At 65.4% G+C, this 55,443-nt stretch carries 57 protein-coding genes and 1 pseudogene (1 of these 58 running past the window's edge); 39 read left to right on the forward strand and 19 right to left on the reverse strand.

The window, feature by feature from the left end; translation table 11 throughout:
- Nucleotides 1-145: 145 nt before the first annotated feature.
- Nucleotides 146-988, forward strand: a complete 843-nt coding sequence (gene modA / locus JOE69_RS14935; protein WP_309800013.1) for a molybdate ABC transporter substrate-binding protein — start codon at nt 146-148, stop codon at nt 986-988.
- Nucleotides 989-1,000: 12 nt separating this feature from the next.
- Nucleotides 1,001-1,816 carry an ABC transporter permease gene (locus tag JOE69_RS14940; RefSeq protein WP_296364091.1) on the forward strand — a complete coding sequence of 272 codons (816 nt, stop codon included), beginning with the start codon at nt 1,001-1,003 and terminating at the stop codon, nt 1,814-1,816.
- Here JOE69_RS14940 and JOE69_RS14945 read toward each other — a convergent pair.
- On the reverse strand, nt 1,744-3,216 hold the full coding sequence (locus JOE69_RS14945) for a glycosyltransferase family 87 protein (protein WP_309800016.1): 1,473 nt from the start codon (nt 3,214-3,216) through the stop codon (nt 1,744-1,746). The genes JOE69_RS14940 and JOE69_RS14945 overlap by 73 nt on opposite strands.
- A gap of 121 nt (nt 3,217-3,337) precedes the next feature.
- On the opposite strand from JOE69_RS14945, the gene JOE69_RS14950 reads away from it, so the two are divergent.
- From JOE69_RS14950 to JOE69_RS14960, 3 genes are all read left to right on the forward strand, one after another.
- Nucleotides 3,338-4,492: a molybdopterin-dependent oxidoreductase gene (locus JOE69_RS14950; RefSeq protein WP_309800018.1), complete on the forward strand. Its 1,155-nt coding sequence runs from the start codon at nt 3,338-3,340 to the stop codon at nt 4,490-4,492.
- Nucleotides 4,489-5,031 carry a hypothetical protein gene (locus JOE69_RS14955; RefSeq protein ID WP_309800021.1) on the forward strand — a complete coding sequence of 181 codons (543 nt, stop codon included), beginning with the start codon at nt 4,489-4,491 and terminating at the stop codon, nt 5,029-5,031. The genes JOE69_RS14950 and JOE69_RS14955 overlap by 4 nt, the downstream gene beginning before the upstream one ends.
- A gap of 404 nt (nt 5,032-5,435) precedes the next feature.
- Nucleotides 5,436-5,873, forward strand: coding sequence for an Hsp20/alpha crystallin family protein (locus tag JOE69_RS14960; protein ID WP_309800022.1), 438 nt, complete (start codon nt 5,436-5,438; stop codon nt 5,871-5,873).
- 595 nt (nt 5,874-6,468) lie between these two features.
- On the opposite strand, the pseudogene JOE69_RS14965 reads toward JOE69_RS14960, so the two are convergent.
- The 5 genes and pseudogenes from JOE69_RS14965 to JOE69_RS14985 form a co-directional block, all read right to left on the reverse strand.
- A pseudogene (locus JOE69_RS14965) lies at nt 6,469-6,984 on the reverse strand (SRPBCC family protein); the annotation flags it as partial.
- A gap of 165 nt (nt 6,985-7,149) precedes the next feature.
- On the reverse strand, nt 7,150-7,353 hold the full coding sequence (locus JOE69_RS14970; RefSeq protein ID WP_309800024.1) for a hypothetical protein: 204 nt from the start codon (nt 7,351-7,353) through the stop codon (nt 7,150-7,152).
- Between the two features lie 246 nt (nt 7,354-7,599).
- Nucleotides 7,600-8,286 (reverse strand): class I SAM-dependent methyltransferase, encoded by a 687-nt coding sequence (locus tag JOE69_RS14975; protein ID WP_309800025.1) that lies wholly within the window; start codon nt 8,284-8,286, stop codon nt 7,600-7,602.
- Complete coding sequence (locus tag JOE69_RS14980) at nt 8,283-8,990, reverse strand: TIGR04282 family arsenosugar biosynthesis glycosyltransferase (protein ID WP_309800027.1); 708 nt, start codon at nt 8,988-8,990, stop codon at nt 8,283-8,285. Before JOE69_RS14980 ends, JOE69_RS14975 begins: the two co-directional genes overlap by 4 nt.
- Nucleotides 8,987-9,679 (reverse strand): glycosyltransferase family 2 protein, encoded by a 693-nt coding sequence (locus tag JOE69_RS14985; protein WP_309800029.1) that lies wholly within the window; start codon nt 9,677-9,679, stop codon nt 8,987-8,989. The genes JOE69_RS14980 and JOE69_RS14985 overlap by 4 nt, the downstream gene beginning before the upstream one ends.
- 111 nt (nt 9,680-9,790) lie before the next feature.
- Between JOE69_RS14985 and JOE69_RS14990 the strand changes: the two genes are divergently transcribed.
- From JOE69_RS14990 to JOE69_RS15000, 3 genes are read left to right on the forward strand one after another with little or no spacing between them, the layout of a single operon-like run.
- A complete protein-coding gene (locus JOE69_RS14990) occupies nt 9,791-10,522 on the forward strand; it encodes a response regulator transcription factor (protein WP_296364098.1) in 732 nt (243 codons plus the stop codon).
- 16 nt (nt 10,523-10,538) lie between these two features.
- A complete protein-coding gene (locus tag JOE69_RS14995; RefSeq protein ID WP_309800032.1) occupies nt 10,539-11,663 on the forward strand; it encodes a sensor histidine kinase in 1,125 nt (374 codons plus the stop codon).
- A complete protein-coding gene (locus tag JOE69_RS15000) occupies nt 11,660-13,201 on the forward strand; it encodes a molybdopterin-dependent oxidoreductase (RefSeq protein ID WP_309800034.1) in 1,542 nt (513 codons plus the stop codon). Before JOE69_RS14995 ends, JOE69_RS15000 begins: the two co-directional genes overlap by 4 nt.
- A gap of 25 nt (nt 13,202-13,226) precedes the next feature.
- Here JOE69_RS15000 and JOE69_RS15005 read toward each other — a convergent pair whose 3' ends face one another.
- The gene (locus tag JOE69_RS15005; RefSeq protein ID WP_309800036.1) at nt 13,227-14,288 is read right to left on the reverse strand and encodes an NAD-dependent epimerase/dehydratase family protein; all 1,062 of its coding nucleotides are present in this window, start codon (nt 14,286-14,288) and stop codon (nt 13,227-13,229) included.
- Nucleotides 14,288-15,175, reverse strand: a complete 888-nt coding sequence (locus JOE69_RS15010) for an MTAP family purine nucleoside phosphorylase (protein WP_309800038.1) — start codon at nt 15,173-15,175, stop codon at nt 14,288-14,290. The genes JOE69_RS15005 and JOE69_RS15010 overlap by 1 nt, the downstream gene beginning before the upstream one ends.
- A gap of 111 nt (nt 15,176-15,286) precedes the next feature.
- On the opposite strand from JOE69_RS15010, the gene JOE69_RS15015 reads away from it, so the two are divergent.
- The 7 genes from JOE69_RS15015 to JOE69_RS15045 are packed head-to-tail and all read left to right on the forward strand — an operon-like array spanning nt 15,287 to nt 20,004.
- Nucleotides 15,287-16,471 carry a molybdopterin molybdotransferase MoeA gene (locus JOE69_RS15015; RefSeq protein ID WP_309800039.1) on the forward strand — a complete coding sequence of 395 codons (1,185 nt, stop codon included), beginning with the start codon at nt 15,287-15,289 and terminating at the stop codon, nt 16,469-16,471.
- Nucleotides 16,459-16,941 carry a cyclic pyranopterin monophosphate synthase MoaC gene (moaC, locus tag JOE69_RS15020; protein ID WP_309800041.1) on the forward strand — a complete coding sequence of 161 codons (483 nt, stop codon included), beginning with the start codon at nt 16,459-16,461 and terminating at the stop codon, nt 16,939-16,941. Before JOE69_RS15015 ends, moaC begins: the two co-directional genes overlap by 13 nt.
- Complete coding sequence (locus JOE69_RS15025; protein WP_309800042.1) at nt 16,938-17,423, forward strand: MogA/MoaB family molybdenum cofactor biosynthesis protein; 486 nt, start codon at nt 16,938-16,940, stop codon at nt 17,421-17,423. The genes moaC and JOE69_RS15025 overlap by 4 nt, the downstream gene beginning before the upstream one ends.
- On the forward strand, nt 17,413-17,934 hold the full coding sequence (locus JOE69_RS15030; RefSeq protein ID WP_309800044.1) for a molybdenum cofactor biosynthesis protein MoaE: 522 nt from the start codon (nt 17,413-17,415) through the stop codon (nt 17,932-17,934). The genes JOE69_RS15025 and JOE69_RS15030 overlap by 11 nt, the downstream gene beginning before the upstream one ends.
- A 23-nt stretch (nt 17,935-17,957) precedes the next feature.
- On the forward strand, nt 17,958-18,710 hold the full coding sequence (gene dapB / locus JOE69_RS15035) for a 4-hydroxy-tetrahydrodipicolinate reductase (protein WP_309800047.1): 753 nt from the start codon (nt 17,958-17,960) through the stop codon (nt 18,708-18,710).
- A gap of 47 nt (nt 18,711-18,757) precedes the next feature.
- Nucleotides 18,758-19,159, forward strand: coding sequence for a hypothetical protein (locus tag JOE69_RS15040; RefSeq protein WP_296364214.1), 402 nt, complete (start codon nt 18,758-18,760; stop codon nt 19,157-19,159).
- Nucleotides 19,156-20,004, forward strand: a complete 849-nt coding sequence (locus JOE69_RS15045) for an alpha/beta fold hydrolase (protein WP_309800049.1) — start codon at nt 19,156-19,158, stop codon at nt 20,002-20,004. The genes JOE69_RS15040 and JOE69_RS15045 overlap by 4 nt, the downstream gene beginning before the upstream one ends.
- Here the strand turns inward: JOE69_RS15045 and JOE69_RS15050 are convergent.
- Nucleotides 19,946-20,830 carry an SGNH/GDSL hydrolase family protein gene (locus JOE69_RS15050; protein WP_309800051.1) on the reverse strand — a complete coding sequence of 295 codons (885 nt, stop codon included), beginning with the start codon at nt 20,828-20,830 and terminating at the stop codon, nt 19,946-19,948. The genes JOE69_RS15045 and JOE69_RS15050 overlap by 59 nt on opposite strands.
- Before the next feature lie 204 nt (nt 20,831-21,034).
- Between JOE69_RS15050 and JOE69_RS15055 the strand changes: the two genes are divergently transcribed.
- From JOE69_RS15055 to JOE69_RS15065, 3 genes are read left to right on the forward strand one after another with little or no spacing between them, the layout of a single operon-like run.
- The gene (locus JOE69_RS15055; protein WP_309800053.1) at nt 21,035-22,234 is read left to right on the forward strand and encodes a lytic transglycosylase domain-containing protein; all 1,200 of its coding nucleotides are present in this window, start codon (nt 21,035-21,037) and stop codon (nt 22,232-22,234) included.
- Nucleotides 22,235-22,294: 60 nt separating this feature from the next.
- Complete coding sequence (gene dapA, locus JOE69_RS15060; RefSeq protein WP_309800055.1) at nt 22,295-23,224, forward strand: 4-hydroxy-tetrahydrodipicolinate synthase; 930 nt, start codon at nt 22,295-22,297, stop codon at nt 23,222-23,224.
- Entirely contained in the window at nt 23,221-24,912 is a 1,692-nt protein-coding gene (locus JOE69_RS15065) for a ribonuclease J (protein WP_309800057.1), read from the forward strand. Before dapA ends, JOE69_RS15065 begins: the two co-directional genes overlap by 4 nt.
- A 79-nt stretch (nt 24,913-24,991) precedes the next feature.
- On the opposite strand, the gene JOE69_RS15070 is transcribed toward JOE69_RS15065, so the two are convergent.
- From JOE69_RS15070 to JOE69_RS15090, 5 genes are read right to left on the reverse strand one after another with little or no spacing between them, the layout of a single operon-like run.
- A complete protein-coding gene (locus JOE69_RS15070; protein ID WP_309800059.1) occupies nt 24,992-25,654 on the reverse strand; it encodes a hypothetical protein in 663 nt (220 codons plus the stop codon).
- Entirely contained in the window at nt 25,651-26,340 is a 690-nt protein-coding gene (locus tag JOE69_RS15075; protein WP_309800061.1) for a hypothetical protein, read from the reverse strand. Before JOE69_RS15075 ends, JOE69_RS15070 begins: the two co-directional genes overlap by 4 nt.
- Nucleotides 26,341-26,399: 59 nt before the next feature.
- Nucleotides 26,400-26,720, reverse strand: coding sequence for an AzlD domain-containing protein (locus tag JOE69_RS15080; RefSeq protein WP_309800062.1), 321 nt, complete (start codon nt 26,718-26,720; stop codon nt 26,400-26,402).
- Nucleotides 26,717-27,010 carry a hypothetical protein gene (locus JOE69_RS15085; RefSeq protein WP_309800064.1) on the reverse strand — a complete coding sequence of 98 codons (294 nt, stop codon included), beginning with the start codon at nt 27,008-27,010 and terminating at the stop codon, nt 26,717-26,719. The genes JOE69_RS15080 and JOE69_RS15085 overlap by 4 nt, the downstream gene beginning before the upstream one ends.
- 3 nt (nt 27,011-27,013) lie before the next feature.
- Nucleotides 27,014-27,259: an AzlC family ABC transporter permease gene (locus tag JOE69_RS15090; RefSeq protein WP_309801327.1), complete on the reverse strand. Its 246-nt coding sequence runs from the start codon at nt 27,257-27,259 to the stop codon at nt 27,014-27,016.
- Nucleotides 27,260-27,324: 65 nt separating this feature from the next.
- Here JOE69_RS15090 and JOE69_RS15095 point away from each other — a divergent pair, with 65 nt between their 5' ends.
- Nucleotides 27,325-27,804 (forward strand): helix-turn-helix domain-containing protein, encoded by a 480-nt coding sequence (locus tag JOE69_RS15095; protein ID WP_309800065.1) that lies wholly within the window; start codon nt 27,325-27,327, stop codon nt 27,802-27,804.
- A gap of 225 nt (nt 27,805-28,029) precedes the next feature.
- Complete coding sequence (locus tag JOE69_RS15100; RefSeq protein ID WP_309800067.1) at nt 28,030-30,843, forward strand: FtsK/SpoIIIE family DNA translocase; 2,814 nt, start codon at nt 28,030-28,032, stop codon at nt 30,841-30,843.
- Nucleotides 30,844-30,904: 61 nt separating this feature from the next.
- Here the strand turns inward: JOE69_RS15100 and JOE69_RS15105 are convergent, their stop codons facing one another.
- A complete protein-coding gene (locus JOE69_RS15105; protein ID WP_296364119.1) occupies nt 30,905-31,756 on the reverse strand; it encodes an SDR family oxidoreductase in 852 nt (283 codons plus the stop codon).
- On the reverse strand, nt 31,753-33,441 hold the full coding sequence (locus tag JOE69_RS15110) for an FAD-binding oxidoreductase (protein WP_309800069.1): 1,689 nt from the start codon (nt 33,439-33,441) through the stop codon (nt 31,753-31,755). The genes JOE69_RS15105 and JOE69_RS15110 overlap by 4 nt, the downstream gene beginning before the upstream one ends.
- Before the next feature lie 16 nt (nt 33,442-33,457).
- Here JOE69_RS15110 and JOE69_RS15115 point away from each other — a divergent pair, with 16 nt between their 5' ends.
- From JOE69_RS15115 to JOE69_RS15135, 5 genes are all read left to right on the forward strand, one after another.
- Nucleotides 33,458-34,066, forward strand: coding sequence for a TetR/AcrR family transcriptional regulator (locus JOE69_RS15115; protein WP_309800071.1), 609 nt, complete (start codon nt 33,458-33,460; stop codon nt 34,064-34,066).
- Nucleotides 34,063-35,664 (forward strand): glycerol-3-phosphate dehydrogenase/oxidase, encoded by a 1,602-nt coding sequence (locus JOE69_RS15120; RefSeq protein WP_309800073.1) that lies wholly within the window; start codon nt 34,063-34,065, stop codon nt 35,662-35,664. Before JOE69_RS15115 ends, JOE69_RS15120 begins: the two co-directional genes overlap by 4 nt.
- A gap of 10 nt (nt 35,665-35,674) precedes the next feature.
- Nucleotides 35,675-36,310: a CDP-diacylglycerol--glycerol-3-phosphate 3-phosphatidyltransferase gene (pgsA, locus tag JOE69_RS15125; RefSeq protein ID WP_296364123.1), complete on the forward strand. Its 636-nt coding sequence runs from the start codon at nt 35,675-35,677 to the stop codon at nt 36,308-36,310.
- Entirely contained in the window at nt 36,307-36,852 is a 546-nt protein-coding gene (locus tag JOE69_RS15130; protein ID WP_309800076.1) for a CinA family protein, read from the forward strand. Before pgsA ends, JOE69_RS15130 begins: the two co-directional genes overlap by 4 nt.
- Before the next feature lie 91 nt (nt 36,853-36,943).
- On the forward strand, nt 36,944-37,378 hold the full coding sequence (locus JOE69_RS15135; protein ID WP_296364125.1) for a helix-turn-helix domain-containing protein: 435 nt from the start codon (nt 36,944-36,946) through the stop codon (nt 37,376-37,378).
- A 94-nt stretch (nt 37,379-37,472) separates the two neighbouring features.
- On the opposite strand, the gene JOE69_RS15140 is transcribed toward JOE69_RS15135, so the two are convergent.
- Nucleotides 37,473-38,012 carry a MarR family winged helix-turn-helix transcriptional regulator gene (locus JOE69_RS15140; protein WP_309800078.1) on the reverse strand — a complete coding sequence of 180 codons (540 nt, stop codon included), beginning with the start codon at nt 38,010-38,012 and terminating at the stop codon, nt 37,473-37,475.
- Between the two features lie 79 nt (nt 38,013-38,091).
- Between JOE69_RS15140 and JOE69_RS15145 the strand changes: the two genes are divergently transcribed.
- The 8 genes from JOE69_RS15145 to JOE69_RS15180 all read left to right on the forward strand — a co-directional run bounded on the left by JOE69_RS15145 (nt 38,092) and on the right by JOE69_RS15180 (nt 46,865).
- Complete coding sequence (locus tag JOE69_RS15145) at nt 38,092-38,313, forward strand: DUF3046 domain-containing protein (protein ID WP_296364127.1); 222 nt, start codon at nt 38,092-38,094, stop codon at nt 38,311-38,313.
- 261 nt (nt 38,314-38,574) lie between these two features.
- Nucleotides 38,575-39,633, forward strand: coding sequence for a recombinase RecA (recA, locus tag JOE69_RS15150; RefSeq protein WP_309800080.1), 1,059 nt, complete (start codon nt 38,575-38,577; stop codon nt 39,631-39,633).
- A gap of 153 nt (nt 39,634-39,786) precedes the next feature.
- Nucleotides 39,787-40,434, forward strand: coding sequence for a regulatory protein RecX (locus JOE69_RS15155; RefSeq protein ID WP_309800083.1), 648 nt, complete (start codon nt 39,787-39,789; stop codon nt 40,432-40,434).
- Nucleotides 40,435-40,552: 118 nt separating this feature from the next.
- On the forward strand, nt 40,553-41,755 hold the full coding sequence (locus JOE69_RS15160) for a coiled-coil domain-containing protein (RefSeq protein ID WP_309800085.1): 1,203 nt from the start codon (nt 40,553-40,555) through the stop codon (nt 41,753-41,755).
- Between the two features lie 94 nt (nt 41,756-41,849).
- Entirely contained in the window at nt 41,850-43,358 is a 1,509-nt protein-coding gene (miaB, locus tag JOE69_RS15165; protein ID WP_309801329.1) for a tRNA (N6-isopentenyl adenosine(37)-C2)-methylthiotransferase MiaB, read from the forward strand.
- A gap of 10 nt (nt 43,359-43,368) precedes the next feature.
- A complete protein-coding gene (miaA, locus tag JOE69_RS15170; protein WP_309800088.1) occupies nt 43,369-44,289 on the forward strand; it encodes a tRNA (adenosine(37)-N6)-dimethylallyltransferase MiaA in 921 nt (306 codons plus the stop codon).
- A gap of 20 nt (nt 44,290-44,309) precedes the next feature.
- On the forward strand, nt 44,310-45,245 hold the full coding sequence (dapF, locus tag JOE69_RS15175) for a diaminopimelate epimerase (protein WP_309800090.1): 936 nt from the start codon (nt 44,310-44,312) through the stop codon (nt 45,243-45,245).
- A gap of 108 nt (nt 45,246-45,353) precedes the next feature.
- Complete coding sequence (locus JOE69_RS15180; protein ID WP_309800092.1) at nt 45,354-46,865, forward strand: amino acid permease; 1,512 nt, start codon at nt 45,354-45,356, stop codon at nt 46,863-46,865.
- A 12-nt stretch (nt 46,866-46,877) separates the two neighbouring features.
- Here JOE69_RS15180 and JOE69_RS15185 read toward each other — a convergent pair whose 3' ends face one another.
- Nucleotides 46,878-47,486, reverse strand: coding sequence for a class I SAM-dependent methyltransferase (locus JOE69_RS15185; protein WP_309801330.1), 609 nt, complete (start codon nt 47,484-47,486; stop codon nt 46,878-46,880).
- Nucleotides 47,487-48,004: 518 nt separating this feature from the next.
- Between JOE69_RS15185 and hflX the strand changes: the two genes are divergently transcribed.
- Nucleotides 48,005-49,564: a GTPase HflX gene (hflX, locus tag JOE69_RS15190; RefSeq protein ID WP_484793087.1), complete on the forward strand. Its 1,560-nt coding sequence runs from the start codon at nt 48,005-48,007 to the stop codon at nt 49,562-49,564.
- Nucleotides 49,565-49,625: 61 nt separating this feature from the next.
- Complete coding sequence (locus tag JOE69_RS15195; RefSeq protein WP_309801334.1) at nt 49,626-51,653, forward strand: ATP-dependent DNA helicase; 2,028 nt, start codon at nt 49,626-49,628, stop codon at nt 51,651-51,653.
- Nucleotides 51,654-51,735: 82 nt separating this feature from the next.
- On the opposite strand, the gene lexA is transcribed toward JOE69_RS15195, so the two are convergent.
- The gene (gene lexA / locus JOE69_RS15200; RefSeq protein ID WP_309800094.1) at nt 51,736-52,476 is read right to left on the reverse strand and encodes a transcriptional repressor LexA; all 741 of its coding nucleotides are present in this window, start codon (nt 52,474-52,476) and stop codon (nt 51,736-51,738) included.
- 503 nt (nt 52,477-52,979) lie between these two features.
- Between lexA and JOE69_RS15205 the strand changes: the two genes are divergently transcribed.
- The 4 genes from JOE69_RS15205 to hisH form a co-directional block, all read left to right on the forward strand.
- Complete coding sequence (locus tag JOE69_RS15205) at nt 52,980-53,234, forward strand: LysM peptidoglycan-binding domain-containing protein (RefSeq protein ID WP_309800096.1); 255 nt, start codon at nt 52,980-52,982, stop codon at nt 53,232-53,234.
- Nucleotides 53,235-53,474: 240 nt separating this feature from the next.
- Nucleotides 53,475-54,647, forward strand: coding sequence for a histidinol-phosphate transaminase (locus JOE69_RS15210; protein WP_309800098.1), 1,173 nt, complete (start codon nt 53,475-53,477; stop codon nt 54,645-54,647).
- Nucleotides 54,644-55,246, forward strand: a complete 603-nt coding sequence (gene hisB / locus JOE69_RS15215) for an imidazoleglycerol-phosphate dehydratase HisB (RefSeq protein ID WP_296364137.1) — start codon at nt 54,644-54,646, stop codon at nt 55,244-55,246. Before JOE69_RS15210 ends, hisB begins: the two co-directional genes overlap by 4 nt.
- Nucleotides 55,243-55,443 carry the 5' end (the start) of an imidazole glycerol phosphate synthase subunit HisH gene (gene hisH, locus JOE69_RS15220; protein ID WP_309800102.1) on the forward strand. The gene runs 462 nt beyond the window's last position, so only the first 201 of its 663 coding nucleotides appear in the window; its start codon is at nt 55,243-55,245; the stop codon falls past the right edge of the window. Before hisB ends, hisH begins: the two co-directional genes overlap by 4 nt.

The raw sequence follows: 55,443 nt of genomic DNA on the forward strand, positions 1-55,443 counted from the left end.
ACGCGTCCGGAGCCGGATTCCATACATCAACGCTACGCCACCGGAGCGGTCCCGGCGTACTCGGGCGTCCTGGGCAGAACTTACGAGTCGAAAACATCTCGGTCGAAGCTGTCCAGATCCGGCCCGAACCGCATAAGGTCGGGGTATGAAACTTCTCCGTGCCCGCCCCGCGGCCGCTTTCGTCCTGGCCGCGGCCGTGCTGCCCGCCCTCGCCGCGTGCGGCGGATCCGCTGCTGCGCCGAGTGACGCGAACAGCAGCCCGGGCACCGCCTCCGGAGCCACCGGGCAGATCACCGTGTTCGCTGCCGCTTCGCTGACCGACGTGATGAAAACGCTCACCGAGAAGTACCGGCAGGAAAATCCCGGCATCCAATTCACGCTCAGCTATGCGGCGAGCTCGGCTCTGGTGCAGCAACTGACCGCCGGTGCAGCTGCGGACGTCCTGGTGACCGCGGATGAAGCCTCCATCGCCTCGATCCCGCAGGACACGATCCTGGCGCCGGGCACCACGATCATTGCGAGCAATGAAATCGTGCTGGCGATCGCCCCGGGTAATCCGGGCAAGATCAGCACCCTGGAAGATGCCACCAAGGACAGCAAGATCGCAGTCTGCGCTCCGGCAGTGCCGTGCGGCCGGGCCGCACAGCGGGTGCTGGACGCCGCGAAACTGACGCTGAGCGGGGCCAGCCAGGAAAACGATGTCAGCGCGGTGCGGACCAAGGTTTCCACCGGACAGGTCGACGCCGGGTTCGTCTACAGCACGGATGCCAAAGCGACCGCCGGGCAGGGCGTCACCAGTGTGAAACTCGATGACCCGTCGCCGAACAAATACCCGCTGGCGATCACCAAGGCGGCCGCGGACAAACCGGAGGTGCTCGGGTTCAAAACCTGGCTGGCCGGCCAGGAAGCTGCCGGAATCCTGGCGGCTGCGGGATTCGGCCCCGGCGCTGCCGGCAACTCCGCCAGCGCCTCGCCTTCCGGGAAGTAATCCCGGTCCTCGATGCGTCAGTTCGTCCCGTCCACCGTGCCGCGATGGCTCTGGGTTCCTGCCGGAATTGCGCTTTTCCTGCTCGCCGGTCCGCTGATCGCGCTCGTCGTGAAGGCGCCTTGGACGCAGTTGCCGGAGCTGTTGAGCAGCCCTGATGCGTTGCAATCGCTGTGGCTCTCCCTGCTGACCTCCTTCGCGTCGACCCTGGTCTGCGCGGTATTGGGGGTTCCGTTGGCGGTGCTGTTGAGCAAGCTGACCGGCTGGTGGATCGGTCCGATGCGCGGCCTGCTGCTGATCCCGTTGGTGCTTTCACCCGTAGTCTCCGGCATCGCGCTGCTGTACTTCTGGGGTCGCAATGGCTTGTTCGGCAGTCTGCTCGGCCAAATCGGGATCGACGTCGGTTTCACGCCTTGGGCGGTGGTGCTGGTCCAGGTCTTCGTTTCCCTGCCATTTTTCGTGATCTCGACGTTGACCAGCCTCAACGCGGTGGATCCGGAATTGGAAATGGTGGCCGCGACCAGCGGCGCCGGTGCCGGGCAGATCCTGCGCTACATCACGACGCCTTTGGCAATGCCCGGAATCCTGGTGGGCGCCTTGCTCGCCTTCGCCCGATCGCTGGGCGAATACGGAGCCACGATCACCTTCGCGGGCTCAATCGCGGGTCGGACCAGGACCTTGCCGTTGCAGATCGAATTGAGCCTCAATTCGAACCAACCGCAAGCGGCGCTGGGGATTTCGCTCATGCTGATCGGGATTTACGTGGTGGTCCTACTGCTGGCCAGGCTGGGCACCAACAGGCTCCCCGGTTCCAGGGCTCCGGGGCGCTGACGGCGCCAGATCCACGCCGCCAACAACACCAGGACTGCGCCGGCCAAAGCGGACCTGGCCGTGACCATCGACTCCGGCAGCGGGGTGCTCAGGTAGAGCATGGTGAGCGCCACCACCACGCTGAAATATTCATAACGGCCGCTGAGTACGATCAAGGGCAGCAGCAGCAAGGCGTACCAGACGTAGGTGGGGCTGACCACCAGCAACACCACTGAGACGAAGAGCACCTGGCTGTCCCAGGGCCGGTCCGGATCGGTCCTCCGCCAGAGCAGGATCCCGGTGCCCAGAATGATCAGCGCGCCCACCAGCACCGCCGCCTGAGGCGGCAGGAAAAGCGTCAACAACACGAATCGGGACGTCTGCTGGGTCGAATCGTAGCCTTCTTCACTGAGGTAGCCGGGCAGGAAACCCAACACCCCGATCCCGGAAAGCAGCAGATACGGCAGGTACAAGACCAGGAACGTGCCGATCGAGACCACGATGAAGCGCCAGGGTTTGCGGTAGAGCATTCCCGGAGCGGCGATCACCGGGACCAGTTTCGTGGCGACCGCGGCGCCGAAGGCGATTGCGGATCCGGTCACCCGCCCCCTGGCCAGCAAGATCACCGCGAGCAGCAGCAATCCGGCGCCGAGCAGGTCCACATGCGCGTTGTTGATGCCCTCGATCACCACCAACGGGCTCCAGGCCCACCAGGCCACGCGATCCAGCGGCAACGCGAACTTGCGGCTGAGCCGGAGCAACCCGAGCGTGACGCCCAGGGCGAGCAGCAGACCGGCTGCTTGGAACCCGATGAAGCCCACTTCCGCGGGCAAGGGCAGCCGGACCAGGAAGAAATAGATCTCCGACGTCGGCGGGTAGATCGTGGGCACGTTGGGCCGGTTCACCGCAAAACAGACGCCATTCGACTTGTCCGGGATCGCTGGGAAGTTCGCCTTGTCACAACTGCCGTCCGGCAGCGGGGCTTGGAACAACCACTCCGGCCGCAGGCTTTGCAGGGCCGGATCGGCGGGGACATGGTCGTAGGGCGAGATGCCGGCCTTCTGCACGATGCCGTCCCAGGCATAGCGGGCAGAATCGTTGCTGGTGGAGGGCGGCGCGCTCAACGCCGCAGCGCCCAGCAGCAAGGACCCCACGAGGACGAGGCCGGCCAAGGGGCGCAGCCGCCGGATGTCGCTTCCCGCCGGCTGCGCGCGGCGCAGGCAGAACACCGCCAGTCCGAAAACCAGCCAACAGGCCAAGGTCATGAAGAAATTGACCCGGCCGCTCTGCGCCGATTCCCGGGCCACGCCGGGGATCAACCAGGCAAGCCGGGGCAGATCCATCAAGGACCAGACCATGGCACTGAGCAGTAGGACGAGCAAACCGGTTGCGACCAGCCAACGGGTTTTTGGTGTGTGCATGTTTCCAGAGTGCCGCATCGAGCCGGGAAGCCGGCTCAGGGCGGGCCAACCGTTCGGTATTCGTAAGGACTGGGCAGGGCCTTTGCGCGCTGATCGGTGGTCTGATGGGAGCATGGACCGGTTGACCCGATTTCTTCAAGCACGCATGGAGGGGGTTGCCACGCGGTTGCATTCACCGGTCCGCTCCACCCGGCTCACCGTGGTGCTCGGCCGGTTGCTCGGGCCGGCGTTCTTGATCTGTTTCGGCACCGGCCTCTTCTCGCATTATCTGCAAGACCCGGGGGACATCACCTTCTTCCTGACCCGGCCGGTCTGGATCTACCAGGTGACCCAGGGCATCCACATCACCGTGGGGATTGCTTCGATCCCGTTGCTTTTCGCCAAGCTATGGTCGGTTTTCCCCGAACTGCTCAAGTGGCCGCCGATCAAAAACGTCTGGCACGGTCTGGAACGCGCCTCGATCGCGCTTTTCGTGTCCGCCTCACTGGTGGAACTGACCATTGGCTTGATCAACACCTACAAGTGGTACCCCTGGCCGTTTCCGTTCCGGCAGACCCATTATTGGTTGGCTTGGGTCATTGTCGGTTCCTTGGCGTTGCACATCGCGGTGAAGTTGCCGATCATCGCCGAACACTGGCGCAAACGGCGGGAACCCGACGGCGCCAGCCGGCCCGCCGGCCGTTGGCCGCGTCGGGGATTCCTGGCCGCCGTCGGGCTGAGCTCGTTCACCCTGGTGTTGACCACCGCCGGGCAGTCTTTCGGCTGGTTGGCTCCGTTCAACCTGTTCGCGCCGCGCCGGATGGGCACCGGGCCGCAAGCGGTGCCGGTGAACCGGACCGCGGCCGAGGCGAAGGTGCTGGCCTTGGCCAACGATCCGGGCTGGGCGCTGCAGGTGACCTTCCGGGGCCGCTCAGCTGCCTACAGCTTGGCGGAACTCGGCGCCATGCCGCTGAGCGAGCACCAATTGCCGATCGCCTGCGTGGAAGGCTGGAGCCAGTATGCGAACTGGCGCGGCGTGCCGATCCGGGATCTGATCGCCACGGTCGGCGCCCCGGCGGATTCGCTGCTGCGGATCACCTCCTTGGAGCCCAACGGAGGCTATCGGATCATGACCATGCCGGCCGCCTATACCCAGGATGCGCAAACCATGGTGGCCTTGCAGCTCAACGGCGAAGTCCTGGATCTGGACCACGGCTACCCGGCCCGGATCATCGCTCCGGGCCGGCCCGGAGTGCTGCAGACCAAATGGCTCAAGAGCGTGGAGGTCCTCGGATGAGGCGCGCAACTTTGCGGTCCGGACTCAGGGAATTCTTCCGGCTGCCGCGGTTTTCCCGGAAGCAACTGCCCAGGCTGGCGCTGGGCGCCCTGGGCCTGTTCGGGATCGGCGTGGGGATTTTCGGTCTGCCCACGCAGCTCGAGGTGTCCCAGCTGATCGGATTGGCCGGCTGGCTGGCTGCGTCCTTGGTCCTGCACGACGGCATCCTGGTTCCGTTGAGCCATCTCTTCGGTTTCGGCCTGCGCCGGCTCAGCTATGGCCTGCAGCCGGAATCCGCGGCGGTGGTCCGCACCGCGCTGCTGATCGGCGCGGTGTTGACCCTGGTCGGCTTGCCGCTGCTCAAGGCCCAGCAAGTGGCCAAAAACGTCTCCGTGCTGCAGGACGACTATCTGCTCAGCCTGGTCTTGTTCTGGGCCGGCCTGGTCCTGGCCGCAGCGGTCACCGTGCTGCTGCTGGAACGCCGGTCCCGGCGGGCGCGCCGGGACCGGGCAATTCAATCGGAGATGGGTCAATCGGCGACAGACTCGGGTAATCCTTAACGAGAGTATTCATACGGGACTGACCACTATTGCATGCCGCATGGGTCTAGTGCAGCAGACCCCCCCAAACACGCCGGAGCGCTTCACCTCAGGGTAAGGCTTTGGCATAATCAACATCCTTCCAGCAGAGACCACAATCCTCATAGTCAATGCGACCCAAACCCTCAGCAGACCCGCTTCATTGCGTCCGTGCGTACGACTGGAGTCTTCTTTACGGACGAGCTCGCCGGGCGTGTCGGCGCTGAGTCTTTGTCTGGGCCCGCTCGCAACCGGCCATAGTCTTTGCATCGTCAGGGATTTCGGACAAGCACTTGGCACTCTCGGGCGAGAGTGCTAACTTAAATAGTGCACAGTTGATACTGCCTATCGAGGTGGTGGGCAGGTGTGTATAGGAGGTGATTACTGTGCTGCGTTTTGACCCATTTGGCAACGTTGAAGCGATGACCAGGTCTCTTCTAAGCGACGATGGGACGCGACGCTCCCCTCGGTTCATGCCAATGGACCTTTATAAGGTCGAGGACCATTATGTGGTGGATGCCGATCTACCTGGAATCGATCCGGGCTCCATCGACATTTCCGTCGACAACGGTACGCTGAGTATCTCGGCTCAACGCACCGCTCGATCGGATGAAGGCGTGCAGTGGTTGGCCAGCGAACGCTTTTCTGGTCAGTTCCGTCGCGAACTGACTCTCGGCGAAGGCATTGACCGGGACAATATCACGGCGGTCTACGATAACGGAGTTTTGTCGGTGATCATTCCGTTGGCTGAGAAAGCGAAGCCTCGGCGGATCGAGATCAGTCACACGGCTAAGACGGCGTCCTCGCAAGCCATCGAATCGTAGCTTAATCATTGGGGTGGGGCGGCGCTGCCGCCCCACCCCAATCTCTTTAAGGACCATTGAAAAAACGCCTTCGTATACGAGACATCAAATACTCAAAGCAACTCAGACACTCAAACACATAGCGCAACACGTGCGGTCAGTGCGCTCCACTCGGCAAGCACTAGGGGGGAAGGCTGGGGCACCTGAGGCCATTGCCGCAGCGCCGACTGGACTCATTCACGCCGGAATAATGCACCAGGCACTTGGGCGCTTCCTGAAGGAAAGAATCCCGAGGGGGACGGGCCTCCCGTTTCCCACTACTATGCGCCCTTTTCACGGTAAAGGCAGCCACTTCCATCCGCTATCTTCAGTTGAAGCGGCTGCCCCGATCCTGATGAAAAGAGGCGGACGAGTTTGCTTCGCACCATGGTGGATGATTGCTCAGTAACGTCTATGGTCACTCGCTCGGCGTGTTATGGGGTTGGTCGTCGGCTTGATGTTTGCGGCGTTGATGACCTCGCACTGCCCACGTGGTCACCCCGATAATGACCGCCAAGGCCAAGATGGCGATGAGGATTAGCCCGAAGTAGGGATATGGTGCCTCCACAATCCTTCCCTACGACCTTTCTTGGCTTTGCTTGTCCCAGGTGGGCGTATTAGGTTCGCCTGTTCCGGTCCCAGCTGGCATGTAGGGTTCGGCAGGGTCCCCAAGCGGTTCATCGGTCGCCGGATAGTCCGCACTACCTGCAACGGTTTCGGTACGGTCATTGTCGATGTGACCGCGCCACTGTCCGGTTTCCTGACCACGATCTTCAATGAATTCTTTGAAATTGTCCAGGTCCTTCCTCACCGCAGCATGGTCCATGGTGAAGATCGACGCTGCCGTTTCGAGGATCCCGGAAGGCTCCCAAACGATTTCAACAGCGACCCGCGTCGCGTTGGTGCCGAGACTCTCGAAGCTTATTTGTCCACGGTTTTTAACGCCGTCCATACTGGACCAGCGCACGAGGTGATCGGGCCGTTGCTCTTCGATCTTCGCGTCGAACTCGCGCCGGACGCCCGCGATCGTTGCAATGAACCGCACCACTTCGTCATTGAGCTGCTCAACCTCATCGACACTCGACATGAATTTTGGAAAGTCTTCCTACTGGGTCCACTGGTTATAGGCTGTCGAAATGTCCACATTGACGTCGATCGATTCTTTGATGCTAGTCATTGGAACCTCCTGAAATAGATGCGTTAAGCCATTGAGGTTCGGCGCGAAGCGCTTCGCCCCGAACCCTACTGGTTTTGACCTTTAGCCGTCGTTTCGGTGGCTGTTCCCACCGCCGCGGACTTTCGCCTCGTGCGGCTCAGCTTCAGCGCCCTTTCGACCCGCCTCGTGGGGGTCGGCACCGTTTTCAGTGCCGAAGCTGCCAGTGCTCGCTTCGCCACCTTTACGCGCTTGCTCTGCGGTATCTTGACGATTCCCGAATTGTCCCGAGTTCTTGTTATCAGCCATGATGATCTCCTTTTCGGTTGGCCGTTCTTCAAGCCGACCAAGAGACCCCCAGACCTGAAAGCCCCTGCCGCGATCCCCAAGGACGGTGTACCATGTCAACGCTTACGGACCTGCGATGAAACGGCCCCGTCGCCTCGGCTGCGCCAGCGGCCGATCGGCTTTGGGGCACGGTGCCGCTACACCACTCTGGCGGTCTCGGTCTCCTCTGATTCCTCTGGGGACTGATCAGGCCCAACCTCCGCGAAGTTAGTTGCCAAGCAGGCTGACCCGGCGACCGCCGTGTTCGACGCTGCCCAGCAGGGTCCAACCGGCGTCGGCGGCATAGCGGTGCAATGGCTCGGAACCCAGCCGGGCCCAATCGAAGGTCTCGCTGCTCCGGCCGGCCGAATCGACCAGGATCGCTTGGTAGCGTGCTTCCAACCGCTTCAGCGGATCGGTTTCCACGATCAGCCGGGCACCGGGGGCCGCGATGCTGAGCAGCTGGCCCAGCAGTGCCTGCGGGTCGCCGCCGATGCCGATATTGCCGTCCAAGAGGAGCAAGGTCTGGAAGTCCCCGGGCAGCGGGTCGAAAATCGATTGTTCGAACACCGTGGCGCCCTGGCTTCTGGCCCGGGCGGCGGCCAGCGGGTTCGAATCCACCCCGTAAGCGGCCAAGCCGAGGTCTTCGGCGGCGACCAGCATCCGGCCGGGTCCGCATCCGATGTCCAGCACCGGACCGCGGGCGCCGCGCAACAGGGAACGTTCGAAGTCGTTCGCCCGGACCAACCAGTCCTGGACCCGGTAATGCACCGCGGGGACCGCCCCGGAGACATCGAGCACGCTGAGTTTCCCCTGGCCCACCGCGAGCGCGCGGGCATACGGTTCCGCCGAACCCCGGCCGAAAGTGTGCCGGGAGCCCGGTGACAGTCTGCTGGACACCAATTCGGCGCTCATCGGAGCGCTCCGAGATCTTCCCGCTGGACGGCGGCTTCGGCTGGACCTGCGACGACTGCGGGGCCGGCAGCGAACGAGGCCACGTGTGCCGCGAAGCGGCTGCCCGGGCAGAGCCGCGCCACATGCTGCGCGTCCTCGAAATAGTCGACGTCGCGCAACTGCGGCAGCAACCCCACGGCCAGGCCGGCGTCGGTCAGCCGGTCGTGCTGGGCCTGCCCGGTGAATCCGGTGGACATCGGCACACCCCGGATCAACTCCGGGTCCGGCTCGGCGAGGGCCAGGGCCCAGAAGCCGCCGTCGTCGGCCAAGCCCAACCAGGCATCGTGCCTGGGCTGCTCCGCGGACCAGTCGTCGAACATCGATTGCAGGTCCGCAGCGGTGAACTGCGGGGTGTCCATGCCCAGGATCAGCAGGGGGCCAGCGCTGGCGGTGCAGATCGCGGCCAGCCGCTCGTCCAGACCGCCGGCGGCCTGCGGGACCAGCTCGAAGCCTGCCGCATCGGATTCCCGGGCAGTGCCCTGGAAGACCAGCAAGCGGCGGCCGGCCGGCAGGGAACGGACCGTGTCCAGGGTTTGGCTCAGGCTGCTTTGCGCCAAGGCCGCGGCCTGGACCGGACGCAGCGGCGGGGTCAACCGGGTTTTCGCTTTCCCGGGCAGGCACTCCTTGGCGATCACCGCCACGGCGAGTTCGGCCGCGCGGCTCATGGCCGGGCCCGATCCGGGGTTGCGGCCCGGTCCGCGGCATGCGCTCGCAGTTGCCGGGACATGTCGGCGACCGCAGTCAGCGTGCCGCGCAACGTGCCGGTGACTTTCGACTTGCCGTCCCGGAGCCGGTAGGGGACCGGCCGTTCGATCACCCGCCAGCCAGCACGGTGCCCGGCGAGCACCATTTCCAGTGGATAGCCGCTGCGCCGGTCCTGCAGGCCCAAGCCGAGCAGAGCTTCGCGCCGGGCCAGGCGGAGCGGGCCCAGATCGGTCAGCGGATAGCCGGTCGCCCGGCGGATCCGGCGGGCCAGGAACCGGTTCGCGAGCCGGGCGTGCAATGGCCAGGCCCCGGGCTCGGCTTGTCTGGCACCGAGCACCAAATCGGCTTCGCCGGCATCGACCAGGGTGCGGAACCCGTGCAGCAGACCCGGGTCGAGCGAGGCATCGGCGTCGCAGAAGGCCACCAGCGGGGCGGTCGCGGCGAGCAAACCGGCGTGCGCCGCGCTGCCGAAGCCGCGGCGGCTTTCGGACACCACCAGGGCGCCAGCCGCGGCGGCGATCTCCGCGGAACCGTCGGTGCTCCCGTTGTCCACCACGATCGCCCTGGAGCCAGGGGGCAACGCGGCCAGGACGGTGGGCAGGGCCGCCGCCTCGTTGAGGCAAGGGAGCACGATATCGATCTGGTTCACTCTTCGACGGTAGATTCCGAACCTGCGTGTCCGCTGCCCTAAATCATTACGTAACCGGGACGCTTGGCGGCAACACCGGTTCTGCGCGGCCGGGAATCTTATGCTTGGAAGGTGAACACTACGCAGGGGCCGGCCACGCCGGAGGCCGGCAATCGCAAGATCCTTCTCGTCGAGGACGAAGAAGTGATCGCCCAAGTGGTGCGCGATTATCTGGTCAAGGCCGGCTACCAGGTGGAACAGGCCAGTGATGGTTTCACCGCATTGCACCTGGCCGGTTCCACGCATCCGGACCTGATCATCCTGGACCGGATGCTGCCCGGCCTGGACGGCGCCGAGGTTTGCCGCCGGATCCGCCAGACCATGAGCATGCCGATCATCCTGCTGACCGCCTTGGGCACCGAAGACGATCGGATCCTCGGCTTGGAGATGGGTGCCGACGACTATGTGACCAAGCCGTTCTCACCGCGCGAGTTGGTACTCCGGGTCAATTCGGTGCTGCGCCGCAGCGTCAAGGAATTCACCCCGGAACCGATCGTCGAGCTGGCCGGTTTTTCCCTCAACCCGGCCTCCCGGGTGGTCAGTCTGGACGGCGTCGAACTGGCGTTGACCGCGCGGGAATTCGATTTGCTGGCCTTTTTCTTGCGCCGGCCGAACCAGGTTTTCAGCCGGGAGGATTTGATCCGCGCCGTCTGGGGCTGGGACTTCGGCGATCTGTCCACGGTGACCGTGCACGTGCGCCGATTGCGCGAAAAAATCGAGAAGAACCCGACCAAGCCGGTCTTCCTGCACACGGTTTGGGGTGTCGGGTACCGGTTCGACGCCCCGGGTGGCGGCAGCCAGTGAGGACCGGGGGAGCGCTGTGGCACTGAGCCAGTTTTTGACGATCTTCGGCTGGGTCCTGGGCTGGGCGCTGGCGATCGGTGCGATCACGCTGCTGTTGCTGCGGCTTTTGCGCCGGGCCTCGATCGTGCTGCAAGTGTGCCTGGTGGTCGTCGCCACAGTGGCGGTCCTGGTGGCCGGAATGGTCAGCGCGTCCAACGCGATGTACATTTCCGCGCAGAACCTGGAAATCATCTGGTACATCGTCGGCACCGCCTCGATCGTCGCGGTCGCGGTGGCCTCGGTGCTGGGACTCGGCCTGGCGCGCTACACGACGGGTTTGACCAATGCGGCGCATCGGATCGGTCTGGGCCAAACGGTTTCGCCGGAGCAGAGCATGAGTTCCGAATTCAGCAGGCTGGCCCAGGAGCTGCAAGCCACCAGCGAGAAACTGGAGGCCTCCCGGCAGCGGGAAGCCGCGATGGAGGAGGCCCGGCGCGAGCTGGTCTCCTGGGTATCGCACGATCTGCGCACTCCGCTGGCCAGCATGAAAGCGATGACCGAAGCCCTGGAAGACGGCGTGGTCACCGATGTTTCCGATTACCACCGGAAGATCATCGCGCAGGCCGACCAGATGGCGGTCCTGGTCAACGATCTGTTGGAACTGTCCAAGATCCAGTCGGGTTCGCTGGTGCTGCACACTGGGCCGATCGACCTCTACGACCTGGTTTCCGATGCGATCGCCGACCTGGCGCCGCTCGCCGCGGCCAAAGGCATCACGGTCCAAGGCGACGACGTCGGCTCCACCGTGGTCGATGCGGACAGCGCCTTGATCTCCCGGGTGATCCGGAACCTGATCGTCAATGCGATCAGCTACTCGCCGGAACGCAGCACCGTCCGGCTGGCCGCGTCCAGCGACGCCGGGGATGCGCTGATCCAGGTCAGCGACGAATGCGGCGGCATCGACGAAGCCGATCTGGACCGGCTTTTCGAGATGGGTTGGCGCAAGAGCACTGAGCGGTCCAGCTCGGCGTTCAGCGGAGCCGGCGTCGGTTTGAGCACGGTGGCCGGAATTCTGGCCGCGCATTCCGGAAGCGTCTCGGTGCAGAACACCGGCCACGGTTGCCGGTTCACCGTGCGGATCCCGAAAGCGATGCCGGAGTGAGCCAGCGGGTGCTCGACGGTTGGGCGTTCCTGTCCGGGGTGCTCGCGGTGGCTTTCGGGGTCCTGGCCGGCGAACTGCTGGCCGGGTGGCTGAGCCCCTCGGTTTCCCCGGTGAGCGCAGTCGGGTCGATGGTGATCGACGGATTGCCGCCGGGGGTCAAAGACCTGGCGATCTCGCTCTTCGGCACTGCGGACAAAGTCGTCTTCCTGCTGGTCATGGCCGTGGTCATCGGGGTTGCCGCCGGACTGGCCGGGGTGTTCGAAGCGCACCGGAAGAATGCCGGCTGGCTGCTGGTCGCGGGGTTCGGCCTGCTCGGCGCGGCTGCGGTCTTCGCCCGGGCGCAGGGGAACACGGTCGCGCTGGCGCCGCCGGTTGTGGCAGCGCTGCTGTCCGTGGCCCTGCTGCGGATCGCGATCGCCCGGTTGCGCGATTGGCGGACGGCTCAGGCTGATCCGACGGTTTCGCTCGAGACCGGACGACGGCGTTTCTTCCAAGTCCTCGGAGCAAGCGCGGCCGGGGCGCTGCTCACCGGTCTGGCAACCGGCGTGGTGCGCGGCTCGGTGGCCAGCTACCAGGCGGCCCGGGACAAATTGAAGCTCCCGGCACCGGCTGAGCCGGCCGCGCCGATCCCGGCCGCGGCCCAGCTCGAGGTGCCCGGTTTGCGTCCTCTGGTGATCCCGAACGACCAGTTCTACCGGATCGACACCGCGCTCGCGGTGCCGGTGATCAATCCGGACGACTGGCAGCTCAAAATCACCGGGATGGTGGATCGGGAGGTCAGCATCACCATGGCCGAGCTGTTGGCGCAGCCAATGATCGAGCGCTATGTGACGATCGCCTGCGTGTCCAACGAGGTCGGCGGCGATCTGATCGGCAACGCCCGTTGGCTCGGTTGGCCAGTCCGCGAATTCCTGGCCCGGGCCGGCGTGCAGCCGGGGGCGGACATGGTGCTTTCGCGTTCCCAGGACGGATTCACCGCGAGCACGCCGATCGAGGCGCTCACCGACGACCGGGACTCGATCATCGCGGTGGGCATGAACGGGCAGTTGCTGCCTCTGGAACACGGCTTCCCGGCCCGGCTGATCGTGCCCGGGCTGTACGGCTACGTCTCGGCGACCAAATGGCTCACCGAGCTGAAGGTGACCACCTTCCAAGCAGATCTGGCCTACTGGTCGACCCGGGGTTGGTCGGAACGGGGGCCGATCAAGCAGTCATCCCGGATCGACACGCCGCGTTCCGGAGCCGCGGTGTCCTCCGGGAAGCTCGTCCTGGCGGGCAGTGCCTGGGCGCAGACCACCGGGATTTCCGAGGTCCAGGTGCAGGTCGACGACGGCCAATGGCAGAGTGCCACGCTCGCGGCCGGGATTTCCAAGGACACCTGGGTGCAGTGGAGCGCCGCCGTGGAGGTCGCCCCGGGACAGCACCGGGTGCAGGTCCGATCGGTCGACGCCGCCGGGCAGCCGCAGCGCGCGGAGTATGCGGCGCCGGCTCCGGACGGCTCCAGCGGTTACCACGCGATCCGGATCAACGCGCAATAGCGGTAGTGGCGCTGCTCGGAGTCTGTCAGTCGCGTAGCGGCGCTTGCGCGAATTCGGCCATCCCCGACTCGAAGTTCCAACGTTCCCGCCAACCTAGCTCGGCTCTGATCCGCGCGGAGCTGGCCGTGATGTGCCGGACGTCGCCGAGCCGGAACTCACCGGTGCGCACCGGCGCTGGGCCGGCGCAGGCCGCGGCCAGCGCGGCAGCCAGATCACCGACCGTGTGGACTTGTGCCGAGCCGACGTTGTAAGCCCGGAAGGCGGTGTCCGGCAGCACCGCGCTGCCCCGTTGGGTTTCGCGCAGCGCGGCGAGGTTCGCGCTGGCGATATCGTCCACATGGATGAAGCTGCGCCGCTGCGCACCGTCTTCGAACAGCTTCGGGGCTTCGCCCCGGGACAGTGCCGAACGGAAGATGCTCGCCACCCCGGCGTACGGGGTGTTCCGCGGCATGCCCGGTCCGTACACATTGTGATAACGCAGTGCGATCGCCCGGCCGCCGGATTCCCGGGCCCAGTTGGCGGCCAGATGTTCCTGGGCGAGCTTGGACGTGGCGTAGACGTTCCGGGGATCCAGCACGGCGTCCTCGGCAACCAGATCCGGAGCCAGCAGTTCGCCGGTTTCCGGGTGCCGCGGATCGAAGACCCCTTCGCGCAGATCCTGCAGCGACCGCGGGCCGGGGCGGACCAGGTTCCCGGAACCGTCCCGGTAGGCGCCCTCGCCGTAAACCACCATCGACGAGGCCAGGACCAGGCTGGCCACACCGGCCCGGTCCATCGCGGCCAACAGCACCGCAGTCCCTTGCACATTGGCGGCGACGTAGTCCGGAGCATCCTGGAAATCAACGCCCAGACCTACCTTGGCTGCTTGGTGGGACACCGCATCGATGCCCTGCAACGCCCGGGCCGCGGTGCCCGGATCGGCCACCGACCCGGAGACCAGTTCGACGCCGTCGGGCAGCGCCGGGGCATTCCGGTGCACCGCCGGGTCCAGCGAGTCCAACACCCGGACCTGCCAGCCTTGGGCCAAGGCCGCGGCCACCACGCGGGAACCGATGAATCCGGCGCCGCCGGTGACCAGCAGCCGCATCAATCCGCCTCCGGCGCCGACCGGCCGGAAACCACGACCGGTGCCGCTAGCACCGCCTGGACCGCTTCCGGGTTGATCCGCGGCTCCGGGCGGTAGTCGTCGTCGAGCTTGTCCAGGACCTGGGCCAGAACCGCGGCGACCCGGGATTGGGCGGCGCGCAGGCGGTGGAACACCAATTCCGCAGTGACCGGTTCGGAACCGTCGTGCCCGGTGTCCGAATCGGTGATGTACGCCAGGGTGGCGAAGCCCAGATTCAATTCGGCGGCGAGCACCGGCTCCGGGTACTGGGTCATGCTGACCAATTCCGCACCGGCCGAGGCGAGCCAATCGGATTCGGCCGGGCTGGTGAAGCGCGGTCCGTTGATCACGGCGACCACGCCGCCGTCCTGGTGCGGTTCGGCCAAATCGCGGAGGCTTGCCAGGAGCGCTCCGCGCAGGTTTTCGCAATACGCCTCCGCGGCCGGAAGGTGCTGCACCCCGGCCTCGGTGCTGCCATCGTAGAAACTGTCCGCCCGGCCCCACGTGCGGTCGAAGAAATCGCTGACCACGGAAAAGCTGTCCCGGGGCTGGGTCGCCGCGAGCGAGCCGACTGCGGCCGAGGAAATCACAGCACGCACGCCCAGTGAAGCCAAGGCCCAGATGTTCGCGCGGTAGTTGATCTGCTGCGGCGGCACTTTGTGCCCGCCGCCGTGCCGGGGCAGGAAGGCCACCACCCGGCCGTTGAGCTCGGCAACCGTCACCGGCGCCGAAGTGGCCCCGAACGGCGTGTCCACCCATTGCGTGCGCAGGGTCCGGCTGCCGGGCAGCTGGTACATGCCGCTGCCGCCGATGATGCCGACCAGGGGCCGGGCTCCGTGGTCGGCGGTGCCGCCGAGTTGCGTGTCCATTCCCCCATTGTGCCAAGCGGAACCGGTGGATCCGGAGCGGAGGGCTTACGGATTGATGACGAGGCGGCGCACCGCCGGGCTGATCCGCGAGCGGCTGCGAGAATGGTCGGTATGCGGACGGTAACCGAACACCAGACGGCTGTGGCCGAACTCCTCCGGCCCCGCTTCGAAAAGCGCGGAGCCGAGTCGGTTCCGTTGCCGCAGGCACTGCACCGTTTGCTCGCGGAGGACCTCCGGGCACCGGTCGCACTGCCGCCGTTCGACAATTCGCAGATGGACGGATACGCCGTCCGCTCCGCGGAGTCCGGCGCCCGGTTGCCAGCACTGGCTGCGATAGCCGCCGGGCAGCAGGCGGCTCTGCTGCCGCCGGGCCGGACCGTGCCGATCATGACCGGCGCGATGCTGCCGGCCGGAGCGGACGCGGTGGTGCCAGTGGAAGCGGCGCAGCCGGCCCGATTCGTCTCGGCCGGGGAATCCGTACTGCTGCCGGAGGCTCCGGCGGGGCAATTCGTGCGCCGCGCCGGCAGCGACATCGCCATCGGTGCGCTCGCCGTGGCGGCCGGAACCAGATTGGGCCCGGCGCAGTTGGGGCTTCTGGGCGCGCTCGGGCTGGGCAGCGTGCCGGTGCTGCGCCGGATCACAGTGGCCGTGCTCAGCACCGGCGACGAACTGGCCGCGCCGGGGGAGCCGCTGCCGCCGGGCCGGATCTACGACGCCAACAGCACCTTGCTCGGGTCTGCGCTGAGCGAAGCCGGGGCAACCGCGGTGCTGCTGCCGACGCTGCCGGACGACCCGGCCGGCCTCGACGCCGTGCTCGACGGATTGACCGGCGTCGACCTGCTGATCAGCACCGGCGGGATCAGCCAGGGGGCCTTCGAAGTGGTCAAACAAGGTTTGGCCGGGATGGTGGGATTCCACCAGGTGGCGATGCAGCCCGGCGGCCCGCAGGCGATCGGCTCGGTACGGATCGGACCGCCGGGCGAAGAACGGACGATCCCGTTCCTGGGCTTCCCCGGCAACCCGGTGAGCACTTTGGTCTCCTTCGAAATGTTCCTGCGCCCGCTGTTGGCCGGACCGCGGAACCGGCTCCGTGCCCGGCTCAGCGCAGATGCCGCGAGCCCGCCCGGCAAACACCAGATCCGGCGCGGTTTGTTCGCCCAGGAAACCGTGCAGTTGCTGGGCGGCCCGGGCTCGCATTTGCTGCATGCTATGGCGCAAGCCAATGCATTGGTGCATTTGCCGCTGGGGGTGGCGGAGCTGGCCGCCGGCGAAGAAGTGGAAGTATGGCTGTTATGAAACTTTCGCATCTGAATGCCGCCGGCGAAGCGCAGATGGTCGACGTCTCCGGGAAGCCCGAGACCACCCGGGAGGCCACCGCGCAAGCGGTGCTCTGCAGCACCGAACAGGTGGTCGCCCTGATCAGCGACGGAGGGCTGCCGAAAGGCGACGCGGTAGCAGTGGCGAGGGTGGCCGGGATCATGGCCGCGAAGAAGACCCCGGAGTTGATTCCGCTATGCCATCCGTTGCCGTTGAGCAAGGTGACGATCGGCTTCGAACTCGATGGCGACCGGGTGCGGATCCTGGCCACAGTGCGCACCCGAGGCGTCACCGGGGTCGAAATGGAGGCACTGACCGCGGCCAGTATGGCCGCATTGACGCTGTACGACATGATCAAAGCGGTGGACAAAGCGGCCGTGCTCGGGGAGATCAAGCTGCTCGCCAAATCCGGTGGCAAAAGCGGGGACTACCGGGCGGCGGAAGCATGACCGCGGAGTCCAGGCGGGCCGGAATCGTGGTGGCATCCACCCGTGCCGCGCGCGGGGAACGCGCGGACGCGAGCGCGCCGTTGCTGCAGAATTGGCTGGCGGACCGCGGCTTCACGGTGTTGCCGCCGGCGATTGCAGCGGACGGCGAACCGACCCGGGCCGCGATGCTGCAACTGCTCGGGCAGGGGGTGGACCTGCTGCTGACCACGGGCGGGACCGGGCTGACTCCGGACGACCGGACCCCGGAGATGACCAAGCCGCTGTTGCAACTGGAGATCCCGGGGTTGATGGAGGCGATCCGTGCCGCGGGCCTGCGGAACACGCCGATGGCGGCACTCAGCCGGGGCTATGCCGGGATCGCGCAGGGGGCGTTATTGCTGAACTTGCCCGGATCGGCCGGCGGGATCCAGGACGGACTAACCGTTCTGGATCCGATCCTGGATCATTTGCTGGCACAACTGGGAGGCAGCCATGAACACTGATCGATCCGGACTTCCGGAGACCGGCGATCGGCCCGCGGCGCCGGCCGGCCCCGCCGGCCACGTGGTTTTCGCCGCTTTGTCAGCCGGCCCGATCGGCCTGCCGGAAGCCCTGCTCGCGGTCGAATCCCCGCAGTGCGGTGCCGTGGTGGGCTTTTCCGGCGTGGTGCGCGATCACGACGGCGGACGGACGGTCAGCGCCTTGAGCTACAGCGCGCATCCCAGTGCGGAGCAGGTTTTCAGCGCGGTGCTGGCCCGGGTGGCGCAGGAGTTCCCGGGGACCAGGCTGTGGGCCCAGCACCGGGTCGGCGAGCTGCAGATCGGTGATCCGGCCTTGGTCTGCGCAGTCGCGGCCGCGCACCGGGGCCTGGCCTTCGCGGCCTGCAGCGCCTTGGTGGACCGGATCAAAGCCGAGGTGCCGATCTGGAAAGAACAGTTCTTCGCCGACGGCGGGGTGGAATGGGTCGGCGCCGGCCCGGCCGCGGATTCTGTTCCGCCGCAGCCGTCCCAGTAGGCTGGTCGGGGGAGGCAGGAAGCATGACGGAAAATTTGCGCGTTGCGGTGATCGGGGCCAATGGCCGGATGGGCGCGGCTGCGGTGGCCGCGATCGGCCGGGCCGATGGCTTGGAATTGGTGGCGGCCCTGGGCCGCTCCGACCCGCTCGAGCGTCTGCTGGAGACCCGGGCACAAGTGGTCGTCGAACTGACCGTGCCGGACTCCTCGGAGCAGAACGTCCGGTTCGCGGTGCAGCACGGATTGCACGCGGTGGTGGGCACCACCGGTTGGGACGCCGGGAAACGGACCGCTTTGGCCGGGCTGCTCGCCCAGAATCCGGGAGTGGGTGTGCTGATCGCGCCGAATTTCGCCCTCGGCTCGGTGCTGGCCACCCGGTTCGCGGCACAGGCCGCACGCTATTTCGATTCGGTCGAGATCATCGAACTGCACCATCCGCACAAAGTCGATGCCCCCTCGGGGACTGCGATCCGCACCGCACAGCTGATCGCACAGGCCCGGGCAGGTCTGCCACCGGCTCCGGATGCGACCGAGCAGGCGATGCCCGGCGCCCGCGGCGCCGTCGTCGACGAGGTGCCGGTGCATTCGGTCCGCTTGGCCGGGCTGACCGCGCATCAAGAAGTACTGCTGGGCTCCGCCGGCGAGCAGTTGAGCATCCGGCATGATTCGTTCGGCCAGGATTCCTTCATGCCCGGAGTGCTGTTGGGCGTGCGCAAGGTCGCTTCGGTTCCCGGATTGACCTACGGGCTGGACGGCTATTTGGAGTTGGATTCGTGAAAACCAAGATTTGGGTAGGCCTGATCTGCCTGTTGCTGATCGGTTACATGGTGGTGCTGCTGCAGCGTGCGGTGCTGCTCATCGTGGACGACAACTGGATTGCCAAGGTGCTCGGCGTGGCGCTGATCCTGCTTCCGCCGATCGGTGCCTGGGCTCTGGTCCGGGAACTCTTGTTCGGTTCCCGGATGCAGAAGCTGGCCAAGATCCTGGAGGCCGAAGGCGGACTCCCGGTGGACGATCTGCCCCGGACGCCGGGCGGCCGCATCGTCCGTGAGGCAGCCGATGCGGAGTTCGTGAAATACCAGCGTGAGGCCGAAGCCGCCCCGGACGACTGGCGGTCCTGGTTCCGGCTTTCCTGCGCTTACGATGCCGCCGGCGATCGGAAACGTGCGCGCTCCTCGATGCGCGACGCGATCGCGATGTTCCGCAGCAGCCCAGTTCCGCAGTGATCCCGTTCCGCGCTGAAGCCACGAACCCCCAGGACGGCGTGCCGATCGCCTGGGATTCGGTGGGCGCGACCGGTCGGGAGACCGTGCTGCTGGTGCACGGCAGTGCGCTCTCCAAGGCGATTTGGCGGGGCATGGGCTATGTCGCGGCGCTCACGGAACAGTACCGCGTGGTCAGCATGGACCTGCGCGGGCACGGGCGCAGCGGCAAGCCGCATGATCGTGCCGATTACCGGCTCGACCGGGTGCTGGCGGACGTGCTGGCGGTTTTGGACTCTGCAGGCGTGCGGCAGGCGCACTATCTCGGCTATTCCTTCGGCGCCCGGCTGGGCTTCGGCCTCGGCAGCGTGGCGCCGGAGCGGATGGCCTCCTTCGTTTCACTGGCCGGAAGCTACCGGATCACCCCCGGATCGATCGCCGAATTGTTCTTCCCGGGTTACGACGCGGCCTTGGCCTCCGGTGGCATGGACGGGTTCATCGCCGGCTGGGAAGGCCGCACCGGGCGTCCGGTGGATCCGGTGACCCGGATGGCGTTCAAAGCCAATGATCCGCTCGCCTTGCGTGCCTATTTCGCGCAGACCGAAGCCGGGGAAGGAGTTCCGGAGGCTGAGTTGCGCGAATTCCCGGTGCCGGCGTTGCTGCTGGCCGGTACCCGGGACACCCGGAGGTTGGCCGATTCCCGCCGGGCCGCCGAACTGATGCCGCAAGCGCGGCTGGTGGAACTTCCCGGCCGGAACCACGGCGACACCCTGGTCCCGGCGGCGCCGGTGCTCGCCGAAATACTGCCCTTCATTGCGGCCCATCCGGTGCGCCCGGAGCCGCCGACTCCCGGACTGCCAGCTCCTTGAGCAGGACCGGCACCAAGAACTTCGCGGTGCGCCGGTATCCGGTCCCGGACGGGTGGAACCGGTCCACGGAGAACATTTCTTCCGGGTGGTCCCGGAACAGCGGGCCGGCCAATCGCCCCAGCAGCACGTATTTGACGCCGGCCGATTCGGCCGCCTGGGCTTGCGCGGCGGCCATTCGTTTGGAAGCGACCCGGACCACGGAGCGCAGGGGCTGGGGCACCGGCCGCAGCGTGCCCAGATCCGGGCAGGTGCCGACGACTACCCGCGCACCCAAGGCCTGCAGCCGGACGATCGCCTCGCTCAGGTGCGGGACCGCCTGGGCCGGGCTGATCCGGTGCGTGACGTCGTTCCCGCCGACGACGATCACCGCCAGATCCGGCCGGTAGCCTTCCGGAAGCCCGTCGATCTGGTTTTCCAAGGCACTTGATTCGCTGCCGACCACCGCCGCGGTGCGCAGGTTCACCGCACGGTCGGTCTTTTTCGCCAACTCCCGCGCGATCCGAGCCCCCAAGGTGTCCTTCGGCCGTTCCGCACCCAGCCCGGCCGCGATCGAGTCGCCCAGGATCAGCAGCCGTACCGGGTTTCCGAGCTTCTTCTTGTAGGTCTTGTCCGCATTGAGCGCGATTTCACCGAGCGGCTTGCCGATCCGGCGTCGGGCCATTCGGCCTTGCGCTTTGAACAGGTAGAAGGCTGCGGCTCCGGCCGCCGTGGCGGTGCCTGCCGTTGCAGCCGCGCCGATGCCCACGGTGCGCACGAGCCGGGGCCATCGTTTCGGCGCCCCGGCGGGGTTCGGCTGCGCCGGGGTCTGTGGCTGGAGTGGGCTCACGCTGCCAGTGTAACGGGAGCGGCTGTGTTACCGGGTGGGGCTAATAGGTGGCGTTGTGCGCGCAGTGCCGGGGACCGATGCGACTGGCCCCGGCGGTTTCTGGACGGCAGCTGGCAATTGCCGGCCACCCCTTGCGCCGGGCCGGGCAGCGGAGTACATCTTGAGGTATTGCTGTTTCACCGCGATGAGCAAGGAGAAGCGCCTGTGCCGAAGCGAATTTGGCCGGCGAACACCGCCGCAGTGGGCGTTCTGGTCTGCCTCGGATTGGGTACCCCGGCCATGATGGCGCTCAGCGCGCCCGCACAGCCGGCTCCTGCCCCGGTGGCCGCGCTCGCTTCCGGAACCGGTCCGGCCGGATCGCTTCCTGCCGGGTACGACGATTTGGACGACGTCCGGCAGTGGCGCCAAGAACGGCAGACGGCGCGTCAGCTCGCCGATCTGGTCGCGGCGAATGCCCAGCCGCTGACCGCGGCGATGACCGTGGTGGCGAGTTTCGTGGTTACCGAGCACAGTCAGCCGTTGTTGCCGGTCGATCCGGAATGGCTGTCCCGCACCGCGCAGCAAACCGGGATCCCCAGCCGGGCGTTGCAGGCCTATCAGGGCGCGGCCTTGTCCATGGCCCGGAGCAACCCCGGCTGCCAACTGGGCTGGGTGACGTTGGCCGGGGTCGGCAGCGTCGAATCCAACCACGGCCGGTATTCCGGAGCCAGCATCGGGCCGGACGGCAATGTCAGCGGCGCGATCCTGGGGCCGGTGCTCGACGGCAACGGGTTCGCCGGGATTCCGGATACCGACGGCGGGCTCTACGACGGCGACAAACAATGGGACCGTGCGGTGGGCCCGATGCAGTTCATCCCGTCCACCTGGGCCCGGTGGGGCACCGATGCCAACGGCGACGGCAAGGCGGATCCATCGAACATCGACGATGCCGCGATGAGCGCGGCGCGTTACCTATGCGCCAGCGGCGGGTCGTTGGCCAGCCCGGAGGGTTGGATGCGGGCGATCCTCTCCTACAACCACTCGGTCGATTACACGCGCAGTGTCCGGGCCGCGGCCGACGGTTATGCGGCGGCGACCAGCGCCGATCCGATCCCGACGGAACCGCCGTTGAGCGATCAGGACAAGCAGGACCAGGGCCGCGACAAAGACGCGAAGCAGCCCGATCCGAAGCCGGAGCAGCCGACGTCGCCGGTTACTCCGCCGCCGACGCCGCCGGTTACTCCGCCGACGACGCCGCCGGTTAGCCCGCCAGTTACCCCGCCGACCACCGAGCCGCCGACTACCCCGCCGAGCACGCCGGCGACCCCTCCGGCGACCGCGCAGCCGAGCCCGGAACCCAGTGCGCCGAAATCCAACCCGGGCGCCGACCAGGGTGCCCCGGCGCCGTCGTCGGCCACTTCCTGAACCAAACCCTGTACTGCCACCATTGAACGAATTCCAGTTCGAGCGGGTAACGTTTTACTTATGGCAGACCAGTCCCGCAATTACCCGTTCGGCACCCTCCTCACCGCGATGGTGACTCCGTTCGCCGCCGATGGCCAGGTGGACTTGGACCAGGCGGCGGCGCTCGCGGTGAAGCTGGTCGACGACGGCTGCGACGGTCTGGTGGTCACCGGCACCACAGGTGAGACTTCGACGCTGACCGATGCGGAAAACCTCGCGATGTTCCAAGCGGTCAAGGACGCTGTGGGCGACCGGGCCGCGATCCTGGCCGGCACTGGAACCAACGACACGGCGCACTCGATTGCGCTGTCGCAGAAGGCGCAGGCGCTCGGTGTGGACGGGTTGCTGATCGTCACCCCCTACTACAACAAACCGAGCCAGGCCGGCGTCCGGGCGCACTTCGAAGCGATCGCCGATGCCACCGAACTGCCGATCATGGTTTACGACATTCCCGGTCGCACCGGGATCCCGATCGCCACTGAGACCATCCTCCAGTTGGCGGAGCACCCCCGGATCACCGCGCTCAAGGACGCCAAAGCGGACTTCGGCGCGGTCACCCGGGTGCTCGCCGGCAGCGACCTCGACGTGTATTCCGGCGATGACGGGCTGACCTTGCCATGGATGGCCGCCGGCGCCGTCGGCGTGGTCAGCGTGACGGCGCATGTGGCGACCCGAAAATTCCGGGCACTGGTCGATGCTGCCCTGGCCGGCGATTTCGGCACGGCGCGCGCGCTGCATTTCGAATTGGATCCGGTGATCCGCGCGGTGATGACGCATGTCCAGGGCGCGGTCGCGGCCAAACAAGTTCTGACGTGGCAGGGAGTACTGCCCAACCCAGCGGTGCGATTGCCGCTGGTGCAACCGAGCGGGTCTGAACTCGCTCCTATCGTGGCCGACCTACGGGAGGCCGGAATGGAATTCGACATCAATATTTTGGACAGCACAGTATGACCCAAGTAGCCCAACCAGGACTGCGTACGCCGCCCGCGCTCAAAGAAGGAACCTTGCGGATCGTACCGCTGGGCGGGCTCGGCGAGATCGGCCGGAACATGGCCGTCTTCGAAATCAACGGGAAACTGCTCATCGTCGACTGCGGGGTGCTCTTCCCGGAGGAGACGCAGCCCGGAGTCGATCTGATCCTGCCGGATTTCTCTTACATCGAGGACCGGTTGGACGACGTCGTGGCGGTGGTGCTCACGCACGGCCACGAGGACCACATCGGGGCGGTGCCGTACTTGCTGCGGTTGCGCAACGACATCCCGCTGATCGGTTCGCAGCTGACCTTGGCCTTGATCGAGGCGAAGCTGCAGGAGCATCGGATCAAGCCGTACACCATGGCGGTGGCTGAGGGCCAGGTGGAGCAATTCGGCCCCTTCGAATGCGAATTCGTCGCGGTGAACCACTCGATTCCGGACGCGCTCGCAGTATTCATCCGCACTGCCGGCGGGAACGTCCTGCACACCGGCGACTTCAAGATGGACCAGTTGCCCTTGGACGGCCGGATCACCGACCTGCGCGCCTTCGCCCGATTGGGCGAAGAAGGCGTGGACTTGTTCATGGCCGATTCGACCAATGCCGATGTGCCCGGGTTCACCACTGCGGAGCGCGAGATTGGCCCAGTGCTGGATTCGCTCTTCGGCCAGGCCGAGAAGCGGATCATTGTGGCGTCCTTCTCCTCGCATGTGCACCGGGTACAGCAAGTGCTCAATGCGGCGGCGCTGCACGGCCGGAAAGTCGCCTTCGTCGGCCGGTCCATGGTGCGGAATATGGGCATCGCCGCGCAATTGGGTTACCTCAATGTGCCGGACAACATCCTGGTCGACATGAAGAACATCGACAACATGCCGGACTCCAAGGTCGTGTTGATGAGCACCGGCTCGCAGGGCGAACCGATGGCCGCACTGTCCCGGATGGCGAACGGGGACCACCGGATCCAAGTAGGCCAGGGCGATACCGTGATCCTGGCTTCCTCGCTGATCCCGGGCAATGAGAACGCGGTGTTCCGGGTGATCAACGGACTGCTCAAGCTCGGCGCGGACGTGATCCACAAAGGCAGTGCGAAGGTGCACGTCTCCGGCCACGCTGCGGCGGGGGAGCTGCTGTACTGCTACAACATCATCAAGCCGCGCAACGCGATGCCGGTGCACGGCGAGACCCGGCATTTGATCGCCAACGGCAAAATCGCGCAGTCCGCCGGCGTGCCGGCCGAGAACGTCCTGCTGACCGACGGCGGAACCGTGGTGGACCTCAAAGACCACGTGGCGCGGATCGTCGGCCAGGTGGAATGCGGCTTCGTCTACGTGGACGGATCCAGCGTCGGCGAAGTCACCGAAACCGATTTGAAGGACCGGCGGATCCTGGGCGACGAGGGTTTCATCTCGATCGTCACCGTGGTGAACCGGACCACTGGAAAAATCGTCTCCGGGCCGGAAATCCATGCCCGGGGCGTGGCCGAAGAGGATTCGGTATTCGACGAGATCGTCCCGAAGATCAACGCCGCGCTCGAGGAAGCTGTGATGGCCTCCAAGGACCACACCGCCTATCAATTGCAGCAAGTGGTGCGCCGCGTCGTGGGGACTTGGGTCAACCGCAAACTGCGCCGCCGGCCGATGATCATCCCGGTGGTGCTGGAGGCCTAGACTCCTAGCCTGACCGAGTACCGGAAGGTGCGCCGGACCTCCGGGTCCGGCGCACCTTCCGTTTTTGCTTCGGGTTCGCTCAGGCGGCGGTGACGTCCTTGGCCAGTCCGGCGACGAGTTCGGCCATCGCGGCTTTTCGCATCTGCCGGTAGTTGCGGGTGAACGGTACGAACTTCCAGGTCACCAGGGCCTCACGCCCGCCGGGCCCAGTGCTGCCGAAGCTGATCTGGAATCCCCACTGCTCACCCCAGATCGGATGCTCTGACTTGCCCCAGAACGGATTGCCGGTGAGGATTCGTTCGAGCGAAATCTCGGCATTGGCACGATTGCCGGATCGGACGCTTTGCGGGCCCGGTGCGCCAGGCAGCTTGACGAAAAGCTCCAGCCGTTCGTCGTCCCAGGCCAGGATCGGGGCTCCGGCCATACCGGTTTTGTACTTTTCGCCGAAGGGCGAGATCGCGTAGACCAGAGGTGTCAGATCCTGTTCCTGGTATCCGTTGGCCACCGCGAAGGCGATGATTTTTTCGGTTTCCATGCGGGCTTTGGCATTGAGCGGTTTGGACACGAGCACCAAGACGACTACCACCAGCACGGTAATGGAAGCACCGATTGCTATCGGTAACCAGTTGCCGTCTCGAACCAGGCTGTTGGAGGGACTGAAGCCGAGCTGCCAGACGATGTTTCCCATGATCAGGGCGAACAAAACATACCTGATGTAGCGCCAGAACCGCCGATGCTTCATTTACTCTCCTGGTCGGCATTTTGGCGAAGCTCGGTTGCCAGGCTACCGGTGCCGGAGCCCGCCAGCTCGGCGAAGAGCTCCATGACTGCGGCTTTTCGCATCATCGACCAAGAGCTGTGTGGGTGGGGGACGAACTTCCAGGTCTGAGTAGTCCCATCCTGAGTGGGGACGGTCCGGCGGAACGTGATCTGAATGCCCCAGTATTCGCCGCCGATCGGATGGACCAGAGCGATTCGGCGCAGTTCGATGTTGCTGCCGGAACGGACGCCGGAGAGCACCCGGTAGGGAGCCTTAGCCCCTGGCGGATTGACGAAGAGTTCAACTCTGTCTGCATCCCAGGCCAAAACCGGCGCACCGGCAGTGCTGGCCCGGAACCGTTCGGAACGCGGCGAGCGTGCGAAGGCCAGCGGAATGATGTTTTGTTCGCGGTATCCCCGGTCCAAAGCAGTCTGGATGACCTGTGCGGTAGCTTTTCGCACTCCTGCGTGCCATTGCTGGACGAAGAGCAGCGCAGCTCCAAGTAGCAGGAGAAAAAGCAAAATGGCGAGTGGTGCGGTCCCTGGCCAATTGCCTTCCCGGGCAAGTCCGGTCGTCGGATTGAACCAGAGCTGCCAGGTGATGCTCGCCGGGAGGAGGAGGTAAAAGAGCAGGTACCTGAAATAGCGCCAGAACGCTGCCCGCTCCATTAATCCTCCTGATTTAGATTCAAAAGGAGTCTAACCGAAGAGGCCGCGACGACAAAGGCCTACGGCAATCCGGCCGCCCGCAACAGCGCCGTCGTGCTCGCCACCAGCAGCACCGACAGGTTCAATGGAACTTTGAACCAGCTCGCCATGCCGCCCGCCAGTACACCAGCGGGCAGTGCGAAACCGGCGAAATGCGTTCCGGAGAACAGCGTGCTGCTGACCGTGACGGCGGCCAACAACACTACGGTGCCGCACTCCAAGAGCGGCTGGACGCCGGGGGAGAAGTCCAGGCTGGGGTGGAGAAACCCCCCGCCGCTGCGCAAAGTGTAATTCGCCACGCCGAAGCTCACGATGGCGATGAAGACAGCATTGGGATTCACGCCATGCCACGTCTCGGCAGTACCAGCAGTAAGGCGCTCAGGGCGAGCAGCGGAGCCAACCCGAAGGGTAGGATCGGCGTCGCCGCCAAGCTGAGTGCGGTGCCCACGGCGGCGGCCAGGAGGGCCCGCCGTTCGCGCATCGCGGGCAGGAGCAAGGCAAGGAGCACGGCCGGAAACACGGCATCCAGGCCGAGCGATTCAGGTCGTTGCTCGATCTGGCCCAGGCTCGCTCCGAGCAGCGCGCCGAAAAATTTCCGCCAGCCCGGCCGCAGGAACTCGCCGGCGCCCACGGCCTAGACGAAGTTCCGCAGATTCACCAGCAAGCCGGCGACGACGGCGGCCAGCAGATTTCCGCTGGCCGCCGCGATGCCGACGAAGAGAAACTCCGAAGATGAGCCCAGGACCAGAATCTGCCAGAGCGGAAAGCCGGCAGCCGTGGCGGTCACGCCATAAGACACGCCGACTATCCCGACGGACAAAGACATGAGCGCTCTCGACCGGATCGTAGAACGATCGATTGTTCTCCATATTGAACGCATGTGTTCTACTGCGGAGGAAGGAGTCTTGTTCGTCAAGGCGAACGATCATACGATAAGGAGAACGTTTGTCGCGGAACACGCCAAGCGAGCTGGTGGCCTCCGGGTTGAAGCGGGAGCGGGCCAAAGCTGGCTTGAGCCTTTCCGAGACTGCTCGGCGGGCTGGCATTGCCAAATCGACGCTTTCCCGGCTCGAATCCAGCGAAGGCAATCCCGGCGTCGAAACGCGCTGGGCAATCTGCACTGCCTTGGAGATCCCGTTTTCCCGTCTGGTCGATCCACCGCAGGTGCGCAGCCAGGTGGTCCGGCCGGGGCAAGGGGCGCGGTTCGCGGCCGAAGGCGCAGACTACGTGGCGACGTTGCTCGCGGTCTGCCCGCCGCACGCCCGACGGGACATTTTCCTGATCGTCGCCGAACCCGGCAGCGCCAAGGCTTCGGACCTGCACCCGGCCGGAACCGTGGAGCATGTGGTGATCAGCTCGGGCTCGGCGCTGGTCGGCCCGGCCGGGGCCCCGGTGGAATTGCACCCCGGGGACTACATTTCCTAGCCGGGGGATGCACCGCACGTCTTCCAAGCCTTGGTGCCGGGAATCTCGGCCGTGCTGATTTCGGAATCGGTTTAGGCCGAGCTTGCCACGTGGGTGCAGTTGAGCAGGGTGTGCGGCGTCAACATCCTGCTCAACTGCGCCCAAGTGGCGGTGGTGGCTGGATTGCGGCAAGCTTTTGGCCCGTAAATCCCGGGATAGTGCGAGTAATAGCAGTACCGTGAAGATATGGCGACTCGAACTTCCCCCGTGCGCCCGTCAACTGGTCGTGCCCCGAGCAAGGCGAAAACACCGGCTGGCGGCACCCGCGCGCGGCCCCAAGCACCCGAACCCGAGATCAAACCCGTCTGGCCGGTACGCGCCGCCGTCGGGCTCTGGCAAGGGCTGGGGCACCTGGTCGGCGGCGGCGTGCGCCGGATCGGCCACGATGTTTCGGACCTGGAGCCGGAAAGCCGGCGCGACGGCAGTGCCTTGCTGCTCCTGCTCCTGGCCGTGGGCATCGCCACGTTCGAATGGTGGGGCTTGAAAGGCTGGTTCGCGGACGGCGTGCACGGCGTGGTTGCTGGCAGCATCGGTTGGATGGGCTTGCTGCTGCCCCTGATGCTGTTCATCGGCGCGATCCGGCAGTTCCGGTACCCGCAGAACGTGCGGTCGAACAACCGGGTGGCGATCGGCTTCACCGTGATGACCGTCGCCGGGGCCGCGATCGCGCACATCGTCGGTGGGCAGCCTTCGTTGGCCAGCGGCTTCGACGGGGTCAGCCAAGCCGGCGGAACCATCGGTTTCCTGGCCGCTTCGCCGTTTTCGGCGTTGAACGTATGGCTCGCTGTGCTGATCTACGCCTTGTTCGCGTTCGTCAGTGTCCTGATTGTCACGGCGACGCCGTTCCGGGCGATCCCGTCCCGGCTCGGCCAGCTTTACGAGCACTTGATGGGCCAGGACCCGCACGAAAAGACCTCGGACAACGGCCATGACCAGAGCTACCTCTACGACCGCGACGGGGCCGAGCCGAAGCCGAAGCGCGAGAAGAAGCCGTTGTTCGGGCGGAAGAAATCCGACGCTGAAGAAACCTCGGTGTTGGACCGGTTCAACGGCGATGAAGCCTTCGAACACGCCCTGGTCGATGCCGATCCGGTGGACACTGTGCCGACCACGCCGTTGGTGCCCCCGGGAGTCCGGCGACCCACCAAGGCGGAAATCGCCACGGAGAAGCTCAAGGCTTCCCAGGGTTTGGCCGCCGAGCCGGTGACCGAAGCCTTGTCGCAGGTCCCTTCTGGGGGGTTGCCGCCGGTCCCCACGGTCAACCCCACGGTCGCGGTCAACAAACTCGTGCCGCAGGTTCCCAATACCCCGATTCCGCAACGCTCCGAACAGTTGAGCCTGGCCGGCGACGTCACCTACACGCTGCCGGATTCGGAGTTCCTGGCCCCGGGCACGCTGCCCAAGGAACGTACCGAGGCCAACGACGCGGTGGTTGCCGCCCTGACCAATGTGCTCACCCAATTCGGCGTGGACGCCCAGGTCACCGGGTTCTCCCGCGGCCCGACCGTGACCAGGTATGAGATCGAGCTCGGTGCCGGAACCAAGGTGGAGCGGGTCACCGCGCTGTCCAAGAACATCTCCTACGCCGTGGCCAGCGCCGATGTGCGGATCCTTTCGCCGATCCCGGGCAAGTCCGCGATCGGCATCGAAATCCCGAACACCGACCGCGAGACGGTCTCCCTGGGCGATGTGCTGCGCAGCCAAAACGCGCGGCGCACCGATCACCCGATGGTGATGGGCGTGGGCAAAGACGTCGAGGGCGGTTTCGTGGTCGCGAATCTCGCCAAGATGCCGCACTTGCTGGTGGCCGGTGCTACCGGTGCCGGCAAGTCGTCCTTCGTGAACTCGATGATCACCTCGATCCTGATGCGTTCCACGCCGGACGAGGTGCGGATGGTCATGGTGGACCCGAAGCGCGTGGAACTCACCGCCTACGAAGGGGTGCCGCACCTGATCACCCCGATCATCACCAACCCGAAGAAGGCCGCCGAGGCACTGCAGTGGGTGGTCCGCGAAATGGACACCCGGTACGACGACCTCTCCAACTTCGGCTTCAAGCACATCGACGACTTCAACAAGGCGGTGCGGGCCGGCAAGGTGAAGCTGCCGCCGGATTCCAAGCGGATCCTCAAGCCGTACCCGTACCTGCTGGTGATCGTGGACGAGCTTGCCGATCTGATGATGGTGGCACCGCGCGACGTGGAAGATTCGATTGTCCGGATCACCCAGCTGGCCCGGGCTGCCGGCATCCACTTGGTGCTGGCCACGCAACGGCCTTCGGTCGACGTGGTCACCGGTTTGATCAAGGCGAACGTTCCTTCCCGGATGGCCTTCGCGACGTCGTCGGTCACCGACTCGCGGGTGGTCCTGGACCAGCCCGGCGCCGAGAAGCTCATCGGCCAAGGCGACGCGTTGTTCTTGCCGATGGGTGCTTCCAAAGCGATCCGCGTGCAGGGCGCCTGGGTGACCGAATCGGAAATCCACCAGGTGGTGGAGCATGTCAAGGGGCAGTTGCAGGCGGTGTACCGCGAGGACGTCGCGGTGGAAGCCCCGAAGAAGCAGATCGACGAAGAGATCGGCGACGACCTGGATGTGCTGCTGCAGGCCACCGAGTTGGTGATCACGACGCAATTCGGCTCGACGTCGATGCTGCAGCGCAAACTGCGCGTCGGCTTCGCCAAGGCGGGCCGGCTCATGGACCTGCTGGAGTCCCGCGGCGTGGTGGGGCCCTCCGAGGGCTCGAAGGCGCGCGATGTATTGGTCAAGCCGGACGATTTGGCGGCGACCTTGGCCGCGATCCGCGGCGACGGGCCGCCGGCCGGTTCGGCGGTGGACCCGACGGTCGCGGCACTGGCGGCCAATGCGAATGTGAATCAGGGATTCGCCGAGCCGGTGGATCTGGTCGCCCAGGATCTGGACAACCGGACGCAGGCGATCGACTACCACGATGGCGGCGACGACGAAAGCGGCGAAGACGCCTGGCAGCTGACCGGGCGCTGATCAGCGCCCATGCCGTAGCAGAGGCCTCCGTGAGATTGGACCGGACGCCTCTGCTACACGGTCAGCGTTTGCCCGTAGTGGGCTGCTGCCGGCCTTCCCTGCCGACGAAGCTGTCCATGGTGCCGTAGATGCCGAAGACCCGGTCCGCCATCAGGTCCCAAGCCCGGGTGGGCAGGGTGCCTTTGAGGATTTTGCCCAGTTGGGTGGTCCAGGGCATGATCACGAAGGGTTTCCCCGGCTTCATGTAACGCCAGACTTTTGTCACCACTGCTTCTGGGGTGAGGATCGGGGTCATCAGGATTGTTTTGACGCCTTCGAACATTCCGGTGGCGATGTAGGTGGGGCAAACCGTCGTGACTTTGATATTGCCGTGCCCGGTTTTCAGCAATTCCAGCCGCAGTGAATCGCTCCAGCCCACCGCGGCCCATTTCGAGGCGGAATAGACGCTCATTTTGGGGTTGGAGACCAGACCGCCGGCGGAGGCGATGTTCACGATCCGGCGTTCTGTGCCGCCTTCCATCATGGCCGGCAGGAAAGCCCTGGTGATGTGCATCGGGGCCAGCGCGTTGATCCGCATCACGAGTTCGATGTCCACCTCGTGATCGTGTTCCCAGAAGTACTTGCCGCGCACGATCCCGGCGTTGTTGATCAAGACATCCGGAACCCCGACGTCGGCCAGCACTTTCCCGGCCGCGTCCCGAATCGCCTCGAGCGAGCTGACGTCGACGGTGTAGCAATGCACATCGCAGTCCGGGAGTTCGGCGTCGGCCTTGGCCAGCAGATCTTCATTGATGTCCCAAAGAACGACGTGGGCCGCCCCGTCCTGGGCAGCGAGATCGGCATAGAGCCGGCCCATTCCCATCGCCGCACCGGTGATCAAGACGGTTTTTCCGCGCAGATCGATTTTGCTCATTTCTGATCCTCCTCCATTGCAGGAATCAACTTTCCCGGGTTCATGATGCCGGTCGGATCGAGTGCGGCTTTGATACCCCGCAAAACGTCCACCCCCAGGGGCCCGATTTCCGCCGCCAGGTAGGGCGCGTGGTCGGTCCCGATGGCGTGATGGTGGGTGATGGTGGCCCGTTCCTTCACGATGGCTTCGCTCGCCGCCGCCTTGATCCGCTGCAATTGCTGCAGCGGATCACTTTCCTGGCCGGCCAGGAAAGTGAAATACAACGACGCGCCGCCAGGATACACGTGCGAGACATGGGCTTGCGACCAGCCGGATTTCCCGCCGTCGGAAATCGCCCCCAGGATCGCCTGGTTCACCGCCTCGTGCAGGGCCGGCAGCCGGTCCCAGGACGTGGCGGTCTCCAAGGTCTCCACGAGCACGCCGATGTCCAGCAGCCGGTCCCGGAGGTAGGGCGCGCTGAAGCGGCCGTGTTCCCAGGAGATCGCCGGGGCCGAGCTGAGGTACACCGCGCCGGCGGCGCGCAGCAGCTTCGAACACTGCCGGCGAGCCGCCGCGGTCGCGGCTTTTCCGCCTTCCCAGACGAAAAGGGCCAAAGCCGGCTGGGGCATGCCGCGCAGGGCCAAGTATTTGCGCAGCGCGGCGATTTTGGCTCCGCCGGCCAGCCGCAAGGTGGATTCGGTTTCCTCGCGGTCGCTGAGCCGGGCGACTGCCGGCAGTGGGATTCCGGCCTGCACGAGCGCGCGCAGCGCCTCGGTGCCGGATTCGAAATCGGCGAAGGCCCACGCACCATGGCGCTTGTGTTCCGGTTGCGGCACGATCGCCATCGTGGCCTTGGTGATCACGCCCAGAGTGCCTTCGGAACCGACGACGATGCTGCGCAGGTCCGGACCGGCAGCGGTCGCCGGGGCGAAGCCGCCCAAATCCAGGGTGCCGCGCGGCGATTCCAAGCTCAGCCGGCGGACCAGCGCGTCGGAGCGCCCGTAGCCGGTGGAGGCTTGACCGGCCGAGCGGGTGGCCAGATATCCGCCGAGAGTGGCCTGTTGGTGGCTTTGCGGCAGGTGGCCGAGGGTGAATCCGTGCGCCGCGAGCGCCGCCTCGATTGCCGGGCCGCGGATTCCGGTTTGGAAAGTGGCTAACCGGTTGACCGGATCCAGCTCGAGCAATTGCGCCATCCGGCCCAGATCCAGGGCGACGGCGGCAGTGAAGGTTTGGCCGTTCGGCGCGCTCCTGATCGGCTCCACGCCGCCGACGACGCTGGTGCCGCCGCCGAAGGGGGTGACCGCGATGTGCTCCCGGACGCAGATCTCCAGGATTTTCCGGATCTCCTCGTCCGAACCGGGGCTGAGCACCGCATCGGGGGCCGCCTGCGCGTCTCCGGTGCGCCTCCGATAAAGGTCCGGGGTGCTTTTGCCGCCGGCATGCAGCACCCGGTCCGCAGCGGCGGTGGACACGTGCTCCGCGCCCAAAGCGTCCCGGAACAGAGCCAGCCGGGACTCGTCCAGCGAACTTTCCGGCAGGCTCACCTGGTCCAGCCGCACCGGGAGGTGCTCGCGGGCGACCGAGTCGAGCTCCAGCGCCGTACGCAGGAACGCCGTGGCGTGCCCCGGCAACTCAGCGGCCCGGGCCGGATTTCCCCATCCGTACCAAACGGATCTGCCAACGTCTTCCGTAATATCTGCTCCCACCGCTACAGTGTTACACATGGAGTCACAAAGTACCAGTGTTTCATCAGGCAACCGCAGTGGCGCCGTGGACCGGATTCTCGACGCGACCCGGGCTGCGGTCATCTTGCACGGCGTGCGGCGCACCACGGTCCAGGACATCGCGGCCCGGGCCGGGATTTCCCGGATGACGTTCTACCGGCAACTGGGATCGGTCGACCATGCGGTGCTGCAGACGCTGACCCGGGAATTCCGCAATGCGGTCGCCGCGGCCACGGGCCACGCGACCGGGGGCACCGGACGGGACCGGCTGGTCAGCTTCGTCCTAGAAGGAGTCCGGCTCTATGCCGCGGACGAGATGGTCGCCTCGATTCTGGAACGGGACCCGGAGCTGCTGATCCCTTACCTCACCGATCGGTTCGGGGCGAGTCAGGAGCTAATTCTGGCGGCGCTGGCGCCATTGCTCGCGGCTGGCGTGGCCGACGGTTCGATCGCTGCACGGTCCGCTACCGGCACCATGGTGTTGCTGATCATGCAAGCGGTGGCCCTGCCGGCCCGGATCTTGGAAGCCCGTGCCGAGTACCGGCCGGTACTCGAGGAGCTGGAACTGATGTTGCACCGCTACTTGGCTCCGGAGGCTACCCGATGAGTTGGATCAATGAGCGGTCCCGGGCCGTCTCGCTGGCCTCGATCCAGGAGCAGGAGGTGGACCTGCTGGTGATCGGCGGCGGAATCACCGGTGCCGGCGTCGCCCTGGATGCGGCGAGCCGGGGGCTCAGCGTGGCATTGCTGGAAAGCCAGGACCTGGCGTCCGGAACCAGTGGGTTCAGTTCCAAGCTGATCCACGGCGGGCTGCGCTACCTGGCTAAAGCGGACGTCGGTGTCGCCTGGGAGTCCGCGCTGGAGCGCCGCTGGTTGATGGAGTTCATCGCGCCGCATCTGGTGCGGCCGTTGGGCTATCTGGTCGCCGAAGCGAAAGCCTCGCCGCGCTGGGAGTTCTGGGCTGCCGGGTTCGGCGTGCTGCTGGCCGACGGGATGCGCCGGCTCAGCGGACTGTCCGGGCAATACCTGCCGCCGCCGCAACGGCTCACTGCGGCTGCGGCGCATCGACTGGCCCCGGAGGCGGATCCGGACCGGATGCGCAGTGCGCTGCTGTACTGGGACGGGCAGCTCGAAGACGATGCTCGGTTGGTGATCGCCGTGGCGCGCACCGCCGCGAAACACGGAGCGCACGTGCTCACCGGACTCAAGGCGATCGCCGCCACCGACCGCACGGTCACCGCGCTGGACGAGCGCACCGGCGGGTTGCTGAACCTGCGGGCCGGCGCCGTGGTCAACGCCACCGGGGTTTGGGCCGGCCAATTGGAAGGTTCGCTCGACGTGCTGCCGAGCCGGGGGAGCCATCTGGTGGTCGCCGCGGAGCGCCTGGGCAATCCGCGGGCTGCCTGGACCGCTCCGGTGCCCGGGCACTTCGGCCGTTACGTCTTCGCCCTGCCGCAATCGAACGGGCAGGTGTATTTGGGTCTGACCGACGAACTCGACCGGGGTGCTGACGGGCATGCCACCGCGGTGCCGGAATCCGATGTCGAGTTTTTGCTGGAAACCGTCAACCGGACGCTCGCCGAGCCGCTGCTGCCAACGGACGTCCTGGGCCGCTTCGCCGGTCTCCGGCCGTTGATCAGCAAGTCCGGGGACGGCGCTCCTGGGCAGAGTGCGGACGTTTCCCGGCGGCACGTGCTGCTGGATCTGCCCGGCCGTCCGATCACCATCGCCGGGGGCAAGCTCACCACCTACCGGAAAATGGCCGAAGACGCGGTGGATTCGGTGTTGCGCCGCCTGGGCCGGGAAGCAAGCTGCGTCACCCGCAAGCTCGCCCTGGTCGGCGCGGCGCCGACGGCAGAGCTTGCTGCGCTCGGCGCCCCGCTCCGGCTGGTGCACCGATATGGCAGCGAAGCCCGGCTGGTCGAGTCCTTGTCCCGGGTCGAGCCGATGCTTGCCGAAGAAGTCGCCACGGGTTCCGGGGTCACCGGCGCCGAATTGTTCTTCGGCGTGGTGGCCGAGGGTGCCAGCAGCGTTCCGGACTTGCTGGCGCGGCGCAGCCGGCTGGCTTTCGTGCCGGAACTCGCCGCTGCCGGCACGGAACGAGCCGGGGAGGTCCTGGACGCCGCGAACCAATGGTTGGCCCAGCGCGGTTCGCCCGGGCCGGACGAAGGATTCGGGCCGGAGGCGTTGGCCGGCTCCGGCTAAGGTAGAGCATGTGACGGACGAACGAGCAAATGCCTCCGCGGCGCCCCCGGACCGGGTTCCGCCGTTGAACATCGCCAATGTGCTCACCGTGCTGCGCATTGTCATGGTGCCGTTCTTCGTCTGGTTCCTGCTAGCCGATGGGCAGCAGTACTCCTGGTGGCGCTGGGTCGCGGTCCTGGTTTTCACGGTGGCGATCTACACCGACAAGCTGGACGGCGATTTGGCCCGGAAACACGGCTTGGTCACCGATTTCGGCAAGATCGCCGATCCGATCGCGGACAAAATGCTGATCGGCGCCGCGTTGATCCTGCTCTCCGCATTCGGCGAGTTGCCCTGGTGGATCACGGTGTTGATCCTGTTGCGCGAAGTCGGCATCACGGTGCTGCGGTTCGTGGTGATCCGGCACGGGGTGATCCCGGCTTCCCGCGGCGGGAAAATCAAAACGGTTTTGCAGACGGTTGCGATTTTCCTGTATTTGCTTCCCCTCACTCCGCAATGGCCCTGGCTCGGGATGATCGCCTTCCTGGTCATGCTGGCCGCGTTCGCGGTGACGTTGTTGACCGGCGTCGACTACCTCGTGCAGGCCGCCAGGCTGCGGCGCTCCGGGAACCAGCCGGCGGAGGCCCGGGAAGGCGACCGGGGTTGACCGGGGCCCAGGTCGATCTGCCGAAACTCGTCGGCCTCCTGGCCCGACGCGGGTTGACCCTTGCTACGGCGGAATCGCTGACCGGCGGACAGCTGGCCGCGGATCTGGTTGCAGTCCCCGGAGTCTCCGCAGTTTTCCGCGGTGGTGTGGTCGCATACCAGAACGAGGTGAAGGCGGCTCTGCTCGGGGTCTCGGAGCGCCTGCTCCAGGAGCGCGGTTCGGTGGATGCCGGCGTCGCGGGGCAGATGGCGCTGGGCGCCTGTTCCGCGACCGGGGCGCGGATCGGGCTGGCGACCACCGGTGCCGCCGGCCCTGATCCGCACGACGGCAAGCCGGTCGGCACGGTTTTCGTGGCGGTGGCCTTCGACGGCGTGCTCGAGGTCGCGGAGCACTATTTCGACGGCGGACGGGCGCAGATCCGCAGGCTCGCGGAAAAGTCCGCGCTCGCCCTGTTGGCCGCGGTACTGGCCGCGGATACCGGGAGCACGGCTTCACAGGATTCTCTCGGGAAGCAACCGGGAACAAAACAAATCGATGGTTAGTTATTGATTATGTCTGCAGCGGCTGGACAAGCCGCCTAGGATTAAACCAACGATCCCCATCCTGGGGAACTGACAAGGAGCAACGATACAGATGGTGAAACAACCCGTATCCGTAAACGGCGTAGTTCGCTGGCGGGATGTGGGTTTGGCAGACGACGCCAAGGTGGCTCCCGGAGCGCATAAAAAGCTGGTGGTGCTTCGCCACGAAATTGGGGACGTTTTGCGAGACTTGCGTCAGCGCCAAGGGCGGACTCTTCGCGAGGTATCACACAACGCGCGCGTTTCGCTCGGCTATTTGAGCGAAGTGGAGCGCGGCCAGAAGGAAGCGTCCTCCGAGCTGCTTTCCTCGATTTGTTCGGCTTTGGACGTCCCGCTCTCGCTCATGCTGCGCGAGGTGAGCGACCGCCTCGCGGTTGCCGAGGGCGTGTCAATTCCGGACACCGTCCCGCAGGAATTCTCCGCCCGTTACGGGCGTACGCTCGACGATGAGTTCTCCGCGGAGTTCCCGGCCCCGGCCTTCAACTAGACGCACTCCCGACGGCGAGGCCGTCGGATTGGACAAAATAATGAGTGGACCGGCTGATTCGATCAGCCGGTCCACTCGTTTCTGGTATTCGGGTTCAGGCGCCGGGTGCCGGGGGAGTCGTCTCGTCGTCCTTGGCGGTGTTCTCGAAGTCCTCGTTGAATTTCCCGAGCAGTCTGGCGAATTGCCGGACGTCCGCCGGCGACCATGCCGCCAAACGGTCGTCCATGGCCTTTTTGCGCGCGGATTGGCTGGTGCGGATCCGATGCGTGCCCTTGCCGGTCAGATTGATCAATTGGGCCCGGCCGTCCAGCGGGTCGTCCAATTTGTGGATCATGTCGATCTTTTCCAAAAAGGCGATCTGGCGGCTGACGGAAGGCTTTCCGACGCCGATGTTGGCAGCCAGGTCGGTCAGGCGCATGGGCCCTTCGCGGTCCAGGATCGCCAACAGCCCGTAAGCGGCCGGTTCCAAATCGGGATGCACCTCTCGGGCAAGTTGGTAGGAAACCGCCCGGGACCGGCGCCAGAGCAGGCTCAGTTGCGCTTCTGCAGATTCGATGGCCGCTTCATCGGGGCTTTCGGAACCAGCGTCCGTGGACGGGGGACTATCTCGGCGGCCGTTTCTTTGGGTCGTCATCAAACCATACTAGTCGCTGTAAGGGTAGTATTCTCAGCGATTTGCCGGAAAACACCCAGTCCATGGGAGGATCACAGTTATGCGCGTGAGTGAGTTTTGGAGCCTGATGGACGACGAGTTCGGCGCCGGTTACGCCCGTTCGCTCGGCCGGGACCTGGTGCTCACCGACGTCGGCGGCCGTTCCGCGCTGGAAGCGCTCGAGGCCGGGATCGACCCGAAAGCGGTCTGGCTCGCGGTCTGCGATGCCAAAGACGTGCCGCTGCAACGCCGGCTCGGAAAAGACCGCAAGCCCAAACGCTGAGCAGGCAGTACCGGGATCGGTGCGACACGCCGGAACGGCATTCGAATATCTGTTCGGATAGCGGTAGGCTCTGGAGCAGAAATGAATCGTCTGCATCGTCGGACGCTTGGTGAAAGTTATCCACATTGACTGCGCTTCGCGGAGGACCGAGGGATATTGTCGGTGGCTCCCCGTAGCGTCTTGGATAACGGATGCGGGAACCCCCGGATCGCAGGCCAGGTACCGACGCGGTATCGGAAAAGAAAGCATCGAGGTGTCACAATGGCAGCATCGCCAGACCGCGAAAAGGCCTTGGAAGCCGCACTCGCGCAAATCGACAAGCAGTACGGCAAAGGCTCGATCATGCGGCTGGGCGATGAAGTCCGGGCCCCGATCGAGACGATTCCCACCGGCTCGATCGCTCTGGACGTCGCTTTGGGCATCGGTGGTTTGCCGCGCGGCCGAGTGGTGGAAATCTACGGCCCGGAGTCCTCCGGAAAGACCACCGTCGCACTGCATGCCGTGGCCAACGCCCAGCGCAACGGCGGGATCGCCGCGTTCATCGATGCGGAGCACGCCTTGGACCCGGACTATGCCGCGAAGCTCGGCGTCGACGTGGACGCTTTGTTGGTCTCCCAGCCGGACACCGGTGAGCAGGCGCTGGAAATCATGGACATGCTCATCGGATCGGGCTCCATCGACATCGTGGTGATCGACTCGGTGGCGGCCCTGGTTCCGCGCGCTGAAATCGAAGGCGAAATGGGCGACAGCCACGTCGGCCTGCAAGCCCGGTTGATGAGCCAAGCGCTCCGCAAGATCACCGGCCGCTTGAGCCAGACCAAGACCACCGCGATTTTCATCAATCAGCTCCGCGAAAAGATCGGCGTCTTCTTCGGCAGCCCGGAAACCACCAGTGGTGGAAAGGCGTTGAAGTTCTACGCCTCGGTGCGCATCGATGTCCGCCGGATCCAGACGCTCAAGGAAGGCGCGGATTCGGTCGGCAACCGGACCAAAGCGAAGATCGTCAAGAACAAGATGGCTCCGCCCTTCAAGGTGGCTGAATTCGACATCATCTACGGCCAGGGCATTTCCCGCGAGGGCGGCATCATCGATATGGGCGTGGAACACGGAATCATCAAGAAGTCGGGCTCTTGGTTCACCTACGATGGGGACCAGCTCGGTCAAGGCATGGAAAATTCCCGCCGCTTCCTCCGGGACAACCCCGAGCTGGCCGAAGAGCTGGAACGTTTGATCAAAGAGAAACTCGGCGTCGGCATCAAAGCGGTCAGCGAGGGCGATGCCGGAGCCGCGCCGCAGTTGCGCTCGGTAGACGGAGCCTGAACTGGTTGACTGAACAACCGGTTCGATGCGCCACTGGTTCAAAAAGCAACTGGTTCGGTGCGCAGCTGGCCGGGTGGTCGAATGGGCGGAGCGAGGCAGGAGAATCGTGATGCGGTTTCACGGAAGTAGCGTCCACCGGGCAGAGGCCGAGTGATGGCGGGCCGCTCCGGATCCCGAGCCGATAAGTCCCGAGCCGCGGGTCGGCGGCGCCCGGGAGCCGGTTCTACTGTCGATGCCGCAGGGCCGGGCGCCGATGCGGCTGCGGGCAGAGGTTCCGGCGCTGCCGGCAAAAGTCTCAGCCCGGAGGCCGAAGCCAGGGCGATTGTGCTCCGGCAGCTCACGATGGCGCCGAAGAGCCGGCATCAATTGGCTGCCAAGCTCGCCGAGCGCGAGGTTCCGGCCGAGGCCGCGAAAGCGGTCCTGGACCGGTTCGAAGAGGTCCGGTTGATCGATGACGCCGAGTTTGCCCAGATGTGGGTGCGCTCCCGGGCCCGCAACAAATCGCTGGCCCGGGGTGCACTCCGGCGGGAACTGTCCGAAAAGGGAATCGCCAAGGAGCTGGCCGAAGCCGCATTGGAACAGCTCAGCGAGACGGACGAGCGAAGCTCCGCGGCAGAGTTGGTAAGGCGCAAATTGCGCTCAGCACGTCCGGCGCGCGATCGTGAAGAGCTCGACAAACACCGGCGGCGCTTGGTGTCGATGCTGGCTCGGAAGGGCTATTCCTCGGGGCTGGCTTTCGAGGTCGTGAACCGGGAACTCGGCGAGCTCGAGTCGAGTTCCGATGCTTGGGACACGCTGTGAGAGCTTCCGATGGGCTGCATCATGCGACTAATCGGGTTAGTCTGAACTACATATGTTCAAGTTCAGCCTGAGATTGAAGCATGCGGCGCCGGCTTTTCTGCTTGCCGGCTTGCTTGTGGTGTCCGGATTCGCTGTCTCGCCCGCGCAAGCTGATGACGCGCCGCCGAGCGGGTATCCGAGCTGGCAGGATGTGGAGAACGCGAAGCAAAACGCATCCGCAACCGCTGCCGAGGTCGACAAGATCAATGCACTCTTGGCGAACTTACAGGATTCCGCGGTCAGCCTGGGCAATGCCGCGATCCAGGCCTTGAGCGAGTATTCCGCGGCCAAAGCCGAATTGGCGGCGGCAAGTACCCGGGTCGAGGTGCTCAACGGCCAATTGCAGCAGGCGGACGCGGCATCGCAGCAGCTCAAAAAAGAAGCCGGAGCGCTGGCTGCCCAGTCGTACAAAGCAGGCAGCAGCAGCCTCGGGATTTTCTCCGCGATCGACGCGATTCAGTCAACCGACAGTCTGCGGCGGCTGGATCTGGTCAACATCGTCACGCAGAACGCGGCCGATCTGTACGCGAAGGCTGAATCCGCGCGGAAAGCCACCGCCTCATTGCAGGCGCAGCAGAAACAGGCCGAGGCGGAGCGCAGCCGGCTCAGCGAAGCCGCCCAACGGTCCTCGGATGCCGCGGCGGCAGCGCAGAAGGCCGTCGAGGACCAGGTAGCCGGGACCAAGACGCAAAGCGATACGCTCAATGCCCAGTTGGCGTCGCTGAACAACACGGTGCTGGACACCACGCAGAAATACCAGCAGGGCGTCGAAGCCCAACGGGAATACGAGCAAGCTCAGCAGGCGAAGGCGGCCGCTGCCGCGAAAGCGCAGGCCGAAGCGGATGCGCGTGCGGCACAGGCAGCCCGTGACGCCGCCAAGCCGCAGCCCGGAACCGGGGGTGGGACTCCGCCGCCGGTGAATCCGCCGACCAATCCGCCGGTGACCCCGCCGACGAATCCGGGTGGCGCGGTGAACAACCCGGCAGGGGCCCAAGCGTTCGCTTCGGCGAATTTGGGCACCTTCGGCTGGGGACAGGATCAATTCGGCTGCTTGCTGCAACTGTGGAACCGGGAATCGAACTGGTTGACCACGGCGACCAATCCGAGCAGCGGGGCGTATGGGATCCCGCAGTCGCTGCCGGCTGGAAAAATGGCCTCGATCGGCGCCGACTGGCTGACCAATTACCAGACCCAGGTGATCTGGGGGCTCAATTACATCAAAGGCCGCTACGGTTCGCCGTGCGGGGCCTGGGCCCATTCGCAGTCCGTGGGCTGGTACTGATTCCCCGGTTCCGCGGCCCGGGGCTTAAGATTGGTGAGTGACTTTGACCGCCGACCAGCCCGAGACCACAGCATCGCCCATCGGAACCCCGGGCCTGCCCGCCGGGGAATCGACCCGGCGCACCTACCAGGTGCGTACTTTCGGCTGCCAGATGAACGTCCACGATTCCGAGCGGATGGCCGGATTGCTGGAGAGCTCCGGGCTGGTCCGCGCCGACGGTGAGCTCGCCGACGTCGTGGTCTTCAACACCTGCGCGGTCCGTGAGAACGCGGACAACAAGCTGTATGGGAATCTGGGTCAGCTGGCCCCGGTCAAAGAAGCCAACCCGGGAATGCAGATCGCGGTCGGCGGCTGCTTGGCGCAAAAAGACCGGGACACCATCCTCAAACGCGCGCCGTGGGTGGACGTGGTTTTCGGCACGCACAATGTCGGTTCGCTGCCGACTCTGCTCGAGCGGGCCAGGCACAATGAGGACGCGCAACTGGAGATCCTCGAATCCCTGGACGTCTTTCCATCGACCTTGCCGACGAAGCGCGACGCGGTGTATTCCGGATGGGTATCGATCTCGGTCGGCTGCAACAATACCTGCACCTTCTGCATCGTCCCTTCGCTTCGCGGCAAAGAGCGGGACCGCCGGCCCGGGGACATCCTGGCCGAGATCCAGGCTTTGGTCGACGACGGCGCCATCGAGGTGACCCTGCTCGGCCAGAACGTCAATTCGTACGGCGTCGAATTCGGCGACCGGCAGGCTTTCTCGAAGCTGCTCCGGGCCTGCGGCGAGATTCCGGGCTTGGAGCGGGTCCGCTTCACCAGTCCGCACCCCGCGGCCTTCACCGATGACGTCATCGAAGCCATGGCGCAGACGCCGAACGTGATGCCGCAATTGCACATGCCGCTGCAGTCCGGTTCGGACAAGGTGCTCAAGGACATGCGCCGTTCCTACCGGTCCACGAAGTTCCTGGGCATCTTGGAAAAAGTCCGGGCGCAGATCCCGGACGCCGCGATCTCCACGGACATCATCGTCGGCTTCCCCGGCGAGACCGAGGCTGACTTCCAGGCCACGCTGGATGTCGTGGCACAGTCGCGGTTCGCCACGGCCTTCACCTTCCAGTATTCGAAGCGCCCGGGCACCCCGGCGGCGGATCTGCCGGATCAGCTGCCCAAAGCTGTAGTGCAGGAGAGATTCGAACGGCTGACCGCGCTGCAGGATCGGATCTGTGCCGAGGAAAATGCCCGACAGATCGGCCGCGAGGTGGAACTCATGGTCACCGCCGGCAGCGGGAAGAAGTCCGCCGAGACGAACCGTCTGTCCGGCCGGGCAAAGGACAGCCGGCTGGTGCATTTCGCGGTTCCGGACGGCACCGAGGCGCCCCGCCCCGGAGACCTGGTCACCGTGACGATCACCGGGGCTTCGACCTTCCACCTGGTGGCGGACCCGCTGCCGGGCAGCGTTTACCGGCTGCGCAAATCCCGGGCCGGCGATGCTTGGGACCGTTCGCAAGCGGAATCCTGCGGAGTTCCGGCGCCGGCGGGGGATTCGCCGGAAGGCAAACGTTCGGTTTCGCTCGGCATGCCGGTGATTCCGGTTCGTGCCGGAGCATGAGCCGCCGCACGTGACGGGACCGTCGGGCGGGGAGCCTGGCCTGATCGCGGTGGTCGGGCCCACCGGGACCGGAAAGTCGGAGCTCGGTCTGCAACTCGCCGAGGAGCTCGGCGGGGAGATCATCAACGCCGATTCGATGCAGTTCTACCGTGGCATGGACATCGGCACCGCGAAACTTCCCCTGGCCGAGCGGCGCGGTGTACCGCACCACCTGATGGACACCTTGGAAATCACGGAAGAGGCCAGCGTCGCCCGGTTCCAAGCCGAGGCGCGCCAGGCCATCGCCGATATCCGAGCCCGGGGACTGCACCCGATCCTGCTGGGCGGCTCCGGGCTGTATGTGCGGGCCGTGCTGGACGTACTGGAGTTCCCCGGCACGGACCCGAAGCTGCGGCGTCGGCTCGACGCCGAACTGCAACAGGACGGGGCCGTCGCTTTCCGAGCCCGCTTGCGCGCCGTCGATCCGGAATCCGAGCAGCGGATCGGCGACTACAAACGTCTGGTCCGGGCTTTGGAGGTGTACGAGCTGACCGGGCGGCCGTTCTCTTCCTTCATGCCCAAGCGGCAATATTTCCAACCGGCTCTCCAAATCGGTTTGAACGGCGACCGCGGAGTGCTGCACGACCGGCTGGCCCGACGCGTTGACACGATGGTCGAGCAGGGTCTGCTCGCCGAGGTCCGGACCCTGGCCGGGGCCGGTCTGCGGGCCGGGCGCACCGCCTGCCGGGCCCTGGGCTACCAGCAATTCCTGCGCGTCCTCGACGAAGCCGGCTATTCCACTGCCGACGCTGCCGCGGATACCGTGGTGGCGACCCGGCAGTTCGCCCGGCGGCAGAGCACTTGGTTCAATGCCGACCCGCGGATCAGTTGGCTCGACTTCGCCGACCCGGATTTGTTGCGTTCCGCGCTGGCCCGGATCCGACCGGGCTGAGCGATGGCTAAACTGGAAGCATGAATTCATCGGCTGTTGCGGCGGACCTGACGAGCCTGACCGGGGTGGCCTTCAGCAAGGGGCACGGAACCGGCAACGACTTCATCCTGATCGCGGATCCCGAGGGCGAGCAGCAGATCAGCGCCGCAGCGGTGGCCGCGGCCTGCGACCGGCACCGCGGGATCGGAGCGGACGGTCTGATCCGGGCGGTGCGGTCGCAGGCATTGCCTGAGGCGCGGGAGTTGCTGGAACGGCATCCGGACGCCGAATGGTTCATGGACTACCGCAATGCCGATGGCTCGATTTCCGAGATGTGCGGCAACGGGGTGCGGGTATTCGTGCAGTTCCTGCTCGATTCGGGTCTGGTCGCATTGGCACCCGGCGACGTGTTGGGCATCGGCACCCGGGCCGGAATCAAATGGGTCAGCCGCACCGATCAGGGTTTTGCGGTAGACCTGGGGCCGTGGAGCTTCAGCCATCCGGAGACTGCCTTGGAACGCGGCGTGGATTCCCTGGTCACCGCCGATTCCCTCGACGTGACTCGACCAGGTTTGTCGATCAGCACCGGGAATGCGCATACCGTGGTGGCCCTGGCTCAGCGCAGCGAACTCGACGAGCTGGCGCTGCATCGCGCCCCGGTGGTCGAACCGGTGCCGGAAAACGGTTCGAATGTGGAGTTCGCCCTGCCGCACGACCCGCTGGTGCTGGACGGCATTGCGGAGATCAGCATGCGGGTATTCGAGCGGGGGGTCGGCGAGACTCTGTCCTGCGGCACCGGAGCCTGTGCCGCAGCGGCGGCCACCCGGTTCTGGGCCGGCGCCGGGGCACCCGACCTCTGGCGGGTCAATGTGCCCGGCGGGGTGCTCGGCGTGCGCTTCTTCACCGCTGCCGACGGCGAGGAGCACGTGGAACTTTCCGGGCCGGCCGTGATCGTCGCGCAGGGCGTCTTCGGCTGAGCGGTTCCCGGCGCCGGAGCTCTTCCTGGAAATCGCTGCCAAAAAGATGGAGTACCCTTTCTGCTTGGCGATGATGCTGCCGAGGCATCAGGCAGAAGGAGCAACAGCATGGCGAGCGAGAGCCGGGCCGGAACCGAGCAGCGTGCCCGGGCACTGGCGGCCGAGGTCCGGGCCGAGGACGAGGGCTATCACAAGGGCCTGAAAAACCGGCAGATCCAGATGATCGCCATCGGCGGTGCGATCGGCACCGGTCTGTTCATGGGTTCCGGCGGGCGCTTGGCCAATGCCGGCCCGTCATTGGTGCTCAGCTACGCGATCTGCGGGTTCTTCGCCTTCATCATCCTCCGGGCGCTGGGCGAACTGGTGCTGCACCGGCCGTCGTCGGGCTCGTTCGTCTCCTACGCGCGCGAATTCTTCGGCGAAAAGGCCGCTTTCGTCACCGGCTGGATGTACTGGCTCAACTGGGCGATGACTTCGATCGTCGATTCGACCGCCGTCGCGCTCTACATGAACTTCTTCGGCAAATACTGGCAGCCGCTCGGCGAGGTGCCGCAGTGGGTCTACGCGCTGGCCGCCCTGGTCATCGTGCTTGCCCTGAACCTGGTCTCGGTGAAGGTCTTCGGCGAACTCGAATTCTGGTTCGCCTTGATCAAGGTGGTGGCCCTGGTCGCCTTTTTGCTGGTCGGGATCTATTTCGTGATCTTCGGTACCCCGGTTCCGGGGCACGAGGTCGGATTCAGCCTGATCGCGGACAACGGCGGAATCTTCCCGAACGGGATCCTGCCCGCGGTCGTGGTGATGCAGGGCGTGGTCTTCGCCTACGCCTCGGTGGAACTGGTCGGCACCGCGGCCGGCGAGACGGAGAACCCGGGCAAGGTCATCCCCAAGGCGATCAATACCGTGATTTTCCGGATTGCGGTCTTCTACGTCGGTTCGATCGTGTTGTTGTCCCTGTTGCTTCCGTTCAGCGCCTACAAGGAAGGTGAAAGCCCGTTCGTGACCTTCTTCGGTTCGATCGGGGTGCAGGGCATCGATGCGATCATGAACCTGGTGGTGCTCACTGCGGCCCTTTCCTCGCTGAACGCCGGGCTCTATTCGACCGGCCGGGTGCTCCGTTCGATGGCGATGGCCGGATCCGCGCCCCGGTTCGCCGCCCGGATGAACAAAGCCGGCGTGCCGTACGGCGGCATCGCACTGACCGCTTTCATCGGACTGCTCGGCGTGATCCTCAATGCGGTCTTCCCGTCGCAGGCGTTCGAAATCGTGCTCAACATCGCATCGCTGGGCATTATTTCTGCCTGGGGCATGATCGTGCTCTGCCAAATGCGATTGGTGACCTGGGCCGGGAAAGGGCTGCTGGTGCGGCCGGCCTTCCGGCTCTTCGGATCGCCGTACACCGGTTATTTGACGCTGTTCTTCCTCTTCGCGGTACTGGTCCTGATGGCCTTCGACTACCCGGTCGGGACGTTCACGGTGTCTTCGCTGGTGCTGATCATCCCGTTGCTGATCGCCGGCTGGTTCTTCTTCCGCGGCCGGATCGCAGAACTCGCCCGGGAACGGGAAGGGTTCACCGGGGCGTATCCGATCGTCGCGAACCGGCCCCCGAAGCCGGGGAAATAGGCGGTTCCCGGTTCAGGCCGGCCGGTGCACCTGCAGGATCCGGAAGGATTTCGCGGTGCTGTGCCGGGCCACCTCCAGCTCCGGGAAAGTCTCGGCGAGCCAGCGCTGCAGCGAGTCCGAGCCCAGGTTCTTCTGCACCACCAGGTAGGCGCTGCCATCGGGAGCCAGCCGGGGGAGCCAGGTGTGCAGGATCCCGTGCAGCACTTCCTTGCCGACCCGGATCGGCGGGTTGGACCAGATGGTTTGGAACTGCAGGGTGGCGTCGATCTGTTCCGGCAGCCCGGTCCGGAGATTGGCCAGACCGAGGGCCGCGGCATTGTCCGCGGTCAAGCCGAGTGACCGTTCATTGACGTCCACTGCGTAGACCGTGGCGTTCGGGGAGTGCAGGGCCAGGCTCAGCGCGATCGGCCCCCATCCGCAACCGATGTCAAGCAGGTTGCCGGCTTCCGCCGGAGCGGGTGCCCCGGCGAGCAGGACGGCGGTGCCTTTGTCGACCCCGTCGGGCGAGAAGATCCCGGAATCCGTCTCCAGGAGGCGCTCCTGGCCGGCCAGGACGACCCGGAGTTCGCGGCGCTTGTGGCTGCTGCCGGGCTGGGCGCTGAAGTAATGATCGGACATCATGGCAAGATTACCGCACTGGATTGCGCCTGGTCTCGGCATCGCCGGACGGCTCCGGGTGGCGGTCATGGCCTGATATACTTGGAGCATGTTGATTTTCCTCTGATCCACCAAACGTTCTCTGCCGCTGTCTGTGCGGCGACGTTGGCCTGCTGAATCGCGTTGCACGCAGATTCGCCGCTGGAAATCCGAGGAATACCTGCCACCCCCTTTCTCGTTGCGCTGTTGCGCATTCCACTGTGAACGGCCCGACGACGCTTTTCGCCTGCCGCCGGCCAATCCCTGATCGCGCTCAAATACGCGCCATTGGACCAGGAAACCGAACTCCGCCGCGGTTGCGGACGCGTTTGCCGTTGCCGCCGATATCTCAGGAGGTCCCCATGACCGAACTCAAACCCCTTGCCGGTACCGGCAACACCGAAGACCGAACTGCCGGTGTTGTCAGTGCGCCGGACTACGATGGAACCCTCAGCTCTTCAAAGGAGAATATGACCACGCAGGAAAATGCCGAATCGTCAGCCATGCAGCCGGAATCCGGCAACCAGGACGCCGGGCAGGATATGAGCCCGGCGGAGATCCAAGCCGTCATCGACCGGATCCTCGCCAAAGACACCGGAGGCGAACTTCCCGAATCGGCTGCGGACGCGGGTGTCCTGGCTGGCCGGGCCCAGGCGTTGAGCCGCTTGGCGCGCGAACACGGCGATTACGACGGCGATCAGGAAGATCTGCAGGAACGGCGGGCGCTCGGCCGGGTCGCCGGGTTGTCGACCGAACTCGACGATGTCACCGAGGTCGAATACCGGCAGCTCCGGCTGGAACGAGTGGTGCTTGCCGGGTTGTGGAGTGAGGGGACTTTGGCCGACGCCGAGAATTCCCTCCGCGAATTGGCGGCGCTCGCGGAAACGGCGGGTTCGGAAGTCCTGGATGGCCTGGTGCAACGCCGCTCGAAACCGGATCCGGGGACTTTCCTCGGCTCTGGAAAAGCCCTCGAACTCAAGGACGTGGTTTCGGCGACCGGAGCGGACACCGTGGTGGTCGACGCCGAATTGGCGCCGTCCCAACGCCGCGCCTTGGAGGACATCGTCAAGGTCAAGGTGATCGATCGGACCGCCCTGATCCTGGACATCTTCGCGCAGCACGCGAAGTCGCGGGAAGGCAAAGCCCAAGTCGAATTGGCCCAGCTCGAATATCTCCTGCCGCGGTTGCGCGGTTGGGGCGAATCGATGTCCCGCCAGGCCGGTGGCCAGGTGGGCGGCGCCGGCGCCGGCATGGGGTCCCGAGGGCCTGGTGAAACCAAGATCGAGCTGGACCGGCGACGGATCCGGAGCCGGATGGCCAAGCTGCGCCGGGAAATCGCCGCGATGAAGCCCGCCCGGGAAACCAAACGGGCCAATCGCCGCCGTTCCGAAATTCCTTCAGTGGCGATTGCCGGATACACCAACGCCGGCAAATCGTCGATCCTGAACCGCTTGACGCATGCCGGAGTATTGGTGCAGAACGCGCTCTTCGCGACCTTGGACCCCACGGTGCGCAAGGCGGAAACCGCAGATGGGTTCGGCTTCACGCTGGCGGACACGGTCGGCTTCGTCCGTTCGCTGCCGACCCAGCTGGTGGAGGCCTTCCGGTCGACGCTGGAGGAAGTGGCGGATGCCGATTTGATCCTGCACGTGGTGGATGTGGCGCACCCGGACCCGGAAGGGCAGATCGCCGCGGTCCGGCAAGTGCTGGCCGAAGTCGATGCGCGGAAGATCCCGGAAATCATCGTGCTGAACAAAGCCGATGCCGCGGATCCGATCGTGGTGCAACGCCTGATCCAGCGCGAGCCGCATTCCGTACTCGTCTCGGCCCGGACCGGACAGGGGATCGAGGAACTCCTGGAGCTGGTCAGCCAGTCGATTCCCCGCCCGAATGTGGAACTGGAACTGTTGATTCCCTACGACCGCGGCGATCTGGTGAGCAAATTGCACCAATCGGATGCCGAGATCGTGGCTCAGGAACACCAGGAAACCGGAACCCGGCTCAGCGTCAAAGTGCGCGAGGGCCTGGCCGCGGAATTGGCGGCGTTCGCCGTCGAGGCGTGAGCATCTGATGGTTGACCCAACGATGACCGGCGTCGACCCGGACACGGTCGCGAAGGCCGGAATGAAAAACCCGGAGCAGCTATCGCTGGCCCTGCTGGATGCGGCGGTGAACGCCATGGGCGGGCAACAGCGTCCGGGGCAGCACGAAATGGTCCGGCAGGTGGTGCGTTCGATCGAGTCGGGCGACCACCTGCTGGTCCAAGCCGGGACCGGCACCGGAAAGTCGTTGGCTTATCTGATCCCGTTGATCGTGCATGCGCTCAACAATGACAAGCCGTCGCTGGTGGCCACTGCGACGCTTGCCTTGCAAGCCCAGATCGTGGGCCGTGATCTGCCCAAGCTGCTCGCTGCGATCGAACCGGAACTCGGCCGCAAAATCGACGTGGCGTTGGTCAAGGGCCGGAGCAATTACTTGTGTCGGCACAAGGTCTCCGGAGGCTTCCCCACCGACGAACCGGAAGACGGCCAGCTTTTCGCGTTGGGCGAAGACACCTCGGTGGTGCATTTGCCCGGTGCGGGGCCGGCGACCGCTTTGGGCAAAGAGGTGGTCCGGCTGCGGGAATGGGCCGAAGACACCACGACCGGTGATCGCGACGAGCTCAATCCGGGGGTCAGCGACAAAGCTTGGCGGCAGGTCTCGGTGACTTCGATGGAATGCCTCGGCTCGCAGAAATGCCCGATGGCATCGGACTGCTTCAGCGAACTGGCGCGGGCCCGCGGCGCCGAGGCCGATGTGGTGGTCACCAATCATGCGATGCTGGCGATCAGCGCCTTCGAGGGCTTGGCCGTGTTGCCGGAATACGACGTGGTGGTGGTCGACGAGGCGCATGAGCTGGTGGACCGGGTGACCAGCACCATCGCCGGCCAGCTGTCCGCGAACATGGTCACGGTTGCGGCCAGCGCGGCACGGAAGCACACCGCGATCAACGTCGACGGACTCAATGCCGCCGCGGTGGCACTGGAGGAAGTCTTTTCCGGGGTGCCCAGCGGCTGGCTCCCGGATGGTCTGGATGCGCGCCAGACCGATGTGGTCGGGATGCTCCGGGAGGCTTCCCGGGTGGCCCTGTCCGATTCCAAGGGCGAATCTTCGCAAGTGGCCGACGGTGGGCGCCAGATGGCCCGCTCCCGGCTGCTGCTCATTTTGGAGCTTTGCGAACGACTGATCGGGGCGGCCGATTCGGGCGAGGTGGTCTGGTTGTCCCGGCAGGGCGTATTCGACCCGAAACGCGGCTACTCCCCGGCCGACGAGTCCGAGCCGGGAACCATCAACATCGCTCCGTTGAGTGTCGCCATGAAACTCCGGGACGGGTTGTTCGGCGAACACACCGCAATTCTCACCTCGGCCACCTTGGCCATCGGCGCGGCGTTCGAGCCGACGGCGGGCGGCTTGGGGCTGCTGGGCGAAGGCGCACCGAGCTGGACCGGAGCGGATGTGGGCAGCCCCTTCGACTATCCGAAACAGGGCATGCTCTACGTCGCGGCGCATTTGGCGAAACCGGGCCGGGGCAATTCGCCGGAGCAGCTCGACGAACTCGAGGCCTTGATCCGGGCTTCAGCCGGCGGAGCGCTGTGCCTGTTCTCGTCGCGGAAAGCCGCCGAGGACGCGGCCGCGGAACTGCGCAGCCGGTTGGATCTTCGGATCCTCTGCCAAGGCGAAACGTCGATGGCAGCTCTGGTGCGGCAGTTCGAGGCCGAACCGGATACCTGCCTCTTCGGTACCATGTCGCTGTGGCAGGGGGTCGATGTGCAAGGCGCTTCCTGCCGCTTGGTCACCATCGACCGGATTCCGTTTCCGAGGCCGGATGATCCCTTGATGACCGCCCGGACCAGGGCGGTGGCCCGTTCCGGAGGGAACGGCTTCATGTCGATATCCGCCACCCACGCGGCGATCCGGCTCGCCCAAGGCGCCGGCCGGTTGATCCGCTCGTCGAGCGATCGGGGAGTGGTAGCCATTTTGGATTCCCGTTTGGCAACCGCACGCTACGGCGGGTTCCTCCGCGCGGCGCTGCCGCCGTTCTGGGCGACTACGGACCGCAAAATCGCCTTGGCCGCACTCGAACGGCTTGCTCCGAAAACGCCGGCGAAATGAGTCCAGGCGTGGAGCTCCACCCCTTGAAACGGCTTCGATAAGGGGTAAAACTCCACGCCCGACCGGGACTAGAGCGGGTTAGTCAGAGCGCACGCAGAACTGAAACGACTTTGCCCATGATCGTGGCGAAATCCCCCAGAATGGGCTCGTACTGGGTGTTCTGCGGGAGCAGCCAGGTGTGACCGTCGCGTTGCCGGAAAGTCTTCACCGTGGCCTCGTCGTCGAGCAGCGCCGCTACGATATCGCCGTTGATCACATCGTTCTGCCGTCTGACGACTACCCAATCGCCGTCGCAGATCGCCGCATCGATCATCGAATCACCGGCGACCTTGAGCATGAACAGCTCGCCGTGGCCGACCAACTGCCGCGGCAAAGGCATCACGTCTTCGACCACCTGGTCCGCCAGGATCGGCCCGCCGGCGGCGATCCGGCCGACCAAGGGAACCATCGCGGTGTCCTGGGCGCTGCCCAGTTCCGCCACGTTCAAGCCTTTGGCAGTGCTGCGCAGACTCGTGGTGTCGGCGACACCCTCGATGTCCACCGAACCCTCCTCGAGGGTCAGCGGAATCAGCACTTCCATGGCCCGGGGGCGTTTAGGGTCGCGGCGCAAGTAGCCTTGTTTCTCCAATTGCGACAGTTGGTGCGTCACGCTGGACAGGCTGGCCAGGCCGACGACGTCGCCGATCTCGCGCATCGAGGGCGGGTATCCGTTGGAACTGATCGAGCGCTGGATGCATTCGAGGATCTTCTTCTGCCGCATCGTAAGCCCCTTCAACCCGGTGCGCCGGGGAAGTGCACCGTTCGAACTCTCCTGTGCTGCCATGCCGATCCGCCCTTTCAGAGCCCTGAGCTGCTTGTCTAACGGTCTGTCCAAAACGCCGCCGAACATTGCTCCGGCGGAAGCCGGAGACCTGCCGGGGCAAAACTGTCGGTGCTCGCTGATGGACTGTCTCCATGAACGAAAACCGCACCGATCCAGGGGTTCCCGGACTCAGCAGCCCTGCTGTGGCCCGGATCCTCGGATCCGCTGACTTCACGGTAAGTCACCGAGGGCAAGAATTCAAACATATGTTCTAGCGAGTCTTGGCAAGATTCGATGATGTGTGCTAAAAATATATCAGACGATTCGAAAACATGTTCTATCGACGGAGAATCCGGCCTTAGATCACTGGACTAGGTATTCGAATCGATGACAGGAAGGTGGCAGCAATGTCGGCAATCAGTATTCATTCGGTATCCAGGGTCTCCACCGGAGTTCCGGCCCGAGGAGGCCAACGTTCGCTTCGATTGACTCGACGCGGGAGGTTAGTTTTCATCGGTTTGCCGATGCTCCTGCTCGCGGTGGCCGCGCTGGTCCTGTCGGGCTTCTTGACTGCCCCTTTGAAAGCCGGAGTCGATGTCGGGGCCGGATCCGCGACATCGAAAGTGACCGTTGGTTCAGGCGAGTCGATCTGGTCGATCGCGGCCGATAGCGGGGTCAACCGGGACCTTCGGGACGTCGTCGCCGAAATCGTTCAATTGAACGAATTGGGCAGCTCCGTCCTCTCGCCCGGCCAGCAGATTTTCGTTCCGACCAAATAGCGGTCGAACGGTCGGCCCGGCCAAGGCCTGGTCAGATGGCCTGACGCCAACCGCACTATTTACAACTTCATGCCGCCGTCACCAGATGGGCCCCCGACGTTGGGACGTCGGGGGCCCATCGCCGTCAAGCGCTGTCTTGCCAAGCGGCAATACCGGCACGGTGGTTGAACCGTGACGATGGCGCTTCACCTTGTTTCGATGCTTTTCGCGGCCCGATAACGGCTCGCCTAGACTGGATCGGTGAGTGAACAAGCATCTGAAGACCGGCTCGATCGGTTGGGCGCCTTGCCGATCAGAGACGACCTGCGCGGATTGGTGCCTTATGGCGCCCCGCAGCTGGACGTACCGATTCTGCTCAATGTCAACGAAAACACCCATGGTGTGCCAGATGATGCCCGGAAAGCGATTCTCGCTGCGGTGGAAGCTGCGCTGGCCGGGTTGAACCGCTACCCGGACCGCGAGTTCACCCGGTTGCGCGAGGCTCTGGCCGATTACCTCGGACACGGGCTGGCCGCCGAGAACATTTGGGCCGCCAATGGGTCCAATGAGGTTCTGCAGCAAATCCTGCAGGCTTTCGGCGGTCCGGGGCGAAGCTTGTTGAGCTTCCCGCCGACCTATTCGATGTACCCTTTGCTGGCCAGCGGCACCGGAACCGAATACCTCGCCGGGCGCCGGGCCTCGGACTTCTCGCTGAGTGCGGATTCGGCTGCGGCCCAGGTAGCGGAACACCGACCGAATCTGGTGCTGCTTTGTTCGCCGAACAACCCCACCGGAACGGCATTGGGCTTGGACGTGGTGGAAGCGGTGTACGCAGCCGGCGAAGCTTCGCAGACCATGGTGGTGGTGGATGAGGCGTATGCCGAGTTCGCGCAACAAGGGACGCCCAGTGCTTTGGAACTGCTGCCGGGCCGGAACCGCTTGATCGTCTCGCGGACCATGAGCAAGGCCTTCGCCCTGGCCGGTGCCCGGCTGGGTTATCTCGCTGCCGCGCCGGAAGTGGCGGACGCGTTGCGCCTGGTCCGGCTGCCTTACCACCTCTCGGCGCTGACTCAGGCGACCGCGGTTGCCGCACTGCAGCACTCGGCTTCGTTGCAGGCGAACGTGGCGGACATCAAGCTGCAGCGTGATCGGATCGTGGCTGGTCTGCAGGATCTGGGATTGACCCCGGCACGGTCCGATGCGAACTTCGTCTTCTTCGGCTCGGTGCCGGATCCGCGTGCGGTCTGGCAGGGCCTGTTGGCTGCCGGAGTGCTGATCCGCGACGTCGGGATCCCGGGCAGCCTGCGGGTCACTGCGGGAACTGAGGCGGAGACCAGCAAGTTCCTCAGCGTGCTCGCAGGTCTGCTGGGCACTGGCCCGGCCGCGGATTCCGTAGACTGGACCCATACCCGCAACGACAAAGGATTGCCATGAGCTCGCGCATTGCCCGGCTGGAACGGAGCACCTCCGAGTCTTCCGTCTTGGTGGAACTGAATTTGGACGGTACCGGCCAGTCCGAGATCGAAACCACGGTGCCGTTCTACAACCACATGCTCACGGCGTTGTCGAAGCACTCGCTGATCGACCTCACCGTGCGGGCCAGCGGCGATACGGACATCGATGTGCACCACACGGTCGAAGACGTGGCGATCAGCTTCGGCGAAGCTCTGCGGACGGCCTTGGGCGACAAAGCCGGCATCCGTCGTTTCGGCGAAGCGAGCGTGCCGCTCGATGAGGCTTTGGCACACGCTGTGGTCGATGTCTCCGGCCGACCCTACCTGGTGCATGGCGGTGAACCGGCGGGCCAGGAATACCACCTGATCGGCGGTCATTTCACCGGTTCCTTGACCCGCCACGTCTTCGAAGCGATCACCCTGCACGCCCAGATCTGCTTGCACATGCGGGTTCTGGCTGGACGCGATCCGCACCACATCGTGGAGGCGCAGTTCAAGGCTTTCGCCCGCGCGTTGCGGGCTGCGATCGAATCGGATCCCCGGGTCGACGGAATCCCGTCCACCAAGGGCTTGTTGTGAAACCCACGGTAACGGTCCTCGACTACGGCTCCGGAAATGTTCGTTCCGCGGTCCGTGCCCTGGAACGTGCCGGTGCCGAGGTGACGTTGAGTGTTGCTCCGCACGACGTCCTGGAAGCCGATGGACTGGTCGTGCCCGGCGTCGGCGCCTTCGCCACCGTGATGAAGGAGCTGCGCCAGGTCGACGCGCTCCGGATG

Source organism: Arthrobacter russicus (genome assembly GCF_031454135.1).
In the GTDB taxonomy this organism is placed as follows: Bacteria; Actinomycetota; Actinomycetes; order Actinomycetales; family Micrococcaceae; genus Renibacterium; species Renibacterium russicum.

What these genes read in the sequence shown, in the direction of transcription:
- JOE69_RS15090 (WP_309801327.1), bottom strand. Translation starts at nt 27,259, where the DNA reads ATGCGTTCAATATGGAGAACAATCGATCGTTCTACGATCCGGTCGAGA.
- JOE69_RS15195 (WP_309801334.1), top strand. Translation starts at nt 49,626, where the DNA reads ATGAAAAACCCGGAGCAGCTATCGCTGGCCCTGCTGGATGCGGCGGTG.
- JOE69_RS15105 (WP_296364119.1), bottom strand. Translation starts at nt 31,756, where the DNA reads ATGAGCAAAATCGATCTGCGCGGAAAAACCGTCTTGATCACCGGTGCG.
- JOE69_RS15145 (WP_296364127.1), top strand. Translation starts at nt 38,092, where the DNA reads ATGCGCGTGAGTGAGTTTTGGAGCCTGATGGACGACGAGTTCGGCGCC.
- JOE69_RS15135 (WP_296364125.1), top strand. Translation starts at nt 36,944, where the DNA reads ATGGTGAAACAACCCGTATCCGTAAACGGCGTAGTTCGCTGGCGGGAT.
- JOE69_RS15015 (WP_309800039.1), top strand. Translation starts at nt 15,287, where the DNA reads ATGCGGACGGTAACCGAACACCAGACGGCTGTGGCCGAACTCCTCCGG.
- recA (WP_309800080.1), top strand. Translation starts at nt 38,575, where the DNA reads ATGGCAGCATCGCCAGACCGCGAAAAGGCCTTGGAAGCCGCACTCGCG.
- hisB (WP_296364137.1), top strand. Translation starts at nt 54,644, where the DNA reads ATGAGCTCGCGCATTGCCCGGCTGGAACGGAGCACCTCCGAGTCTTCC.
- JOE69_RS14980 (WP_309800027.1), bottom strand. Translation starts at nt 8,990, where the DNA reads ATGAGCCGCGCGGCCGAACTCGCCGTGGCGGTGATCGCCAAGGAGTGC.
- JOE69_RS15075 (WP_309800061.1), bottom strand. Translation starts at nt 26,340, where the DNA reads ATGGAGCGGGCAGCGTTCTGGCGCTATTTCAGGTACCTGCTCTTTTAC.
- modA (WP_309800013.1), top strand. Translation starts at nt 146, where the DNA reads ATGAAACTTCTCCGTGCCCGCCCCGCGGCCGCTTTCGTCCTGGCCGCG.
- JOE69_RS15185 (WP_309801330.1), bottom strand. Translation starts at nt 47,486, where the DNA reads ATGATGTCCGATCATTACTTCAGCGCCCAGCCCGGCAGCAGCCACAAG.
- JOE69_RS14955 (WP_309800021.1), top strand. Translation starts at nt 4,489, where the DNA reads ATGAGGCGCGCAACTTTGCGGTCCGGACTCAGGGAATTCTTCCGGCTG.
- JOE69_RS15065 (WP_309800057.1), top strand. Translation starts at nt 23,221, where the DNA reads ATGACCCAAGTAGCCCAACCAGGACTGCGTACGCCGCCCGCGCTCAAA.
- JOE69_RS15030 (WP_309800044.1), top strand. Translation starts at nt 17,413, where the DNA reads ATGAACACTGATCGATCCGGACTTCCGGAGACCGGCGATCGGCCCGCG.
- lexA (WP_309800094.1), bottom strand. Translation starts at nt 52,476, where the DNA reads ATGGCAGCACAGGAGAGTTCGAACGGTGCACTTCCCCGGCGCACCGGG.
- dapA (WP_309800055.1), top strand. Translation starts at nt 22,295, where the DNA reads ATGGCAGACCAGTCCCGCAATTACCCGTTCGGCACCCTCCTCACCGCG.
- JOE69_RS15005 (WP_309800036.1), bottom strand. Translation starts at nt 14,288, where the DNA reads ATGCGGCTGCTGGTCACCGGCGGCGCCGGATTCATCGGTTCCCGCGTG.
- hflX (WP_484793087.1), top strand. Translation starts at nt 48,005, where the DNA reads ATGCAGCCGGAATCCGGCAACCAGGACGCCGGGCAGGATATGAGCCCG.
- JOE69_RS15180 (WP_309800092.1), top strand. Translation starts at nt 45,354, where the DNA reads ATGGCGAGCGAGAGCCGGGCCGGAACCGAGCAGCGTGCCCGGGCACTG.
- JOE69_RS15140 (WP_309800078.1), bottom strand. Translation starts at nt 38,012, where the DNA reads ATGACGACCCAAAGAAACGGCCGCCGAGATAGTCCCCCGTCCACGGAC.
- dapB (WP_309800047.1), top strand. Translation starts at nt 17,958, where the DNA reads ATGACGGAAAATTTGCGCGTTGCGGTGATCGGGGCCAATGGCCGGATG.
- JOE69_RS14940 (WP_296364091.1), top strand. Translation starts at nt 1,001, where the DNA reads ATGCGTCAGTTCGTCCCGTCCACCGTGCCGCGATGGCTCTGGGTTCCT.
- JOE69_RS14975 (WP_309800025.1), bottom strand. Translation starts at nt 8,286, where the DNA reads ATGAGCGCCGAATTGGTGTCCAGCAGACTGTCACCGGGCTCCCGGCAC.
- JOE69_RS15205 (WP_309800096.1), top strand. Translation starts at nt 52,980, where the DNA reads ATGCTCCTGCTCGCGGTGGCCGCGCTGGTCCTGTCGGGCTTCTTGACT.
- JOE69_RS15070 (WP_309800059.1), bottom strand. Translation starts at nt 25,654, where the DNA reads ATGAAGCATCGGCGGTTCTGGCGCTACATCAGGTATGTTTTGTTCGCC.
- JOE69_RS15100 (WP_309800067.1), top strand. Translation starts at nt 28,030, where the DNA reads ATGGCGACTCGAACTTCCCCCGTGCGCCCGTCAACTGGTCGTGCCCCG.
- JOE69_RS15010 (WP_309800038.1), bottom strand. Translation starts at nt 15,175, where the DNA reads ATGGACACGCAACTCGGCGGCACCGCCGACCACGGAGCCCGGCCCCTG.
- JOE69_RS15155 (WP_309800083.1), top strand. Translation starts at nt 39,787, where the DNA reads ATGGCGGGCCGCTCCGGATCCCGAGCCGATAAGTCCCGAGCCGCGGGT.
- JOE69_RS14945 (WP_309800016.1), bottom strand. Translation starts at nt 3,216, where the DNA reads ATGCACACACCAAAAACCCGTTGGCTGGTCGCAACCGGTTTGCTCGTC.
- JOE69_RS15120 (WP_309800073.1), top strand. Translation starts at nt 34,063, where the DNA reads ATGAGTTGGATCAATGAGCGGTCCCGGGCCGTCTCGCTGGCCTCGATC.
- JOE69_RS15115 (WP_309800071.1), top strand. Translation starts at nt 33,458, where the DNA reads ATGGAGTCACAAAGTACCAGTGTTTCATCAGGCAACCGCAGTGGCGCC.
- JOE69_RS15040 (WP_296364214.1), top strand. Translation starts at nt 18,758, where the DNA reads ATGGTGGTGCTGCTGCAGCGTGCGGTGCTGCTCATCGTGGACGACAAC.
- JOE69_RS15025 (WP_309800042.1), top strand. Translation starts at nt 16,938, where the DNA reads ATGACCGCGGAGTCCAGGCGGGCCGGAATCGTGGTGGCATCCACCCGT.
- moaC (WP_309800041.1), top strand. Translation starts at nt 16,459, where the DNA reads ATGGCTGTTATGAAACTTTCGCATCTGAATGCCGCCGGCGAAGCGCAG.
- JOE69_RS14970 (WP_309800024.1), bottom strand. Translation starts at nt 7,353, where the DNA reads ATGGCTGATAACAAGAACTCGGGACAATTCGGGAATCGTCAAGATACC.
- dapF (WP_309800090.1), top strand. Translation starts at nt 44,310, where the DNA reads ATGAATTCATCGGCTGTTGCGGCGGACCTGACGAGCCTGACCGGGGTG.